We start from the raw sequence: 57,671 nt of genomic DNA on the forward strand, positions 1-57,671 counted from the left end.
CATAACGACAACTTATCGAGTATTCGTGCTTTTCGAATATCTCGATCAAGGCCTTGTTCGATGTGGCGCTATTACAGCAGGAAACACACCGTAATGTTGTTTGCTCCAGTAAAGCAAAGCGCCTGAATTGTAGCGAGCACAAAAAGAAATTATTACCGCGATGAGAGAGGGCTTTACGTAAAAGCAACCGCGGGGTCTGAAGCAACAAATCACGACTTGTTCTTCGCGCCCCGCGGTTGCTTTTACGGTAAGACTGAGAGGCCATCTCGTCAACTTCCTTATTAGTTTTTCTTGCCATAAGTCCCTCCGCCTATATACTGTTTATTTATACAGCCTTATTCGTGTGACAAGAAAATTTGGGCTTGATATAACATCGAACATTTGTATAACAAGCGCGCTCGGTTTGCCGAGAATGTGTTTTTACACAACACGACGCAAGTCGCTAATTTATAAAAAGAAAATGAAAACGCCCCGTGATAGGGGATTGGGAAAGCGTGCACGCACGCATGTGCGGTTTGTAGTGTCCCCATATTTATTGTTCTCACTTCCTATGTGATTGATTTTTCTAGAACACATTCAAGTCGTTGCCGACAAAGCGTGCGCTTCTATTTTTGCAAACCGAGCATAATACTTGACGACGCAAAAATATACTGTATATTTGAACAGCATTCGAGACAAGGAGTGTTTTGATATGTCTAGCCCATTTTTAGAATCTCTACGCCGTGAAATGCGTCTACGTGGCTACAGTATTAGAACCGAGAAAACTTATCTTCACTGGATTAGGCAGTACATATATTTCATTAATAAGCGGCATCCAAAAGATGCCGGCCAAGACGAAGTAAAATCATTCTTGTCTATGTTGGCCAATGACCGTCATGTGGCAGTAAATACCCAAAAGGTTGCACTCAACTCTCTAGTCTTTATGTATCACAAAGCCCTTAACATGCCTTTGGGTGAGCTAGACTTTTCTCTTGCGACAAAACAACGCACCCTTCCAACCGTGCTATCGGCTTCCGAAGTCGCTCGTATAATCGATCAGCTAACTGGCCGAAACCAACTTATCATTATGCTGCTCTATGGCAGCGGGTTGAGAGTCAGTGAGTGTTTACGAATACGCGTTAAAGATGTCGACTTACAGCGCCGAGCCTTAACGATCCACGATGGCAAAGGGCGTAAAGATCGACAAACTCTGATAGGAGAGTCAGCGTTAAACAATCTTAAAGAAGCCATTGAACAGGGTATATCTCGCCAGCGTGAAGACAACTTGCATGGCATAGGTTGCTCAGTGCCTCCTGCCTTATCCCGAAAGTATCCCAATGCCTACAAAAGCGACGCATGGGCGTTTATATTTCCATCATCTAGTCTCTGTAACCACCCGATGACAGGCACGCTTTGTCGACATCACCTCCATGAGACTGTTGTTCGGCGTTTTTTGAAGCCTGCCGTACAGCAAGCAGACGTTACGCGTAAGCGGGTAAACTGTCACACCTTTCGGCATTCTTTTGCGACCCACATGCTGGCGGCAGGCACTGACATTAGAACGGTTCAAGAGTTACTGGGCCACAACGACGTCAGCACAACGCAAATTTATACCCACGTACTTGGTCGTCATTATGCAGGCACGAGTAGCCCCCTTGATGCACTCAGTCAGTAGGCTATAGCAACGACATTGTTTTTATCATTCTTCAGCAACAGCTCATAGCTTGAGATACTCAATATTGATGCGGCGCCTACATTGACTCCTGGGTCTCGCTATCGCGAGACCCAGCCTACTGTTCTATGATCAAACGTACCATTCAAAACTAGCCAGCCCTACTTAGACGGGATCTCTGCCGGCAATCAGACCATGTTTAAATACTCGCCGGCAGCAAGGTTTACTTTGCTGCCAGATATTTGCGCCACCCGCCAAAATGGCTAATGTCTTCAGCACCGGCCAAGCCGGATGCCTCACATATAAAGCCGCTCACCACACTGCCATCCTGCAAGCTGACTTTGCCGATACCCAAGGGCGCAGGAATGCCGGCAACAAAACTGCCAAACTCGCTAGCAGGCACTGACCACACCTCGACCTCTATCGCGCAGCCTTGGCCTTGCGATGCAATGACCATACCCGGCCTAAACGGCGGGCCACCAGCCAAGGCGTAAAGTTGGTAATTCGGCGTCGATAGTGTTTTTGAAACTAAATAAGCGCCGCGTTCAGTTAATTGCCAATTTAAAGGCTGGCCCTGTAAATGCGCACCGCACACCGCAACAGCAATACGCTGCTGATTTTTAATCGGCGCGGTACTCAATGCTTGATAGTCAGACTGATCTTTACCTAGTGGCAATTTAAATAATTGCTGTAGGTAGTTCGCAACCGACAGCAAACGTCGATCAGTGAAGGCTTCACCAACCAGAGTGAGGCCAAAGGGGAATCCGCTGTCAGTGAATCCCGTCGGCACCGCCACCCCAGCCAAATCAAATAAGTTCATATAGTTGGTGTAGTAGCCCAAATTACTATTCAAGGTAATTGGGTCCTGATTCACCTCGTCGATGGCATACGGCCTACCCGCAGTAGGTGTGAGCAAGCAATCAACACTTTCTAATACCGTTGTTGCTGCTTTGCGCAAAGCTTTTAGACGATACTGCGCCCTAAACGCCTCTACCGCAGAACCTCTTTCACCCGCCGAAATGATGGTGCGGGTGACATCTAGCAATGCCTCTGGACGTTTTTGAATAAGTGGCGAAGTTGCGATGTATCGCTCTGCCACCCACGGGCCTTCGTACAATAAACGTGCTGCCTCAATAAAGGGCGCAAAGTCGACCTCCACAAGCTCGACACCACTGGCGGCGATAGCCGCCAATGAGCGCTGATAACACTGGGCATAAGCCTCATGGCCAAAAAACGATAGCTGTTCTGCGGGTAATACGCCGATGCGCAACGGCCCCTGCCACTGACCATAGTGCCGCGCGCTATTAGCAAAGGGATTGCTGCGACTATAGGCATCGCTTGCGTCTTCACCCTCGGCAATGGCCAAGATCGCGTTAGCGTCATCACACTGCAGGGCAAAGATCGTAATGCAATCCAATGATCGGCAAGCCGGTAGCATGCCGCTGGCAGACAGTAGTCCGATGCTGGGTTTCACACCGACTAAATTATTAAAGCAGGCCGGTACGCGGCCAGAACCTGCGGTATCTGTGCCCAGTGAAAAGCTCGCCATGCCCAATGCCACCGACACCGCCGAACCCGCACTGGAACCACCGCTAATCATGCTGGGGTCAAAACTGTTTTTACAGGCTCCCCACGGTGAGCGCGTACCCACCAAGCCGGTCGCAAATTGATCGAGATTGGTTTTGCCAACTGGAATCGCGCCCGCATCAATTAAGCGCTGCACAACAAAGGCTGAACGCTCTGGCGTATAAGCAAAAGCGTCGCAGGCCGCCGTTGTAGGTACGCCAGCCAAATCGATATTATCTTTTATCGCAAAGGGAATACCGTATAGGGGCAAGGCATCCGCTGAGCTAGTTTCCAAACGCTGTAAATAAGGCTCTAACTCCGCCGCCGTGAGCTGATGAATCCAAATATTATGGTCTCGATGCTGTTCACAACGCTCAGCAACCATCGCCATCACTTCGCGCGGCGTCACCTTATTCTTCGCGTAAGCCCCACGTAATTCAGTCAATGAAAGATTCATACTAGTTCCTCCAAAATCAGTACCGACTGGCCAGCACTTACTCGCGCACCCTCGCGCAATAATTGTTTTTTAACTCGTCCGGCCTGCGGTGCAAACACAGCAATTTCCATCTTCATTGATTCCAACAGTAGTAGCGGCTGGCCAATCTCTACCACATCACCCTCCTTCACGAGCAATTGCCAAACACTGCCAGCCACCGAGCTATCCACGGGAATTTCACCCTCTTGCAAGCTCACCTCATCAGCGGCGTCATCAATCTCAGGGGCTTCATAATGGAATTGGCCATCGGCATGCCAACGCGCCAACTCTTCCGCAAAGGCCTGCTCGCGCTTTTCAGTGTGACTGGCAATTTCTGAAGCATTATCAGCCAGCATTTGTTGATAATCCGCCAGCGAAAATTCACCCTCTTCAATGCGCAGAGAGTATTTACCCAAGGGAAAATCATTGCGGATTTGCAGTAATTCGTCCTGACTAACTTCGTAGAAACGAATCTGATCAAAGAAGCGCAGCAAATACGGCTCGGTAAACTCCTTAGTGCGGCGGTAGCGGTTCCACATTTGCAGGGTTCTACCAATAAATTGATAGCCGCCCGGCCCCTCCATGCCATACACACAGAGATAGGAACCGCCAATACCCACCGAGTTTTCCGCCGTCCAGGTTCGCGCCGGATTGTATTTTGTGGTGACTAGGCGATGACGCGGATCTACCGGCGTAGCCACCGGCGCGCCCAAATACACATCCCCCAACCCCATTACCAAATAGGCGGCATCAAACACGATGTCTTTTACGGCCTCAATACTTTCCAAACCGTTTATACGACGAATGAATTCCAAATTACTTGGACACCAGGGCGCGTTTTGACGCACCGACTGCTGGTATTTTGCAATGGCTTGGCGACAGGCTTCGTCGTCCCAACTCAGCGGTAAATACACCGTGCGCGACGGTACATTGAGTTGTTCTAACTGGGTAGACAGATACGTCTCCGCCTCGGCTAATACCGCGAGTAAATCCGCCAAGGAAATAGTTTGAGAATCATAATGCAATTGCAATGAGCGAATGCCCGGTGTCATTTCCCGCACACCCGCCACCGCGTTTTGCTGCAAGTGCTGCATTAAGGCGTGGGCCCGAAAGCGCAGGCGAATATCCAATTCCTGTGGGCCATATTCAACCAATAAGAAATGATCGCCGGCAACGCGGTAAACCACCTCATCACCAACTTCATCTGCACTCAAGCGCTGAACAATAGGTGATGGCAATTCACTTAGCGCTGTCATCGCCGGTGCATCCACTGTCAGATGTTGAATACTCGCTAGCTGCGCCTGTTCGGCACGAACTGCGTCGTCAATGGTCACCGCCACAAAGCGCAGCTTATCGCCGGCGCGCAATTGCCCCAGCTTCCACAGGTCTGCGCTAATCACGGTGGCGGGACACACAAAGCCGCCCAAAGATGGGCCATCAGGGCCAAGAATCACCGGCATATCACCGGTGAAATCCACCGTCCCAAAAGCGTAGGCATTGTCGTGAATGTTGGATGGATGCATTCCGGCTTCGCCACCACTGCTTCGCGCCCAGGTCGGTTTGGGGCCGATTAAACGCACACCGGTGCGGCTGGAGTTGTAATGCACTTCCCAGCTGGCTGAGAAAAATGCGTCTATATCCGCGTCGGTAAAAAAGTCCGGCGCGCCATGTGGGCCGTAGATCACCCGCAAACACCATTCATGATTAATTTCTGGCTTTAGTTCAGCGGGCAAATGTTGCGGCATCGCAACAGCGTCTTTTAATGCCAATACATCGCCAACCCGCAAAGCACGACCACTGTGACCACCAAATTGCCCCAGTGTGAAGGTCGAACGCGACCCTAAATATTCTGGGCATTGAACGCCACCCGCCACCGCCAAATACGCTCTAGCACCCGCAGAGATGCGACCAAGATGCAAAGTCTGTCCCGCCTCAATATGAATGACCTGCCAAGGCGCTAGCGTTATACCGTCTTGCCCAGCCGTGCCTCCCACCAGTGTTGCTGGCAGCTCTGCACCGCCGATCACCACATCAGTCGCTTCGCTAAACTGCAGGCTAGGGCCTTGTAGCGTTATTTCCAAACCCGCCGCGTCATCGTCATTACCCAACAGACGATTCGCCAAGCGGAAGGAGTAATTATCAAAGGGGCCAGAGGGCGGCACGCCAACATCCCAATAGCCGCTGCGTCCGGGATAATCTTGTATCGTGGTTTGCGTACCCGCCTGCAACACATCTATGCGGCGCGGCTCCCAAGTAAAATCATTTAGGTAGCGGGTAGTGATCAAGCCTTCTTTTAATAAAGAATCACTGAGCAGTGCGCGCAAATAATCGCGATTACTTACTATGCCGTAAAGCTCCGTTTCATCCAGTGCTGTAGCGACACCCTTGAGCGCCGCCGCCCGCTCTGGGGCATGAAAAATCACCTTCGCCAACATGGGGTCAAAATACGGCGACACCTCAATGCCGCTGTCCAACCAATGATCTATACGCAAGCCCTCGGCCTGCGGAAATGACACCTTGCTGAGTAAACCTGCGCAGGGTTGAAACTGCCGATAGGGATCTTCGGCATACACCCTCACCTGCACCGCATGTCCCTTTGGCACTAGCTTTTTACGCAGCTCCGACAGCTCGGGTAAATCGCCGCTGGCAAGCATTAACATCCATGCAACTAGATCGACTCCCCACACTGCCTCAGTTACACCGTGCTCTACTTGCAGACGGGTATTCACTTCTAAAAAATAAAATTCGCGGCTGTCTTGGTCGTAAATAAATTCAACAGTGCCGGCATTGCGGTAATTCACCGCCGCTAGTAAATCCTCAGATTGGGTGTACAACAAGTGCCGTACTGAATCAGGTAGATTCGGTGCCGGGCACTCCTCCACCACCTTTTGATTTCGGCGTTGAGCTGAACAATCCCGTTCGCCGATTGCAACGACTTGACCGTAGCCATCGCCAAAGACCTGAACTTCAATATGCCGAGCGCGGGCGATAAATTTTTCTAAAAACACACCGTCATTTGAAAAATTATTGCCGCCCAATTTTTTAACTTTGTCGAAGCCGCTGCGTAGGTCTTCTTCGCTGTGACAGACCTGCATACCAATACCACCACCGCCAGCGGTGCTCTTTAACATCACAGGGTAACCAATCACATTGGCATGACTTACCGCGCTGTCTAAATCACTTAACAGACCGGTGCCCGGCGGCAGCGGCACCCCAACAGATTCAGCAATTTCGCGGGCTTTATGTTTTAAACCAAAATCCAGCATGTGCTTCGCGGTAGGCCCAATAAAGGCAATACCGTCTGCTTCGCACTGCCGAACAAAATCAGCATTCTCGCTGAGAAAGCCGTAACCGGGATGGATAGCCTCTGCGCCACAGCGCTGGGCGATATCTAATATTTTTTCAATATTTAAATACGTATCTGCAGCTCCGCCATCACCCAAGCTATAGGCTTCATCAGCGTTGCGCACATGCAAGCTGCGCGCGTCCGCTTCGGCGTAGACCGAGACTGCAATAATATTAAATTGTTTTAGGGTGCGAATAATCCGCGTAGCGATGGCGCCACGGTTAGCAATTAATACTTTCTGGAACATAGTCATCCGGTAGCGGGCCGTCCCGCTATGTCATACGACAGTGGCCGTCCACTGAAGATGGTTTATAACAAGTCAGACGTCGGATGTCGGGCATCTGACGTGGTGCTTAAGCATTCCAAACGAGGTATTCAATTGGCGTTGGGTTATAGGCATTGCAGGGATTGTTTAACTGCGGACAGTTAGAGATTAAAACGTAAACATCTACCAAGGCCTTTAATTCCACGTATTTTCCCGGCGCCGAAATACCGTCAGCAAAACTTAGGCCGCCTTCTTCGGTAACGGGTACGTTCATGAAAAAATTTATATTGTGGGTGATATCCCGCTTACTTAGGCCGTATTCGGGCTTTTCGGCTATTGCTAACATCCAGCTATCACGACAGGCATGCATACAACGTTTTTCTAAGTCATAGCGAACTGTATTGCTCTCGGTCGCGCAGGCACCGCCTAAGGTATCGTGGCGGCCACAGGTGTCGGCGACAATTTCTAACATGGCGCGATTCTTATTGCTGCGCAGCACTGAGCCGGCAGTTAAGTACACATTGTGCTGTTCACGAATGGTATCGGTAGCGCTGTAGCGCTCGCTCGGATCATCAACACAGTAGAACAAAGTATCGGCGGCTTGATTACCTTCTAAATCAAGAATTCGACATATTTGCCCTGCGCTGACTTTACCTAGGTAATAGTCACCCGCCCACACCACTTCGCGAAACACCGCCGTCTCTAATGACAAATTACTTTCTTTAATCATAAAGCAGCCCTCCCTCAGCAGCCTAAGTGGTACAAGGCATTATTTTTGAAACCGCGACGATTCTCATCGCAGTGATTTAGACACACATCGTCTTCGCTCATCGGCGCCGCCACACTAAGCTCAACACCAATGCGATGGCGCGGGTAGTCTTCGGCCATTCGCAGGGGATGAGGGCAGGCATGAATTAACACCAAGGCATCCATTTCTAAACGCAAGCTAAGACTATTCCCCGCCCTACTATTGTTATTGGCCAAAGTCATATTACCGTCAGCGTCAGTCACTACTTTGCTAAACCAATTAAGATTGGCCGCCATGTCTGCAGCACCTAGGCCGTACTTTGCCAATTCCGTTAAAAAGGCATCGTAACCATTTTGATGCCAATCATTGCGGTCATTTTGATAATCCCGTGCACCCCAGCGATCTGCAACTTGGCTAGCATGAATATTGCCGCACACCGTGTCGTGCCAACCCACATCATCAGCAGTGACCGAGGCAAAAATACGCCCCATATCGGAATATAGGCAGTGGCCCTTTGTTAGCTTAAACGTGTGCTGGCACTTGAGGGTGTCCGGCGCGTTATAGCGCTCTAAAAGATTGCGCGGGTTATAGAACAACATACCAGCGTTACCGTTACCGTCTACATCACGCAGCGTAATTTGCGTACCACGCCGGAGCTCAATGGACCAATGCCCACCTGCTGGAATTTCAGTTTGATAATTTTCCATTCTTAAACCTGCTCTGCTTGATTTTTAGTCGCTAGACTTTCATCAATTTCATCTAATATTTCCTGCTCGCACACCCCCACCGGCAAGTCATAGGTAATGCTTGCGCCGTAGGCATTTGGCGCTTGCGCGTCCACCCGTCGCTTATCAAAAACCCACAAGCGGGTGCCCAAGTGGAAGCCTTCTTTTAGATCGTGGGTAACCATAAAAACGGTGAGCTTATGTTTACGCCACAAATCCAAAACCAACTCGTGCATATCGGCCCGAATACCTGGATCTAATGCACCGAATGGTTCATCTAATAATAAAATTCTAGGCTTTAAGATTAATGCCTGAGCAATAGCCAGACGCTGACGCATGCCGCCTGAAAGCTCATCGGGATAGCGGTTTTTCATATGGGCAAGACCAACAACATCTAAAAGTGCCGCCGCCTCTTCGCGGGCTGCCTTTTTCGCCGCGCCCCACAAAAATCCGAGTTTTGTTTTTTCAAATTCGCGGGCAATCACCACGTTTTCTAAAACATTTAAATGGGGAAACACCGAATACTGCTGAAACACGACACCGCGTTCCGCATCCGGCTCCGAGGGAATTGGTTTGCCGTCTAGCAATATGCTGCCCTGCGACGCCGAGTCGGTACCTAAGAGCATTTTTAGAAATGTACTTTTACCGCAGCCAGAAGCCCCCACCAAGGTGATAAATTCACCCTCTTTTACGGTGGCAGAAATATTTTCTAAAATGACATTATCGCCAAAGCGCTTCCAAACATTGTTTATTTCAATCATGACTTACCCTCCTGCTGCGCATGCCAAGGGAAGGCAAAGCGACTCAGCTGAGCAAGCAAGTAATCGATAATAAAGGCCAGCAAGGTAATCCATGCCACATAGGGAAGAATTACATCCATAGAAAGATAGCGACGGACCAAAAATACGCGGTAGCCCAAACCATCCGTTGAAGCAATCGCCTCTGCAGCTATTAAAAACAGCCACGCGGAACCTAAGGACAGCCGCACTGCGTCTATCAGTCGCGGCAGCAATTGGGGAATAAGCACACGCAAAATAATTTGGCCGCTATTCGCCCCTAAGGTTTGGGCCTTCACTAATTGCTCGCGGGGAATTTCTAAAGTGCGTTTTTGAATATCTCTGGCGATAAAGGGAGTAACACCAATCGCAATCAATGCCACTTTGGATACTTCACCCAGTCCGAACACAATAAACAATACCGGCAGCAAGGCCATCGGCGGCACTAGTGACACCACCGTAAGCAGAGGTGCAAAACTCGCATTTAAAACCGGTAGTGCGCCAGTCATGAGCCCGAATAGCATTCCCAATGAAGCCGCAATGACCATTCCCAGCCCCAAACGTCGCAGGCTGCTTAGGGTGTCTTGCCAGAACAAATAGTCTCCGCTGCGCTTGCTCGGTTCAAAAGCCAGACGCTGAATGGCATCACCCATCTGCGTAAAGCTCGGCAGTAATTTATCCTGTGGATTTTCCGCAAGCCTTGCGTCGGATGCAGAAATATAAATCAGAATAATAACTGCGAATGGCAATAGCGCCAGACCAATTCGCCATATGCGCGCGGGTGTAAAATTGATAAGTCGTTTCATAGAGACCTTGTGTTACTACTATTTGTTACTACTTTTACGGCGTGTTTAGCTGATAGTCTTAATATTTGGCACGACGCTAAGCTTTTATTTACCTAGCGTAGCGCCACTCCCTTACAATTTTCCGTCTGCGGCCATTTGCATATAACTAGGGTCAAAACGGAATTTAATATTGCTGCTGTTACCAAATACGCCGGCGGGTGTTTCTATGCCGATAAAACCGGCATCAGGCGCACCTTCACCGAGTAAGCCGTGCTCGAAAGAGAATTCAGCCACATTTTTCATCGTCGTTTTCAACGCCGCGCTCTTGGTAAATTCCACCGCGCTCTCAGCACTGTAAAACATTTTGGTACTTGCCAATTGCGCCTCATAACCCGCGAGGTCGGTGCCCGAGGCGCTGCCCATTGCAGTACGCGCCGCAATACCGGCCGGCCCAGCATCACTCATAGTCGCCATAATTTCATACCATGCGCCAGTAAGCGCTTTACCCAAATTAGGGTTGGCTTTCAGCACATCGGTATTGATAACAAGAAGGTCAATAATCTCACCGGGGATTTGTGAAGAGTCGAACACCTTATTTGCACCAGGCATGGTCAATATTTCGCTGAGCAATGGGTTCCATGTTGCAACTGAGGTTACCCCTGCAGTTGGGAATACCGCGACCATGTCGGCGTCAGAGGTATTTACCACGGTCACATCAGACTCGCTCATGCCCACACTTTCTAAACCACGTGCAAGCAAATAGTGAGACACACTCAGCTCAACCAAATTAACTTTCTGGCCTTTTATATTTTGGAGCTTGTCGTAACCCTTCAGCACGACACCGTCATTGCCGTTAGAGAAATCGCCAACAATCAACGCCGTACTATCAACACCGCCGGCAGCGGGAATAGTCAGCGCATCCATATTGGTCATGGCGCAGGCGGCAAACTCGCCAGTGGTGTATTGGTTGATGGATTCGATGTAGTCGTTGATTTGTACAACCTCAATGTCGAGGTCATATTTTTTAGCCCACTTATCGACAATTTTTTGCTCGGCGCCGTAGCCCCAGGGCATCCAACCCACGTAGATAGACCAGCAGATTTTGAAACTGTCAGTAGCAGCAGTAGAGAATGACGAGAACGTCAGGGTGAGAAGTAAAGCGGCGAATCGCTTCATGGGTAAACCTCCAGCGGTTTTACACGGGTTCATAGAGCACTCCTGGCGAATATCGCCGATCGTCTCCCGGGCTTTTGTCCCGCCGTGTAACCTTGTGATTTAGCCTATTTGCTAAATGCGCCGAAGGTCGAAAGCTCTCGGACCAGTCATCTCAAATTACCTCTGAGATCGGAACCCTAGCTTTCCATTTTCAAATTGTAGTCGTCCAATGTCACCAAGAGTGCGGACATTAGCACTAATACAGGTTTCATGCCAAGCCCGCAGAACACCTATCGCATGGGCTTTTAAGTAAATCCCTCTTCGCTTGCCTATATTACTGACCTGCAATATTGCACCAACAAAAAACACAGAGCGCACCATAATAAGGCAAAACATTACCTCCTGCTTCCCATTAAACCCATGTATTCCTCCATCAAAATTGGCCAAATACGCAATTAAAACGGAACTTGTACACAAAAATTAAAAGTTTAATTTTACAACCTAATCATGTTAGATTAAGTTTATAACGATGATAATTAGCCTAACAAAAACACGGAGTTCAATATGAAAAAAATATCAGCCAAACCGCTCATGGCAGCCACTGTTCTCGCGCTTAGCTCATCACTGTCAAATGCACAATTTTTAGGTTTACCCATACCTGCAATTGGTGACATGGCGCCATCAGGCCTTGTAACCTCGCTGACGGCAGTAGGTGTTGGCCAAGGGCTTCCCGTTGTAACCACTCTATTATTCAGCAGCCCACTTACGCCAGTAGTAAACGGCTTAGCACCACAAGCCAGCACGCTTACCAACATCCTGCTAGGCAACCCAATTGATGAAATTGGTGCCTTACTTACCCTTGATGGCAATCCTTTAGGCGCCCTAGGCACGCTTCCAGGACTGTAAAACTTAATTTACATTTGTATCTTTGCCCCGCTTTGCGGGGCTTTTTTTTGCCCAAACTTTACGTCTGCAACAAAACAAATATAAATCCTTCTGCCTATTCAATCTGTTTTTTTAATCAAAAAAAAAACGCCCCGAAGGGCGCAAAGAATATTAAACTAAACAGCAAATATTAATATTCCCAGTTCACTCTTAAACCATAGGTTCTCGGCGGGGCTAGATAATCTGAACGTCCTGCATCTGTATGGAATTGCGAATAGGTATAGCGATCATCGCTTAAGTTTTTACCAAAGGCCGTTACCCGAATATTCGTGTCGTAATGCAAAAATCCTAATGCTGCATCCACAACGTAATATTCATCTTCCCACGACACTGGCGAATTTTGCGCTAGGTAATAGAAGCCTTGGTTGTAGTAGACACTGGTAGAAAATTCCAATTCACCAAGATCCGATACTTCAACAACTTGGTTTAAACCAAAGCTACCGCTAAATTTAGGCGTACGGGTTACACGGTTCCCCGTAAAATCACCCTGGCGATTATTGTAAAAGCCGTCGCCTTCGTTATAACCACTACCATTTACATACGAGGTGTATTCAGAGTCTAGGTAAGACCCCGTCAATGCGAGTACAAGCCCCGGGTTCATGTCTGGCATGGGCACCCACTGGGAGTCGAAATCAATACCGCGAATTCTCGCGCCACCCGCATTTTCAAGTGATACCGCGCCACCGCTCAACAAGGAAATAAACTGAACTTGCAGATCTTCGATTTCATTTTCAAAAATCGCAAAGTTCATTGTTAAACCTTGATCAAAGAATTGGGATTTAAGACCAATCTCTTTGGTGGTCACCGTTTCAGGACGAACGTATTCTGGCTCATCGTATACGTTTACGGTATTGAAGGTGCCACTCTTATAACCTTGCGTATATGTTGCGTAGGCTAATATATCGTCGCCGAAGTTATATCCCACCGACACCTTAGGCGAGAAGTTATTGGTATCTGATACTGGGCGGCTGAACTGCAGCAGACTGCTATTGCTACCATCCAAGCCAACTAAGCCCACGCTAGATTCAATAACGCCACGGGTCTCTTCTTGATAACGACCACCCAAGGTTAGGTATAAATCATCAGTAAAGTGCAAAGTAGATTGCGCAAAATATGCTGTTGACTTGGTTCCTAGCAAGGACACCAAACCTAGCGACACACCGTCTGGTACAGAAATCCCCAAACCGCTGGTTAAGCCCGATACCACATTGATTAAGCCCTCCGGAACGGGAATACCCAGTAAAGCGCCATCGCTTAGATCTAAGCCCAGTACCGACAAACGGTTAAGCGGGAAGCCTGATTCCTGCTCCAAATGGAAGGCACCAACAATCCACTCTATCCACTCAGGTCCATTTTCGTTCGACAGGAATTGAATCTCTTGGGTTTTTACGTCGGCAAACTGGCCTTTAGCATCGAAGGTGATGAAGGGGGTATCTGAGCCGTCAAAGTCATAGACGTTGTCGGTTGCGATATCTTGCTTGCTCGCCAAAATTTTCATATCGAACCAATCGGTGCGCCATTCAAATTGGCCGTAATACACGTCGTTATCTAAGGAGAAATAACTTGGTACATCAACGTCAACATAGTATTCACGGGTTTGCGCCTCGATACCCAAGGTTTGCGCTAATACGCTGGGCGCTACATTTGGCATAGCGGTTGAGCTAACGCCGTACTGATCGAATTTAATATACGCGAGGTTTAAATCCATATTCTCGGTTGGCGAGAAACGAATTTTCATCCGATAGCCTTCACTTTCCTCTTTAGGAAATGACTCACTGCCACCGTTACCATCACCGCGTGTACCCTTGTAGTAATTGTCTGACTCGGCTTTGGTATACGACACACTCGCGGCCAACCAATCAGTAACTGGCAGGCTTCCGTGCAAGCGGAGATTGGTATTATCAAAGCTCTCTTTGCTCGCCAGCACCGATACTTCAGGCTCAACACCAGGTGACTTGGTGATAATGTTAATGGCTCCACCGGTAGAGTTCCGACCAAACAAGGTACCCTGTGGCCCCTTAAGTACCTCTACCCGCTCAACCGCACCAAACGCCTGCGACTGTCCGTTTGCAAAAGGGTAGTAAATACCATCGATATAGGTTGCAACACTGGGATCGGAGTCGGGCAAGAAAGCATCACTACCCACACCGCGAATATAAATAACCGCGAAGTTTACGGTCTGACCGTAATACATGCCCGGGGTAAACTGGGCTAAATCTTTGGGGTCATCAATACCCATCGCATCTAGCTTTTGCTCTGAAAATGCCGCCAGAGAGATTGGGACGTCCTGCGCGTCTTCGGCGCGTTTCTGCGCCATAACCACAACTTCTTCGATCAGCCGATTTTTACCGCGAGTTTCTGTGCCCGCCTCCTTCTGCGCCCACGCTGGTGAAGCAGCAAAAACGGCAGCACCGAGAGACGCGAGTGAAATCGCTCTTGCCAAGCGCAAAGGTTTAAACATTGAGGGCTTTTCCTGCAGATTTGCCACGCGTCCTACTGGACTTTCTAGACTGGCCATTTATTGCGTACCTTCCATTTGCTAGTAATTATTGTCAGCGACCTCTGAGCCATCGCTTTGTTACAAATATTTATAATACGTATCATTTGAACTGTCAAGATTTAGCTAATCGATTAAATTAATTTTGATTGCGCTGTCACACGATTAAACCGCTTCATAAAGATTAGTCCCAAATTGCCAACTCACCACCTTGCAGCCGACAAAACAGTGCGATCAAATTGCTATTGCGATAACAGATCGATTAACATTTCGACTTTGCGGCCATCTCTATGTAGGGCTCACCGCTGCCCAAACAGGAATTTCAATAAAGCCAAAATATGCAAACTCCTACTAAAAGCACGCAAAAATCGAGGAAAACCGCCGAAAACAAGCGCCAAGTGCTTATGGAAGCTGTAACTAGCTGCATCAAGATATATGGTCTAGAAAAGACCACAATGGAGAATATTGCGGAGCAGGCCGGCTTAAGCCGAATCACCATTTACCGCAAATATAGCAATCGAAACAACCTAATCAGTAATTTTTTAGCCTACCGCGCAGAGCAATTTAACGCCAAAATCAAGGCTAAAATTAGTGACTGCAATAGTATGGAACAAGCCCTGGAAATATACTTTTTATCGAGTGCAGAACAGGCGTTTAAAGATGAAAGCGTGAGAGTTCTAGTAGAAACCTCCCACGTATTTAAGACCATATTGAATGGTGAAGAGTCTCCGATAAAAGACGCGATTATGGAGACATGGCAGCCCCTGCTGAAGAAATTAAGTGCCGATGACGCGCAAATTCTCAAAATTGATGACTCCGAAATCATCAACTGGATCATCATCATGCAGCACAATTTCTCGCGTATGGCGATTGAAGCCGAGTGTTCCGCCGAGCAAATTCGGCAATACATAAAAGACTTTGTTATTCCGGCCTTTATTATTAAAGCCTCAGCTTAGGGTGGCTCGGGCTTGGCGCTACGCAATTTGCGCCGCACACACACCCCTTGTATAGCTAGCCCTTTTTAGGCGCGCCAAATTCCCCAGGCCAACGAGAGCCGCCTATGGTATCTGCAAACGGCTGGAAGCCTTGTGGATCTAAAGGCCCTTCAAGGGTGATCTGACGATCTAAGAATATCGGTGTCCACAAATGTGCCTCGGGCTCGCTTCGCACGGGTAATTTACTTGCCACTGGGTCCCAAGGGCTGTCATTGAGGGTCAATTTACCGTTTAATTTTTCTACGTAGGCGGTGCCGTATTTGCTGTACACCCGCACCACATGGGGCGGAAAATCATAATCAGTCGATGCCATATCGACACCGCGCAAACATTTAATCCACCACTCATTGGTTTCAAACTCCGGCGGTATTTCTCCCGGCCCAGTCACTTGGCCGCTGTATTCAAGAAAGGTGTAACCGCGATGTGTGACACTGGCGCTTATATAATCCATTAAACGAAAGTACTTGGTCTCAGCATAATACTTTGGCTGCCCCCAGCGCTCATGGCTGCCGTAGATGGCTGCCTCTTGGTCTATAGCAATCCCAAGGGTATATTCGCCCTCGATGCCATTGTAAACAGCATCCACATTCACCACGCAGCCGTACTCAGGCTCATTTAATACCGGAAAATTATAGATCGTCAGGGTAACTTTTGGCGTTTTTGCCGGTGTGATCCCAGGTGGCAACAAAGCAGCAATGTTTTCTGGATCCGTAAGGTAGCTAATTTTCAACATCGGCCAGTTTAAAATATCGCCCGGCTTGCCTATGGGTGCAGTGGGGTGAGTCATGGTATTTTCCTCGTTATTATTAAAATTTAGTTCGGTTTTATTGGCGCTTGAAAGCAGCTCTTACGCGGCGTAAAACTGTTGAAACCATTTGCGGTATTTTGCAATTGGACCATCGCCATCACAGAGCGTCGGCTCATCTAGGTACACCTTGTTTTCCCAGATCGGAATATCCTGCTGAACTTGGTGCACTATCTCATCGCGGAAGGCATTGGCGTACAGTTTGTGCTCATCTGACTGCTGCTTTGGCATGCTGAAGCTAAAGCGCATGTGCAAGCTCTGCTCGTCAATCGGCGTTACCGTACCCATCATTACTATTTCGAAAAGTCGTGAAAATTTTTGGTAGGTTTGCCCGGGACCATAGGACGAGGTCACCAAGCGCCCCATATCAAAGTTTTCGCCGCTGCGGTCAATATTGCCGAACTCATCAATCGCCTCGGTTAAGCTGTCCATGACTGTGCTGCGCTGATAGCCTTCAATCGTTACTTCGCCAACGGGCATTTCTGGCGATGCGTGTACCGTCACAAAATGCGCGATATCAACCGCATTCTCACCGGTTTCCTGAATAATCGAATTGATTCTCCAGTCGTAAACATCCATATCCGTCCACTCTGACGAATGCAGTTCAGGGTGAGACTCAACCTCCCATAATGGCTCAGCATCCTGTGGGTGATACCAAGCCCAAATCATTTGATTGCACTCTTTTACAGGATAGCGACGCAGCGCTTGCTTGCCGTCAATTTTGGGTGGCATATTCTTGGCATAAGGGACCTTGGTACAAAAGCCGTCGCCGTTGTACTCCCAAGCATGGAACGGGCAACTGATACTCTCGCCCTTAACAACACCGCCGTGGCCCAAATGCGCACCTAAATGCGGGCAGTGGGCATCAAGCAATGCCGCTTCTCCTGACTCGGTGCGGAACAACACCAAATCACGACCAAAATACCGCAGGGGCTTTACATCACTGGGGTTTAATTCCTTTGTGTATTCAATCGCAAACCAGCCGAATGGAATTGGCTTGTCATAACGCGTACTCATACTTTTCTCCCACACTGGCATGCCGAGTAGCAAGGCCACAAAAAGGTAACTACAGTGTAAAAAAAGTATATGGTTTACATTTTAAGGTCAAGCGGAGATTTTAAATATGCACATTAATATTCATTCACACGACCAATAAAACGCCATTTTGGCTGAGCATATAAGCTAAGTTGCGAGATCGAAAAACATTAGCCCCTAGAGAGCACTATACTAGGGCGTCCATTTTGAATAGGCCAAAACCTTGAACAATGCATATAAATCCGACCTGCTGCTAGTGATTGTGACCCTATTGGCGTCTATCAGCTGGATGTTCTCCAAAGAGGCAGTATTACAAATGCCCCCACTGCTCTTTATGTCGATGCGTTTTTTTCTGGCAGGCCTACTGCTTAGCTGTGTGTCATACCAAGCACTGCGGGGGCTGGCCCGCTGCGCATGGCTGCATGCTATTCGGGTTGGATTAATATTTGGCTTTGCCATGTGCTTTTGGGTAACCGGGCTGGAAAAAGCGAGCCATGTAGGCGAAGCAGCATTTTTAGCTAGCCTTGGCGTGGTGATGGTTCCCATCATTGCGCGGCTTTTGTTTAAAGAAAGCATTCCACCCAGCACATGGTTCGCGCTACCGGTGGCACTTGTCGGTCTTGGCTTTTTATCGCTTGGTGCGGCAACAACGCACGCGCTAAAAATAGAGGCTTCACATATTTTATTGCTGACGTCGGCAGCTTTTTTCGCCCTGTATTTCAACTTAAATGCGCGAGTCACCAATATCCGCTCATTCGTCAAAAACAATAGTAGCGACGGCAAAGCGAGTAAGATTCCCGTGCTGGCCCTAACCACGATTGTGCTGTTAACAACCGGTGTCATTACCGGAATAACGTCTGCTTTTTTCGAAGCTTGGCGGCCCACCCTCACCAATCTTCACGCTGAATTAATCGGTTGGATTCTACTCTCTGCAACCATAGGCACCGCGCTGCGCTTCTTGGTTCAAACCTATGCACAGAGCCTGACGGCAAATAGCCACGGTGTTGTTATCATGGTGTTAGAACCCCTGTGGACGACACTTATCGCAATGCTGTGGTTTAGTGAAACTATGAACGCCAGCCAACTCCTCGGTTGCCTGCTGATTTTATTGTCGCTGATCATAAACCGCTTAAAGGCAATTACTCAGCTTATGGGTATACGGTAAACCTTGCTTAGGCAATGCAGGGACACGCTATTTCAGCATGCTATCTGTCAAATAGGTTTTCAGCGATTTAAAGCGCGCCGAGGTGTCGTAATGATCGTCGTGCAGCCAATTCAAGGTGATGATATTAGTCATACCCACCGTCATTTCTGCACAGAACTGCGGACTTAGGCCCGGTTTTAACTGCGCCTTACCGTGGCTAAACAAGCGCTGGTAGCAGTTACTCATAAACTGCAATTGGCTGGCGCCTTGGCTCATATTCGTCGACAGCGACCCAACTAAATAGCCAATAAGCTCCCGCTCTAATTTACTGGCGGTGCTGTTACGGGTGGCGAGTACCCCGAGGACAAATTCTAGCTGGCTAGCAAGGTCATCACTCTGCTCTATGGCTTCAGTAATCAGGTCATCGGTGCGCTGCAGCAATTCTGACTGGCAGATATCTACCAGCAGATCGTGCTTCGACGCGTAGTAGTTGTAGAAGGTCTTTTTGGCGATATCTACGCAATCGCAAATGGCGTCTATGGTGATGCCATCCACACCATATCGATTAATTAAAAGAAGGGTTTGCTCGCATATATTTTCACGAACCGCCTTCTTCTTTCGCTCTCTGCGCCCAAGCTGTGCTACTGGCAAAATACTCACCTCAAAACCCTATTTAGGAGGGGATAGTAACGCAAGCCTACGCAGAGAACCACGCCACCGCCGTCAGTGACGGCGACGACGGGGCTGTTGCGAAAGCAGCGATCCTATTGCTACAAGACATCCGGCACCGTTGGCGTGGTTCTGTTTAAGATGCTATCTACCCTTGCGACAAAGGCTGCCCTAGCCTTGTCTGACATCGGCGAAATCCAAAAGCTCTCGTCCCGAATACCCTGTATCGCAAATGCCGCAACCTCTTCTGGCTCCGTCGTCTGCAACTGCATATCGTACTGGGCCATAATCGCCTTCATGTCCTCAACTGAGTGAATTCCTGAATCGGGCTTGTCGGGATTGCCCGGCAGCGATTCTGGGCGATTGCGCTCAGAATTAAAAATACCAGTGTTCACCACATGGGGGCCGGGGAAAAGAGCATTGACCTTGACCGGTGACTGAGTGGCTTGAAGTTGATAGTGCAAATTCTCGGTGATCGCCTGCACTGCGGCCTTGCTGGCGGTATAGATTGGGGTATTTGGCAACATGAGAAACGCACCATTGCCGGAACCCGTCACCACAAAATGCGCCTCTTCGTTCTGCGCGACCAATTTAGGTAAAAATGCGTTAATAGAATGAATTAGGCCCCAGGTGTTTACCCGAAAGCCCCACTCCCAGTCATTTAGCTCGTAGTCCCACATATTGCCGGCTTCGCCAGTGCCAACCCCCGCATTGGCAAACACAAGGTGCATTGCGCCAAAGCGCGCCATCACAGCGTCTACCAGGGCGTTCATTGAACTCGCATCAGTCACATCTGCGCTCTGACCCATGCATTCGCAACCCAAGCTCTCCAGCTCTGCCACTGTGCGCTCGAGTGCTGCCGCCTCAATATCTGCCACGACCACCTTGGCACCTTCTTTGGCCAGTAAAAGCGCTATTGCCCGCCCGACACCGCTAGCCCCGCCGGTAATAACAGCCACTTTATTTGTAAAGTCTTTCATACCTTGAATCTCCAGATGCCTATTTTAATTATTTAGTAACTTGAGAATAAAATTACACTGGAGTATATTTTTTTGCAAGCAGCGAAATATTAGCAGCAACAATAACAATTCCGCGTCGCCCTAAGCGTCATCAGCGAGGATCTACCATGTCAGCAAGTGCAAGCACTCTTCCCCCCATCGAGTCACTCTTCGACCCGAACTCAAAGTCATACGCAGAAAATCCCGCGCCACAGTGCCTAGCCATCGCGGCTCGGGGCCCCTTGGTGTGGTATGCACCGTGGCAGGCGTGGATCATGACCCAAATGCCAGACATCATGGATTGCTGGAAACGCGAATACCTTTCATCTGACTTTTACGACTGGGAATTTGCACCGCCACGCCCCACCGAGGAAAACTGGAATAAATTTGAAAAAGCCCTAGTTGGCCACAGCCTGCTTGCCGACCCAGATCATCACCGCCTAGTGCGCCGAATCACCTCACCGGCCTTTTCACGCAATGTGGTAGACAATATTCAGCGTCAAATCGAACCCCACGTAACACGTTTGTTCGACGACATAGGCACACCTGAATCCTTTGATTACATCACCGAGGTCGCCCAGCACATTCCCTTTATTTCCATCACGGCAATGGTCGGTGTACCGGAAAAATACTGGCCAGAGATGAAGCGTGTCACCCAAACATTTACCGAAACATGGAACCCAACCATCTCGGAAGAACGTCGCCTGCGCGCCCAAGAAGACAGTAATAAAGCCATCGATATACTGCAGGTGGTAATCGCCGAGCGTCGCGAAAACCCTCAGGAAGGAGACTTTCTCAGCGCACTACTCAAAATAGAAGCGGCAAATGAAAATTTTAATGAATGGGATATTATCACCCTGATTCTTGCCTTGATTGGCGCAGGCGCAGACACCACCCTCATTGCCCAGCAGTGGTCGGTGTATGCCCTACTAAAAAGCCCAGACCAAGTACCCTATGCGCTGGAATCCGCCGACGCGTTCTCGAACGCCTTTAGCGAAATAATGCGCTGGTCTGGCAACTCAAAAATGGGCTTTGCCCGCTATGCGCCAAGTGATATGCAGCTATTAGGGCAAGAGGTGAAGAAAGGCCAAATGGTCTTGATGATGCCGCACCTAAAAGATCACGACCCAGCCTACTTTAGCAATCCGGAAAAACTAGATGTTAGACGGAAATTCGAACCCGACGTGCTATTTGGCTACGGCCCGCGCTTCTGTATCGGTGCCGCGCTCGCAAAGCGTCAGCTATATTTAACGATGGGGGAAATGTTTAAACGCTTCCCGAATATCTCCCTCGCCGAAGAACCCGAACGGGATTTAGAAGATCACAATGCCGTGGTATTTAAGCGACTACTACTAAACACGAACATAAAATAATTAGCGGGGAAATATCCCCGCTACAAATTAAGAATTTGGCACTAGGTGCTCGAGTTTACCACCTAAATCACGAAAGTCTTCTTCAAAACGGTGCCAATGACAACGGAAGCAGTATTAATTGATCAACCGGTATTGCTACTAAAACCTGACTAAACGCAGGCACCAATACTTGCGCTGGCTCGGTGTCCAATAAACTGCCAAGTACAGGTACCCCACCAGCGATTGCGTCATTTACTAAACCGCTACCTAATACGGTTCCAATCAAAGGGAGTTCAGAACCGCCAAATACGTCGGTAAGGGTAATTAAGCGGATCTCACCGTTCATTATGGGCGTAAGTATTGGTAAACCACCCTGCCCACCTAAATCTGTTAGCGACGCTAAACCACTGCCTAATAATTCATTAACTACTGGCTCAATTTGTATCGTGGTAAGTGCTGGTAAACCACTAGATAGCAAATCCTGCCCTAATGGAAGCAATCCGCCAACTATAGGAATATTTTGCGCGTTTACATTCACCGCAAAAAGCAGTGATACGCTCAATAAGATTTTTTTAAAATTTTTCATTTTCATACTCCAAAAACCATCTTTCGCACACGACTAGTAGCTAGCAACGTCGAAAACGTCAAACACCAAAGATGGCGCCAAAAATAACGCCATCCACATTAAGTTAGAAATCCCAGTTAACTCGTGCGCCAACAACACGAGGAGAGTTCAAAACTTGGTTACGTCCAAAGTCATCAACAAAGACCACTTCGTTGTAAACCTCATCCAGAACGTTCTCGCCAAATATTGTTAACTGCAGCCCCCAAGGATTGTAAAAATAGCTTACGCGAGCGTTATACAAATTGTAGGACTCACGCGCATAAAGGTCGGAGTTCTGCGGCAAAAAGTAAAAGCCATCGTTGTAATAAGTATCTACACCAATCTCAATCGCGCCATCACCGACAGGAATACTCTGGTTCACACCAAAGGTGTAAGTTAATTCAGGGGTTCTTACGATTCGATTGCCACTGAAGTCACGTGCCGGTAGCGGAAAGGTGCCGCCTTCGCCAAACGCCAAACCGGTATCTTCATCATAACCACGCCCGTCTGGGTAAGATGTGTATTCAGAGTCCAATACACTAACAGCACCGAACATCGCCAAACCTGGGTTCCAATTAGGCATGGGCGTCCATACAAAATCTGCCTCTGCACCCGATATTTCTGAATCGCCGGCATTGTCGTAACTCACCACACCACCAGACGCTAATGCCACAAATCCGGTTAGCAAATTCTGCTGTTCGATATAAAACACCGCCGCGTTTAAGCGCAAATTGCCGTCTAACAGATCTGTTTTAATACCCAGCTCGTAAGATTCAACCTGCTCTTCTTCTACACTCTCTGGTGCGTCAAGTAGGTTAACCGTGTTGTAGGTCGGACTTTTGAATGCCCGCCCCCAAGAGGCGTAAATTTGCGTGTCGTCATCAAAGGGACGCCATTGAAAGGCGACTTTTGGCGACAACTGATGAGAGGTCAAGGTTGGCACGTCGTCAGAGCGCAGCAAGATCTCGTCACCATCGCCATCAACAGTCGCTAAGCGAGACTTTAATAGATTTCGTTCTTCTTCTTGGTAACGCAAGCCAAAGGTAAGATCCATAGACGGCGACAGGAAGAAAGTGCTTTGCACATATGCCGAATAGGACTCACTATCTAGCACGCCGCCAGACAATAACCGAACACCTTCACTGACGTTCGGCAATCCAACCACATTTAGCAAGCCACCCAATAGCCCTGTTAGTGAATCTGCCAATGGAACTGGCAATGTTGTTAAGGCATTGGGTGCAACATCAAACGCTATCGGATCGAAACCGCCGCTGGAAGAAAGGTAGTAAAGACCAGCCACCCACTCCATATGCTCACTCAAGTAGCTGTCTTCATTCGACAAAAACTGCAGCTCAAGCGTTTGCTGCTCAGCTAGCTGTACAATGGAGCGAATATTGATAACGGGTAATTCACTTTTATCAAAATCAGCCTGCACAAAGGGTGCATCAACCTCTTGATCGGAGCCAATCATCTTTATATCTACACCAGGCAACTGCCAATCAAGTGTAAATGACACGAGGTAAGACTCAGAGGTGGCTCCCGCCAGCGAATCAAAGCTCAATTTGCGATCAGCTTTAGGGTCTTGCGGGAACGCTATACCTAATACCGGTGCGGTGCGGGTATTCTCAAACGCCAAACCTGAGTTTCCGCTACCCTCAGACATAGACCCAGACAAGGTTAATGCGAGCGTATCGGAAATATCCCAGCGAATTTTTGCGCGGCCACCCCGAGAGTAGACATCGATAATAGGGCCAGCATCATTGCTGTAGTAATTGTCGTGCTCGCTAGAAAATAGCGCGACGCTGGCGGCAAGCCCTTCAACTAAAGGCAAGTTCAAAAAGATTAAGCCATTCTGCTCGCCGTAATCACCAAGCTCTAGTTTCATGCTACCGAAAAATTCATCTGCGGGAGCAGGAGTAATAATATTAACCGCACCGCCCGTTGCATTCCGGCCGAACAAAGTACCTTGAGGCCCCTTTAATACCTCTACTCGCTCAACCTTACCGAGGGTGTCTGAACTGCCCTGCGCACCGAGCAAGGCGACGCCGTCAAGATAAAAAGGTACGCTGGGATCCGCACCGGGTAAAAAGGCATCGGTGCCCACACCACGCAAATAGGCAACATTAAAGCCCACCGCATTCGTCACGGTTAAGCCTGGGGTAATTCTCTCTAGGTCTTGAGCACTTTCTATACCAAAAGCATCAAGTTTTTCATTACTAAACGCGGTAATTGCAATAGGAACATCTTGGGCGTTTTCTTCACGCTTCTGGGCCGTGACTACAACCTCTTCAATCAATCTATTTGTTTGCTTTTTTCCGGCTTGGCCGACTTCCTGTGAATTCACGCCAGCCGAAGACGCCAGCGCTATTAGCGTCACCGGCAGCCAATTATTATGCTTCATTTCTTGCTCCTGATTACTTACCTATTAGCAATCTGAAAATTACTAACGAAAAATACTTATTACAAATTATCACTACAAGTATCACCCCGTATCGTCGAAAACGACGATACGGGGTGATACAAGCTCAAAAAAGACTCAATTTAATAATAGACAAACAAGCTTTGTGCTTATAAACCTGCGGGGGCAAGCTGGAGCGGCATAATTAAGATGTTGCCAAGACTAACCGTCGTCAAAAGCTGGCCACCTATTCCGAGAAATGGCGCAAAAGCATCGCTGACCAGCAATTCGCCAACGACAGGAATACCGCCAGAAATCACCGCATCAGCAGCCTCACTGCCTAATACTTGACTAACAAGCGGCGACAACACCGACGATCCAGCCGAACTTACGCCGCCCAAGCCCAAATCTGGAAAAGCACTCAAAGACGGAATACCACCGCCACCCAGACCAGCCAGCAGGCCACCCAACACCGGAATGCTATCTAGGGACTGGGCATTCGCAGTCATCGCCGTTGAAAGCACACAGCCAGCAAATAGCAATTTCATATTATTTATTTTCATTTTTAGCCTCTTTCTAATACACGGGCGTTAAGTACATCATTACGCGACCAAATCGCTATTAAAACTCCCAATTCACTCGTGCACCTACCACCTTGGGCGAGTTCAAGCTTTGGTTGCGTCCAAAGTCATCAACAAACACGACCTCGTTGTATTCAGTATCAGTGATATTTTCACCAAATACGGTTAATCGAACGCCCCAAGGATCATAGATATAACTCACCCTAGCGTTATACAAGGTATACGACTCACGCGCATACAGATCTGAATTCTGCGGCAAGAAGTAAAAACCGTCGTTGTAATACAGATCTGCACCGAACTCTAAAGCGCCGTCACCAAGAGGTATCGACTGGTTTAAGCCAAAGGTATATGTCAGCTCTGGCGTACGAACAATGCGGTTACCTTTAAAGTCTCTGGCTGGCAATGGAAAGGTACCGCCGTTACCAAAGGCCAAACCTGTGTCTTCATCATAACCGCGACCTTCTTTGTACTCGGTATACTCAGAATCAAGGAAACTAGCCGCGCCAAACAGCACCAAGCCAGGATTCAAGTTGGGCATTGGTGAGAGCAGGAAGTCAAACTCGGCACCTCTGATTTCTGAGTTACCCGCATTGGCGTAGTTAACAACACCACCCGAAGCTAACGCCACAAACCCTGTCAGCAAGTTTTCTTGCTCAATATAAAACAACGCCGCATTTAAGGTTAGATTTTGATCAAAGAGCTGCGACTTAAAGCCAAGCTCATAGGAGTCAACTCGCTCCTCCTCAACCTCTTCTGGACTGTCTAACAAGTTAACTGTGTTGTAAGTAGGGCTTTTAAATGCTCTCGCCCACGACGCGTAAATTTGCGTGTCATCATCGAAGGGCCGCCACTGCAAGGCAATCTTTGGCGACATTTGCTCGGCGCGAAGCTCGGGAACCTTGTCTTCACGAATCGTCAGCGTGGAGCCATCCTGCCCTGCCACCTCCGCTTTGGCATTTAGCAGATTACGCTTCTCTTCCTGATAGCGCGCACCCAAGGTTAAATCCCAGTTGTCTCCTAGCTTTAATGTACCTTGCATATAGGCGGAGTAGGCTTCGCTGTCCAAAACACCATAAGCCAGCACCCGAACACCGTCACCCAAATTCTGCAGACCTAATAAGCTACTCACGTCATTTAGCAAGCCAGACAACTCGCCGCCAAGTGGAATTGGTAAACTTGTTAATGCACTAGGCAATACATCAAAGGCGATGGGATCAAAGCCGCCGCTAGACTCTATGTAATAAAGTCCTGCCACCCACTCAAAATACTCGGAGAAAGGTGTTTCAGCGTTCGACAAAAACTGCAATTCCGCGGTTTTTTGCAAAGCCAGCTGAACAATCGACTCAATATTAATGATAGGTAAGGCGCTCTTATCAAAGTCCGCCCGCACAAATGGAGCCGACAGCTCTTGATCGGAACCGATAAACTTAACGTCGACGCCGGAGAGACGCCAATCTATGGTCACAGAATACAATTCTGATTCCGTTTCGGCCCCAGCCATCGAGTCAAAACTGACATGGCGATCTGCCTTGGGATCTTTAGGCAAAGCCGCACCCAATACTGGCGCAGGGCGGGTCAACTCAAAGGCCAAGCCCCCATTATTGGCCGCCTCTTGCTTAGAGCCCGCTAAAATAATCGCCAGGTCATCGGTAATGTCCCAGCGCAACTTTAATCGCCCGCCTCGGGCATATACATCAATCACCTCGCCGACATCATTGGTGTAGTAATTGTCGCGCTCATTGGTAAAAGCAGTGAACGTCGCAGCTAATTTATTTTCGACTAAAGGCACATTCACATAAATTTGGGCGTTACGCTCGCCATAGTCGGCAAACTCTAATTTTAAATCGCCTAAAAACTCCTCACCGGGCTCCGGCGTCACAATATTGATCGCACCGCCAGTTGCGTTACGACCAAACAACGTGCCCTGCGGCCCCTTTAGAACCTCTACTCGCTCCACGCGACCCAGGGTGTCGCTACTGCCCTGCGCACCAAGTAGTGCAACACCATCAAGATAAAACGGTACGCTGGGGTCTGCGCCGGGTAAAAATGCATCAGTACCAACACCGCGCAAATACGCGACGTTAAAGCCCGCCGCACTGGTAACAGTAAAACCAGGCGTAATGGTCTCTAAGTCTTGAGCGCTCTCGATTCCGAAAGCATCGAGTTTTTCATTACTAAAGGCGGTGATAGCAATGGGGACGTCTTGCACATTTTCTTCACGCTTCTGGGCGGTGACCACCACCTCCTCGAGCAATCTATTTGTTCTTTTGCCCGACGCGGCCTCTTCCGGCACCTGAGCAGAAGCCGCAATTGAAGCCGACAACCCAGCAGCAATAATCGCCAAACTTAAGCTCGTTCTTTTTCTTATAGTCATACTTACCCACCCTAAATACTAATCTTTTTGTTATTTTATACTTGGCTGCTAGCCTTAACTGACTTACACACACCGCTCGATCGCCCGTGCGAATAAATCACACACAAATAAGCAAGCACTTATTTAACGCTCATTAGAGGTATATTAATGAGTATAGAGAAGCCCTCAATTGTCTGATCGTCGGTTCCGACGATTTTTTTATGAAACCAAGCCGCCATCCTAGATCCTGCTCCCACGGCGTGACGTAATTCACGTTACTCCGGCAGGCGCATTACTGTTATTTAACTAACGACCCTAGAAAAACGAATTGACAGCCCTAGCTCTAGCTGGATAAACTGCGAATCATTACTATAACGAACGCTATATAAGATTCAGCATACTCTAGCCAGAGGCCGTGCAATAACGGAAAAGCAGCCCCTGTCTCCGTTGAATGGCTCGTCTTAAACACAGCGCTGAATTATCAACAGCGAAAACAGCTGAATTGCGAAGAGGAAGTAACTAGACATGCAAGATCAACAGAATTCACCTGCCGATTACAAGGATATCGACGTTATTGTCGCTGGAGCGGGCCACAATGGTTTGGTTGCCTCCTGCTATCTTGCGAAGGCCGGCCTAAAAACCTTGGTTGTAGAGGCGCACGAAACCGCCGGCGGTATGACCGCAACCAACCCAATGGCACCCGAAGCGCCCGACCATATGATTAATGAGGCCTCGATTCACGCCTCACTGTTTCGCCTTTCACCTATCGCGCAAGAATTAGAGCTGGAAACCAAGTACGGCCTGCGTCAACGCCGTATCGACCCCTGCCACGTTCAGCTAAGCCAGGACGGTGATGAGTCTATCGGAATGTGGAATGACCCACGCCGCACCGCTGAAGAGATCAAATATTTTTCTAAAAAAGACGCTGCTGCGTGGATGGATCTGTCAAACACCATAGATCGTGCCATGAAGATTGGTCTGCCGTTGATGAATACCAATGCTCATCGCCCCAGCCCTGCCGCAGTATTGCGCACGATGGGCGGCGCCATTCGACACGCTCGCCACATCCCCGCAATCGTCAAATTAATGACTAACTCCCACGCTGCCGCGCTGGAAGAAATGTTTGAAAGCGATATGGTTCGCGCCTGTTTGCTAACCGGCCTTCCATTCATGGAGTTCCGTTCAGATTTAAGCTCTTTCTGCATGATTTACTTGGCGGCACTGCAAAGTCAGGGCATCACCATGTTTGAAGGTGGTACCGGCGCCTTCCCAAAAGCATTAATTCGCTGTCTTGAAGACCACGGCGGCTCAGTTCGCACCGGCGCGAAGATAGAAGAAATCATCATCAAAGATGGCCGCGCTGCAGGTGTAAGAATTGCCGGCGGCGAAGAGATTTTCGCTAAAAAAGGCGTCGTAACGGCCTTCAGCCCCAAAATGGTACTCAACCATCTATTACCAGAAGGTCTTTTGGATCACAAAACCGCTGTCACCGCCAAGCACATTCCGACTGCCAGCCGCGGCATCGCCGACTTCAAACTAAACATTGCCTTAAAAGGCCGTATCGAGCCCCGCCGCCATTCAGAGTGGCGTAGAAAGCGCGGCTGGGATGCGGACTTACGCCTACCAACTCTGCAGTGGGCTACCTATGAGCAGGGCATAAAAGCGTACGAAGACTGTCAGCGCGGCGAAATTCCAGAAATCATTGCTGGCTTAGGACAAGTAACCACCGCGTTTGATCCAAGCATGGCGCCTGAAGGTCACGATACCTATTGGTTCTGGTCTGGCCTTGTTCCCTTCAAGCCAAACATTGGCTGGGAAAAAGCACGCGACCAAATCAGCGACATGATAACCAAAGACTCAGCTAAATATTACGAAGGCATTGAAGAGCTTGAAATCGCGCGCCGCCCACTTGCGCCGCCAGATATCGAAAAGCGCTTTCATGCCATCGACGGCAGTGTTTACCACGTTGACCCCTATGTAACGCGCTTTGGACCTGGCCGTCCTGCATTTTCATTAGGTGGCTATAAAACACCCGTACCAGGCTTGTTCCTAAGCGGATCAGGAACACACCCCAGCGCCGGTATTTGCGGTATGCCTGGGCGCAACTCAGCTATGACGGCAATAAAGAACATGAAGTGAAAACTTCATTTACCCAAAATAAGCACACGAGAGGATTAAGACTATGTCTTTAATGGATAAGCTAATGCAGCCAATGATCGGGGGGACATTACCTGTACCCGCCGATTACGCAGCGAATGAACTAGTGGGTAACCTATTTACGGTTTGGGCAGGGGGGTTCGGCATTGCAGTTATCCCTTGGGCGCTGTATTGCTTCTTTAAGAAAGGGAACGACATTCCTTTACTTATGATTTTCGGCGGCCTAATTTGCTCATTGATTGAGCCAATGCTCGATCACCTAGGCCACCTGTGGTACCCAACCAACCTGCCTGGTCCTGCATTTATAGGTTACGACTTAAATATTCCTTATTTAATTCCACCTTGCTATGTCTTCTTTATCTCTATGACCGGCTACTGGGCTTATACCCGCATGAAAGCCGGCCTAACAGTGAAGGGCGTATTCATTACCTGGTTCTTGATTGCAATGACTGACGTCATCATGGAAATGCCTGGTACTGCAACACAAGCCTACATTTACTATGGCGATGCCTCGTTTAAAGTATTCGGCTTCCCACTAGCTTGGGGCTGGTTGAACGGTACATCTATGTTGCTAGTTGGCTTCCTGCTGTACTTGATTGAACCTTATCTGCGCGGCTGGAACCGTCTATTTATTATTCCGGTTTCCGTTGTTGCAATGGGCGCCTCTTACGGCATGACCGCGTGGCCATACTTCATGTCACTTAACCATGACATGCCTTGGATCGCGACTCGTCTTCTCACCCTGCTGTCTTTGGTTCTTTGCCTAATGGTTGTGCGCTTTACTGCCGCCATTGTCGCCAGCGGCCACGAAGCGAAAAACCCAATCGAGAAACTGAACGGCAACCCCGTTCCAGCGTAATACCCTTCAGGCTAGGCTCTCCTCTTTTGTACTAGCCTGAAATTCTAACCCGTCAAATACTCACGCGGTATTTGACGGGTCTTTTTAAAGATCCACCCACTTTTGCTCTATTTAAATTAGATAACGATAATGTCGACTTACGAAGATAATATGTCAGCCGTGAAAGAAACTAAGGCAACAGACAAGACTCAAGAAAAGCATATGCCAGGCGACGAAATGATCTGGTTGTTTTTGCTGGGCGATATGGCGTGCTTCTCACTTTTCTTTTGCATGTTTGCCTACTACCGCCTAGACGAAATCGAACTATTTCGTCAGTCTCAGGCGCAACTAGACGTTAATATTGGCTCGATCAATACCTTATTCCTACTGTGTAGCTCTTGGCTGGTGGTAATGGCCCTTAAAGCTGCACGTAAAGGCTTGGCGAAATACGCCTCCTTTTCTATGGCAGGTGCCGCCCTATTTGGCACTGGCTTTGTTATTCTGAAAACCCTCGAATATCAGCACAAAGCGGCATTAGACATAGACTATCTCAGCAATAATTTCTATGTCTTCTACTACATACTTACCGGCATGCACTATTTCCATGTGGTTATTGGTGTACCGCTGCTCATTTATTACGCCGTGTCGCTTTACCGTAGTAAACATATAAGCCAAACCGACGTAGACAATTTGGAAAGCGGCGCACTGTATTGGCACATGGTAGATTTACTCTGGATTATTATTTTTCCTCTCGTTTATTTGATTCCTTAAATTATGCGTAACTTAATTTTTTCAAAAGAAACTGTTATCTGGATCGTACTGATGTTGATCAGTATTTTCTCTTGGGTGGTAGGTATCAACCACGGCATGCTTTTTGAAAAAGCCTTTTTAGAGTCTGCCGCAATTTTGATACTCGCCTTCTTCAAAGTCCGCTTAGTCATCATGCATTTCATGGAAGTCGGACACGCACCCACTACGTTGCGCCTATCCTGTGAAGCTTGGGTCTTTGTAAGCTGTATTGGGCTAATCATTATGACTGGGGGACAAGTTCAGGTTTGATTATGTTCATATTTTAATAAGCAAAATACTACTCGAACTCAATAATACTAAAAATAAAGCCTGCGAATTTCGCAGGCAACAATCGCCACCTAGGATCGCCGATATGAAAACCCCTTATGGCAGAAATTTATTTCTGCTACTGGCAGCGCTTTGTTTATCTCCAATGTCCTTCGCTGCCAATGGCCTATACTTAACCGCCTACGGCGCGGAACAAACCGGACTAGGAGGCGCAGACATTGCCAACTCAGACGACACCGGATCACTTATCGCAAATCCAGCTGGCTTGGCAAATATTGAACTATCCCACTCTGACTATAGCGCAACAGGATTTTCAATAGCGCGAATAGCACACCGCGACGAATACAATCATGACGTTCGGGTAAGCAATGAACTTGGTGGGGTGGTCGGTGCCGGCTACGCGCAGCGATTAGCAGACAAAAATATTGTCATTGGCGCCGGCGTCAATGTTGCCGGTGGACTTGGCTATGTTTACGACAATATAAATACTGCCTTCGGAACCAAGGACGACCTCAATGCAATGTTCTCTTTATTCCGCTTTTCTGGCGGTGCGGCATGGAATATTAGCGAGGACTTAAGACTGGGATTTGTCGTCGCCGCAACCTATGCCACTGCCGAACAAACACTGTTTGAAGACACATCCGTAGCGGACGCAAACCAAACTTTCTTTGGTGTAAAAATCAGAGATTTAAACGGCTGGGGAAGCGATATAAAAATCGGCATGCAATATGATGTTAGTCCCGAGCTCACCGTGGGCTTGAACTACACCAGCCAGTCGAAAATTGATCTAGATGGCGGCAAGATGACCGTCAACTACAACGCCATTGGCAATGGCCGAGTAAAGTACAGCAATGTATCAATGCGCGGATTAGAAACACCGCAGGAGTTTGGGATTGGTGCCCATTGGAAGCTAAAACCAGACTTTGCGATCGCCCTAGAAGCAAATTGGTTTGACTGGGCGGGCGCAACGCGCCGATTAGAAATCAAAGCCAGCAAGCCCAACGGTCCAGCACCGGTAGACTCACTGTCACAAATCAGCTCAGTTAAAATGCACAGCCGTATTGTGTACAGCATCGGAATAGAAAAAACACTTAGCTCCGGCGACATCTTGCGGGCAGGATACTCTTATCACAGTTTAATTATTAATAAATCCAGCTTATCACCTACCTTTGCGCTGACACCCCAGCACGACTACGCGCTAGCGTATGGCACCAAACTTAATAAGCACTGGTTGATGGACATAGCATTTGCGTATCAACCTAGAAAGTCAGTGCAATACAACAATCCCGAGCTTCCATTTGGCGATTCAGTAGAAACCAACGAATCTTTTTCAGCACATTTCACCCTCAGCAAACTACCCTAAGCGTGTAGGTACCTATCATGAATGAAATTGACCTAGTATATACTCAAGCACCCACGGGCTTAATTATGCCCGCCATGCCGCAGTTGATAACAACCTCCGTCTACGGAATCGCCGCCCTCATTTTTGTTATTTTCGCGATTCGCCTTGCAATAAAACAAAAAAGTGCCATTCCAATCTACCTTCTTATCGGCTCTATGCTGACCTTATATTTAGAACCCGTGGTCGATTTACTCGGTAATGCAGTACACCCACAAATCGGCCAATTTAATGTCATTACCACCAACGGCCATCCGGTACCCCTTGCGGTATTAATTGGCTATATATGGTATTTCGCCGCATTGCCGCTGCTGTGCTACCAGAAGATATTAGATCAAAGTCTGAATCAACACTTTGTGTGGAAGAGTTTTGCTGGCGTCATAATAAGTGCCGCACTTGTAGAGCAAATTCCGCTATATTTTGGTGTGTGGGTTTATTACGGCTACCAACCATTTAAAATTGGCTTTATGCCCTCATGGTGGTTTTTTGCAAACACCGCCGCCGTTATTCTGCCCTTCCTTAGCATCTACGCCCTAATGCCCAAATTGCGCGGAGCACAGCAAATTATTATCTGTTTTATTATGCCCTGCGCTGCCTTTATGGGCCACGCCGGCGCGGGCTGGCCTATGTATAATGCACTGGGCACAGACACCGAAACCACATCTTCCACACTCATTCAGTTTGCGAGTATTGCCAGCTCGCTGTTTGCTATTTTAATAGTGTGGACGTATATGCAAATGATTAATCTACCTAAATCTTCAAAAAATTAGCGGGCATAAAAAAGCCGCGTAACGAATAGTATCGATACGCGGCTTTGCAAATGTTGTATAACTACAAACCTAGCGCCTCTTCCAGCTCATTCATTGCCTCACCACTGTATACAGCAATTCGTTGCATAGACGGCAAGCTATCTCGGCAGGCGGTATAACCAATATTAATTTCATCGGCATAACTCGACATAGTGATATTCAAAGCCTGTCCATGAAACAGTACCGACGGGCCGTATATATGTTCAATTCTGGCACCATTAAAATACATACGCTGACGCGGCCCCATCACATTAGAAATAACCAAATTAGATGCTGGCCTTAAATAGCCGCCTAAACCCAAAATCGTTTCGGTAATATAGGGTGCCAATACAATAGAGGTATATGCCTCAATGGCATCTACCGTAAGCGTACTTTGCAATGATTTTGCAGACTCGGTCGACTGGCTTACGGCCTTCAGCCGCGCTAATGGATCATCAAGATCAGTACCCAAGGTCGCGTAAACAAAACTCAGGGCATTGCCAATGGCATCATCACCCGCCGGACGAATACTCACAGGAATCTGGCCCACTAACGATTTCTTAGGCAATACATTCTGCTCGCTCAAATAACGACGCAATGCCGCACCGGTAACCGCAAGAAACACATCGTTAATTTTTACCCCCGCTTTATCTGCAATACGCTTCAATTGCGCCAACTCAAAACGCTGGGTTGCATAGCGACGATGCGGAGAAATTCTGCCATTCAAGACCGACTTTGGCCCTTGATAAGGGGCAAAAAGCGATGAATTAGCATTGAGGTAGGCCTCTTTACCAAGAGTAGACAGTGCGCGGCGAATATTAGACAACCTAGCCCAAGCAGACACTTGGCTTGCAGCTGTCTGCTTTTTTAATTTTGCCGCGGCAAGTTTTTCAGGCGACGACTTTAGGCCAATTGTCCAGGGCGCAGGCATATTTCGCGCATCAGGATCGGTGCTAAAACATTTCGCCATCAACATCGACGCCGCCATACCATCCATTTGGGCATGGTGGAGTTTTAAATAAATCGCAAAGCGACCACCCCCGATGCCTTCAATGACATAACATTGCCAAAGAGGCTTCTTTCTATCGAGTTTATGTGAGTGCAGCCGCGATACCATAATCCCCAGCTCGGCCTCGCCGCCCGGCGCTGGCAGTGCGCTGTGGCGCAGATGGTATTCCATATCGAGTTGATCGTTGGGCGTGATTTCCCAGCGAGGGATAAGCCCCTTGGCCAAGCGATAATTAAACGGCGGTGCAAACGTAAGGGATTTTCGCCACTCAGCAACCAGGCGCTGCACAAAGCCTTCATCACCCTCTGGGCAACTCATAAAGATTAAAGGACCAAAATGCGCAGGCGCTTGTTCTTTCTCGACGTACAACCATGCGGCATCCATTGGGTTAATCGCAACGCGTTCCATAAAACTATCCTTATGTGTTGTTTCGCCGTATTACAGGCTAAATTTAGCTCGGTACCGCTCACCTACCTACAATGCAATACTTTGCGCCAAGCAGTATCGTCGTATTTGACGATATTCAAAATGGCAGGCTCTCCACCCCTCCCGCCAACTACCAGGTAGCTGAAAATACCTGACAGAAACTTTTAAACGACCAAATGTAAAGCCGAAAATATCGACTTTTCTACCTAATCTCGCCTTATTTAAGGTAAAATATTTACATTCGATTCTTATGAAAATAGATCGTGTTGAGAGTCAAACGGCGATACCCTCTCCGCACAGATTTCGCAGTTAATATTAGGTAGGAAACACTATTGTCCACCCGTAAAGCAAGTAACAAGAACGCCAGAAATATCATTCTTGAGGTGTCGACCCAGCTCTTTGCCAGACACGGTTTTGACGGCGTAACCATGCGCCAGATTGCGACCGAATCAGGCTTTTCTATGCCATCAATTTACCATCACTTTGGCAATAAAGAAGACCTATTCAAAGCCGTTGAAGAAGAAATGTACAGTGCTCACGCAGCAAACCTGCTACACCAGATCAACGCCAATGCCACCCCTGAAGAGCGTTTAAATAAATTCCTCTTCGCCATGTTTGAGCGCCTAGACTCAAACCCAGACTACCTAAAACTCCTGCAGCGAAACCTAGTAGACGGCTGGGAAGAAAACCAAGTTTTCCTCGTCGAAATGTCCCTGCAAAACGTAGTCAATGAACTTCGCCTGCTTCTCAATCAATACTCCCCAGGCAAAGGGGATGGCATTACGCCAGTAGCTATTTTTTCGATGATTCTCGGCTTTGTTACCATGACGCCGGTAATACGCCATCTCAAAAATAACGCAGCAAGCATCAGTGAAGACGACCCTCTACAGCGCAAAGTATTCGTCAATGCGGTGATGGATTTCATCAAATCTAACCAGCAATAAATTGCCACCGAGAAAGACCATTTTAGTGCTGTAAGTTGCCAAATCCACACACGATAGCTGCAAACTCGTCGCATCCGACGAGACAGCAAATCTCCTTACTCCTTAGTATTAGGGCTTATTTTTTCACCCCAAAATAAGTGACTCAGGAGACCGTAATGGCTGGGCAAGTTTTGTTTATCACAGGTGCAGGAAGCGGCATCGGTCAGCTCTCGGCAAAACGGGCTCTGCAAAGCGGCTGGAAGGTCGCCGCCGTCGACGTCAACCAGCAAGGTTTAGATGCATTAGGTGCAAACTCCGACACGCTCCTAAAGCTACTCTGCGATATTACCGACCCACTCGCGGTTCAAAGCGCCGTCGAGCAATGTGAAAACATTCTTGGCCCCATCGACAGATTAACCAACGCCGCAGCGATTATGCCCCTGAGTGAAATCATGGATCAGGGTGGCGACATGATCCACCGCATTATGAACATCAACTACGGTGGCATGGTCAACGTCAGCCAAGCTGCTCTGCCCAAAATGCTAGCGCGCGGACGGGGCGAGTTTATAAATTACGCATCAATGGCTGGGCACTGGCCCATTTTATATATGGGCGCCTACAATGCCTCTAAACATGCTGTTGCGGCCTACACCGAAGTACTGTTTCACGAAACCCGCAATAGCGGTGTGCGCATAGTTTGTGTTTGCCCCCCCATTGTGGCAACCCCCCTACTTGAGCAAGCCAAAAGCTGCTGGCCCAAAATTTTTGACATCTTTCCACCCATCACGCCAGAAACCGTTCTCGATGAAATAGAACGCAAATTACCTGGCAAATCGCTGTGGGTATTCCCTGGCCCAATGACCAGAATGAGCTGGATTTTGCGGCGCTGGATGCCAAGTACCGTATGGCGACTGGTGCACCGTATCGAAAAGCGCTGAACGCGTTGACCCCGAGTATTGATTCTGCAAAACTCTTATCACTAAATAACGATGAGAGACACGGAGCTTTAGCCCTAAAAGCGACGCTGCGACCACTACATGAGCAGAAAAAAAGCCAACAACGTGCCCAAAAAAGTAGCGCCGAGCGCCTCGGAAAATACTAGTCAAGCCAATGCCAGCAAACACAATCTCAGCTCTCGTATCGCCAAGGCAAAAACCATTCCGCCACGACGGGCCGCAAACAGCTTAACGCGGCAATGCATCGCAGATTACGAGCAAGACCTAGATGCCAGCCGCCTTGTTGTCATACAAGCGCCGGCGGGCTTCGGCAAAACAACGGCAATGATGCAGCTCGTAGATGCAGATCGCCGAATGGGCAATGCAGTCGCATGGCTGACCTTAGACGACAGCGATAACGACGTATCCCGTTTTTTGCGTGGTTTCACCTTGGCAATGGCAAACGCCAATCCAGAGACTCCCCTACCCGGCACTAGCACCTCTCGCAATGCCGAGCTGGCCAACTGGATTATCGACAGCATTGAGGCTGCCGAAAACCCCACTAGTATTTATTTCGACAATTTCGAAGTTCTGCAAAACCCTGTCGTAATTGGTCTAATACAACGCGGCACCAACTCTTTGCCGCCCGGCTCACGCTGTATTATTGGCAGCAGAAGAAGTCCCGACCTAGGCTTGGCCAAATTGCGCGCCAAAGGTCAATTGATAGAATTCAATGCCAATGATTTACGATTTTCTCAAGAAGAAGCCGCCTCATACCTTAGCTCACAACGCGGCGTTAATCTCAATACCCAGCAGCTAAACCACTTATACAGCAGCACAGAAGGTTGGGCTGTCGCCCTGTCGCTTGCCTCAATGGCACTTCACGGCCGCAGCAATACCGACGAATTCATCAATTCCTTTTCAGGATCTAACGCCGCTGTTGCATCGTACCTCGCCGAAGATGTATTGAGCGCACTACCTGAAGATGTACAAAAGTTTTTATTACAAATTAGTATTTTGGACGAGATCAAAGAAGATTTATGTAACGCCCTCTGCCAACGTGAAGACAGCCTCACCTTGCTACAGCAGCTCTATGAACAAAATATTTTCGTCTCGCTAGCGGATGAGCAAAATCAAGTTTACAGCTTCCATGCGCTTTTCCATGACTTTCTGAGCAACCAGCTCCGCAAGGAATACCCTCAAGAAGTAGCCACCTTGCATGCCCGTGCCGCAGATGTATACCTCGCGGACGACCGCCCCATACCCGGCATACGCCACTGCCTAAAATCGGAACAATATACTCGGTCAATCGAGCTTATTCGGAAAAATACCAAACGCTTTTTAAATGATGGTCGACTGCGTTTGCTCGCCGGATTTCTAGCGCATTTACCCAATAGTGAAATTGAAAACAATCCCGACTTAAAACTGATTAAAGCCTGGAGTACAGCGTTTACCAGAAGCCCGCGAGAAGCGCTGAATATTATTGGTGAGCTCAATCCAGAAGCCTTAACAAATGACGACACCGCTAATCTGATGGTGCTACGACCAATGCTATTAGGCATGATGGATAATATCGACGAAGGTCATCGACTAGGCTTGGACGCGCTGCCCATTGTTAGCAAGGACAATCATTTTGCCCGAGCCATGTTGTCTCAAGCACTGACACAAACCAGTATTATTATGGGCGAGCACGACGCAGCCCGAGGCTATGTAGACCAAGCGCGAGGAAGTGAATCTGGCGGTGCCGGCACCTTTGGCGCCGTGCTCGCAGAATCTGCCGAAGGCTTGCTAGATTTAATGAAGGGCCATTTAAAGCAAGCCACCCAACGCATGCGACATGCAATGGACACATTTTCCGCGTCGCGCAAAGGAGACCGCCGAGGCATTACTCTTGCAGCCATTCAGCTTGGCGAAGCATTATATGAAGCGGATGAAATAGACGAAGCCCGAAAACTATTCGACGCTTACGCACCCCTAGTGCGCGACATCGGTCCGGCAGACGCTCTGATAAGCGCCCACATCCTCCATGCCAGAATCCTTTTCGACACCGATCACGATAGCGCCTTTGAATTATTAACCGAGCTAGAAAATCGAGGTCACGCCCTACAACTTCCTAGAGTAGTTGCCTCTGCACGATTACAACGTGCCAATTTTTGGCTTAGCAATGGCAATATCGACGGCGCCGATGAACAAATTAGACTCGCTGAGCAAGGCTTTAACTGGCCCGATCTGAGCACTCGCTGGTATATCGCCAACGACAGCCTAACACCGGAAATATGCCGCCTACGCTGGAACTTACGCAGCGGAAAAGTGGGGCTGGCACTACCAAAACTCAGAGACGCGCTAAAAGAAGCAGAACGCACCCAGCACGTCAGACGCGCCTTAAAATTAAGAATTTTACTCGCCGAAGCCCAGCACGAAGATGGTCAGCGCAATATGGCGCTTCGCACAATGGGTCGCGCCGTACGTATGGCAAATGAAGAAGGCTTTATACGCACATTTATAGAAGAAGGGCCAAAAGTCACGTCACTATTGCGCGACATGCAGCAACAGGGCTCAGACGCTGACTTCTCTTTAGGGGAGAATCTAGAACGGCGGCTTTCCAGCCTTTCGCAGCAAACCAATGCCGCCGTCGGAAATATGCCCGCCGACCCACTAACACCCAAAGAGCTACAGGTCTTGGCACTACTAGCCGAAGGTCTATCTAATATTGCAATGTCAGAACGCTTATTCGTTTCTGAATCAACGGTTCGCACCCACCTCCGTAGCATCAACCTCAAATTAAACGCAGGTAACCGCACCGAAGCAGTAGTGATAGCACGCCGTATGGGCTTAATCACTTAAGTACGCGCAACGCGTGTTAAACAAAGCCTGCGCAGCGCATCCAAGTAGTGGTGATTTATTCTCTAAATCACATGAGTAAACCTAAAGTCGCAGCTAGATTGATTTGTGGCTAGGCAGCAGCATGATCATGTCATACCTTTCGGATTACCTAAGGATCCGCCATGAGCATGCATCGAAAAATAATCACACTAACAGAACAACAAGAAACTTGGTGAAGCGTCAGATTGATGATGGCCAATTCGGCAACGACAGCGAATACATCTGCCACCCCATCAGGCAAGATCAGCATTCCCAAGAGCGCCTTTTCGAATTTAGACAGGCACTTAAGAAGGGTGAGGCCAGCGGTAAATCGCGCCCGCTAGATATGTCTGCTGTTAAAAGAACTGGACGTAAACTTATCAAAGCTGCTGACTAGAGCGCGGCCTTGAAATAGCGCCAGAGACGGAATCTGATCTCGTCGATATTTAGCTCTACACTTGCGCCGAGTGGGGTGTTGATCAAGCGGATAAGTAATTGGATCAAATAAAGTGGGCCGAGGAAGCTCCAGATTTTGATGACGATACCGTTCTGAAAAATGTGTAAGCGGGCGTTTAAAATTGCAGAAAACCGCTAACTCCCGTTCAGTTTTAAGTTTTTACCGTCCTGCAATTTCCCAATCAACCAGCGCTTATTCACTCCAAAACCGCTACAGCATTTTAGAGTGAACAGCGCCGAACTTTACCGCTATTGCGCCAGCTTGCGGTACTCATCAATGAGCAAACGCTTTAGCAATTTGCCATTTGGCTCGCGTGGCAGCTCAGCGCGAAAGTCGATTTCTCGCGGGCACTTGATTGACGACAATTGCTCGCGACAGTAGTCCTTAAGCTCTTCTACCAAGGCATCGCTCGGCTCAATGCCCGGCTCCAGTTGCACCACCGCGCGTACTTCTTCGCCAAAATCAGGATGTGGTGTACCGATAACGGCAACATCATAAATTGCTGGATGACTAATCATCCAGTTTTCGGTTTCTTGCGGGTATACATTCACGCCGCCAGAAATAATCATATTGCTCTTGCGATCGGTGAGGTACAAAAAGCCTTCTTCATCTAAATGGCCAATATCGCCTACGGTAGACCAGCCTTTATCGTTGAAGGCTTCAGCAGTTTTCGACTCATCATTGTGATAGCTAAATTTCGTGCCGTCGGCAAAATACACCAAGCCGTCTTCGCCAGCCGGTAATTCATTGCCCTCTTCATCTAGAATATGTGGCACGCCTAGTAGTGGCCGCCCCACGGTGCCCGGATGATCGAGCCACGCCTTGCTATCGGTAAAGGTCATGCCGATCGCCTCGGTGCAGGAGTAGTATTCAAAAATAATTGGCCCCCACCAATCGATCATGGCTTGCTTGGTGGCAATAGGGCACGGCGCTGCCGCGTGAACCGCCACTTTTTGTGACGATAAATCGTAGCGATCTCTGACTTCTTTCGGCAAACCCAAAATTCTATGGAACATCGTTGGTACCCACTGACTATGGGTAACACCGTATTTTTCGATAGCCGCCAAAGCGCCCTCGGCATCGAATTTTTCCATAATAATCACTGTGCCGCCTAGGGTGGTCACGCCCTGCCCCCACTTCATCGGCGCGGCGTGATAATGCGGTGCGGGTGAAAGGTAAACAGAATCTTCGCCAACCCCAAAACCTCTTTGCATCAAGGTGGCAATCATAGACGAACTACCCAAAGGCAAGCCGGTCATCGCTGGCTTAACGCCTTTTGGCTTACCTGTAGTGCCCGATGAATACAGCATTTCGCTGCCCTCAAAGGTGCCTTTAATTGGGCTGGCTTCAAAGGCGGAAATCGCATCATCCAAGACTTGCAATCCGGCCACTGGGTCTAAACTATAAATGCGCGGTGGGTTCTCAATACCGCGAATCGCGTCCAATACGGGGCCAGCGGTTTTAGCACTAACAATAAGCACCTTTGCTTCACAATCACTTACAATATACGCCGCTTCAGCAGGCGTCAGACGCGTACTAACAAAGGTATAGTACAAGCCGGCGTAATGAGCGCCCCATTGCACGGCTGGGCATTCCAAACGATTTTCGAGCATATAGGCAACGTGCTCACCGGTCTTTAGCCCCAACCACTGGTACATGCGGCCTAGGCGGTTTGCAAAAGCATCTAGCTCGCCATAACTCATACTTTGGCCAGATTCAGCCATCGTCACCGCTGCCTTATCAGCAAGACGTGGCAGTAAACCGCCTGGGAACGCAGTGGCTGGCGATGGTGTTTGTTGTGCTTGTTCTTGTTTCAAAGCGGACCTCCCACAAAAACCTTGTGGCTATTTGACTAAGTGATAACAATGTCGAAATTCTTTGGTCATTTCTTACGTTAAATAGACCGAATCGCAGTTACATTGATTCTTAGCAAAATACACCAAGAAGGAATCGTCGGAAGCGACGATAACAGCATTCCAGTGGCGACATACCATAGATACATGTCTCACAACATGTATAACTAAGCCCATGATGATAGAAAATTACCGCCCAAATTGGATGGACGAAGAATTAGACGCTGTTCAAGATATGACACGCCGCTTCGTTGCCGAACACATTACCCCAAAGCAAGAAAAATGGTACGAGCAAGGTTATACAGACCGCGAAGTCTGGCTAAAAGCGGGTGAACTCGGCATTCTTGCCCCAGATATTTCAGCCGAATACGGCGGCTCTGGCGGACACTTTGGCCATGAAGCGGTTATCGGCCACGAGCTATGCGTCTCGGGTGATAGTAGCTGGCGCACCTGTAAGCAAATTCATGTTATTGCGGCCCACTATATTGAGCGCTACGGCACCGAGGAGCAAAAACAACGCTGGCTCCCAGGTATTTGCAGTGGCGAATTAATCGCGGGCATGGGCATGACCGAGCCCGACGGCGGCACTGATTTACAAAACATGCGCACCAAGGCCATTCGCGACGGTGACAATTACCGGATCAGCGGCTCAAAAACCTTTATCACCAACGGTTCAACCGCCGACATCTTAATTCTGGCGACAAAAACCGACCCCAGCCAAAAAGCTAAGGGCGTTTCACTCTTCATTTTTGAAACCAAAACCCCAGGCTTCAGCGTGAGCAAGCGCCTGAAAAAAATTGGCTTGCACGGCTCCGACACCGCAGAATTATTCTTCGACGACTGTGTTGTGCCAGCCGACCGTTTACTCGGCGAAGTAGAAGGCAAGGGTTTTTATCAAATGATGCAAGACCTTACCTATGAGCGGGCATTAACTGGCGTGAATTGCGCTGCGGTCATGGAGCACGCTCTTAACGTCTCTGCAGAGTACGCCCACGAGCGCAAAATGTTTGGCGGTAAATTAATAGACTTGCAAAACACTCGCTTTGTACTGGCCGAGGTAAAAACCCAAGCAACGATTGCACGGGTTTTTGTCGACTTTACCGTTGAACAAATGATCAAAGGTAATATGACCAGCGACCTCGCCTCCATGAGTAAATGGTGGATGAGTGACACCCACAGCGAAGTGATTAACCGTTGCTTACAACTCTTCGGTGGCCACGGCTATATACTCGAATACCCAATTGCGCGTATGTATGTCGATGCTCGTATTGAGTCTATTTACGCCGGCGCCAATGAAGTACTAAAAGACCTCATTGGGCGTAATATCTAAAGCCTCACTCCACCACTATTCGTCGGCGAAGCTAAATAAGTACGACGAATAGTGGCCACAAACTCCCCGCCTTATTTTTATCTATTCCAGCACCAAGCTTAGTCCTATTTTAAGTGCCAGTAATTTGTGCGGCTCGCGACGCCATCGACAAAATGCATAGCCACAACAAAAAACGCCACCCGAAGGTGGCGTCGTTAATCTCGCAGTAAATTCGCCTTAGAGGAAACCACCTACAGGTAGCAAATCACCTAAAGGTAAGCACTGCCCGCCGATAAGCGGAATTTCATCAGGAGCACACAGGCCGCCGCTGCTTCCGCCGCTACTGCTGGTATTACAGGCGTCGGCGTTATCGTAGCTGCTGTCTACAACATCGTTAATCCACTTGGTAACCAAGTCAAAGGCTGCGCCGTGAACAGTGCTCCGCGCAATGGGCGGCATACGCGACGCTAGCGTCGTCGCTTCGGGCCCTAAGCGGTAAGGCAAAATAGATTCCGCCGCGTTTCCTGGCACGATGTCATATTCACGACCGCCTCTACCTTCGGTGCCACTCGCGGTTGGGCCTTTGCATATACCAAAGGTATCGTTTACTGAGCGGAATACATCGAGGTAAAAACCAGTATTCTGTGCCAAACCACGCGGGTTGTGGCAGTGCGCACAGTTCACCTCTAAGTATGAACGAACACGCGCTTCAATATCTTGGTCACTGCCGGCGGTAAAGCCAGAGTCACCAGGAACATTGAAGATTGGGTTACGCTCTACCGCTTTCAAATACGAGGTAGCCTGATCAAGCTCAAGATTACTTGGGCAGTTTTTCATTAGGCCGTTTTGGCACCAGTAAACCAGCTGATTTTTGCCATTCACAGGATGCATATCCATGCCTGTTGGCAACGACGATTCACTCACGTAAGGACGGTTTAAATTACGTGCCTTCGGCCCTATCGGTGCTGCGCCAGTTTCTGCATCGTCATTGGCGTGACAGCTCTGGCACTGGTTTGCATTCGGGAGTGTGTAAGCATCGGTCGATCCAACATAATGCTCACCACTATTCACATCATGGTAATTCCAACTAGCACTTATAACGGCACCCTGCTGCTTCAAGCGCGCCACTTTCTGACCGTTTTCTTCAAACCACTGGTATTCCAAACCTTCCCAATATAACTGGCCACCACTGGTTTGACGTTTAATAATCAAACGCGTTTCCGCGGCGTACTCGCTTTGGCTGGGCTCGTCAGTAAAGGAAAAGGTCTTCGCTAAAATAGTGCCGACTGGGAACAAAATTGCCGCATTGGCGCTGTCATTTCCATCGCGGTAAATAGCCTGTTCACCCTCAGGAATATAGGCCACACGATACTTGGTGGAATAGTCAGAAAAGAGCTTGGTATTTAGAACAAAGGGAACACCTTGTCCATTTGGCAAACTCGTTGGATCTTGCGGATCACTGAATAAATGATACTGATCCAAACGCGGACAATTTACACGGTAGGCATCTGCATTGATCTCGCCTTCAGGCACATCGAGCCCACAAAGCTGATCAATAAGTGCCTGTGATGGCGCAGGGTCAATGTTTCCAGACGGAACAAACTCCGGTATTACAATAGGCGGTAACGCTGCCATATTACTACCGTAGGCATCATCACAGAGGTGTGGAATTATATCGGTATCCACTGGGAAGTTAGGAAGACTAGTAAGAATGTCTAAGATGTCTTCTGGGCCTGACGGTGGCAGATATAACAATGCCTCTAGACCTTCAGTACCGTGGAAATTAGCGAAGGTAGCGCTATCGCTGTCAAAATTATTGCTAGTATCTATACAGGAATACCACCACAGCGGCTTTTTACGTTCACCAGCCTCATTAAATTTATAGGCATTGTAGCGGCAAGACGGGTTGGGGTACTGATTACCTGAAATAGGCTTGCCTTCCGCATCTGCAGGAACGGGATCACCCTTGCTGTCAGTTGGGTAAGGACAGTCAGCGCTGTATTCGTCTTCATAGCCATCCCATGCGATATGGGCACCACGATACTGCCCAGCCCCAACTAACATTTTTAGACCGATTAACATTGGGAATGCTGACGTGACCTGTTCCCCGCCGGTATCGATAATAGCGGCAAAATCTGGCAGAGGCAGATCGTTACCATTATTTTTAAAGGTGTTATTCCAAATGTGCACACCTTCGCTATATAAATCCATTCGACGATCACCAGGCACGCCAAATAGTTTATAACTCGTGTGCACAATACCGGCAGTACCGTTGTTTTCGAAGGTATTCTCAAATATATCGATTTTGTCGTAACCCATAGTCAACATACCAGTACCGCGAGGTACGTTTGATACGATGCTACCGGGCTCGGCAAAGTTATAGGTGTTGTTATTCCGCGAAATATTGCCGTACATACGCGTGCGGCTACCATAGCGAGTTAAGCCGTCTAGGTCATAAACCAAGAAGCCGCCGGTATTACACTCCGACACATTGTCTACGTACTCACCGCCGCGAACGTTTTCTATTTCAAAGCCGAATACATTATAAGCTGAACGACTCTTACGAATAATGGCGTTATCAGTCTGCCCCACATATATACCAGCGTCGGACGCACCAACCGACTCAGCAAACTCAACCAAAATATTCTGTGAATTCACGGGGTAAATACCGTAGCGGCCAGACAGCTTACTTACGGTGTAATCCGGTGAGGTGGTGTCAGTCTCTAAGGGATTAGGATTATCAGGGTTGTGACGAGCAGGGTCGGTACACGCAACATTCAACTTGGTTTTATAGTTCGCTGCGGTAATTGTATCTTCGCCAGGTAAGTTGCGGCCGCTAGACCAAAATGCGCGAACGCGACGCAGTGTACCGTGATCCACCCCCTGCAATTTAAATGCATCACCAGGCGAATCGAGAACCGTTAAATCTTCAACAGTGATTCCACGCACGGTGGTAGCCAAAAACCCTTCCTGTGAACCACTGTTCTTGAAAGAAAGTACGGTTTTATCCATACCTTGGCCTTTTACCAAAATATCTTCGGTACCTGAGATCTGGATACCCGAGGTCAGCTCAAAATAGCCTTCGCCAAACTCAATAACATCCTTTGGCTTAACCTCGATCATCGCCAATAGCATCTCGTTAGACGCATTTGGGCCGGATTCAATAAAGAATGTTCTACCCTGGGCACCACCAGTATCGGGATTACCACCAGTGTCTGGATTACCGCCAGTATCGGGATTACCGCCAGTATCGGGATTACCTCCGGTATCGGGATTACCTCCGGTATCGGGATTACCACCGGTATCGGGATTACCGCCAGTGTCTGGATTACCGCCAGTGTCTGGATTACCGCCAGTGTCTGGATTACCGCCAGTGTCTGGATTACCGCCGGTATCTGGGTTGCCACCGGTGTCTGGATTACCGCCGGTATCTGGGTTGCCGCCGGTGTCTGGATTACCACCTGTATCTGGGTTGCTTCCTGCGTCTGGCGTATTACTAGCTTTAGTAGAAATACTATTCGAGCCTCCGCAGCCGACCAGTACTAGCACTAAGGCTACTAGGATAACTCTCATTAAGTCTTTACTTAGCTTCTGCATTTCTTCAAGCCTATAATCAATTGCGAAGCAGAGCGGCTTATCGTTATTGTCCACCACTTCTACTCTGGTATTCCCCAAACTCCTATGCTAGCAAGTATAAATTTGCGTACAATGGAAATTCGTGTCGACTACAGGTTAATTCGTGACAAAGCACGCACACTCAATAACAACAAGCCTGCCATGGGCACAAATGACCGCCCAAGTCATTGCAGAAGGCGCTAATGTAAATCGCGAGCACCTATTTAAAGAAGCTAAGCTAGAAGCTAATGCGTGGCAGTTGCTCACAAGGGTAAACCAAGACGATTTGACCGCCCTATGGAAAGCGGCAGATGACTTGGGAGCACCACCAGATATCGGGCTCGGTGTATTAAAGCATTTCCACTTTCGCACCTTAGGCCCCCTCGCCTTTAAAATGATGGTCGCGCCTACCTTCCGGCAATCGATTCTAGAGGCACTCCACCAAATTTCGCTGGTTAGCGAGGTATGGCGATTTGCACTGACTGAGCAAAATGCGCTCGGGGTAATGAAATTTCGGCTTTCTAATCCCGATATGGAGATCACCCATCATTCCTACGACGCCTTTATCAGCGCCTGTACACGAATGATGCAAGACTGCTTTCCCGTGGAAATCTACAAATTTTCGGAAATCTGGTTTGCCCACGCAGACTTCGGCCTTAGGGAAAAATACGAGCGACAATTAGGCTGCCACTGCAAATTTAATATGAACGAATATGCACTATGTGTAGACGCCAGACTGCTCGACATTCCATTGGCCTCTGCCGACACCGAGCTGTACGAGTCGCTGGACTATCGTCTCGACCACCAAACACGCAATCTGAAAAATTTAAGCGAGAATATCGAAAGAGCTATTCTCGCTCTTATCGATCAAGGTATCACCCCATCTCGCAATACCGTAGCGGGTAAATTGGGTTTGGGCGAACGCACCCTACTACGCCGGCTAAAGGAAGAAGAATTAACTTATAAAGAAATACACGAACAGGTATTTGAGAAACTCGCGCGGCAATGGCTGCAGCGCGGTGAATCGATGAATACGATTGCAGAGCGACTTGGCTACGCCGACGCGGCATCCTTCAGAAAAATGCTCAAACGCAGAACGGGATTGAGTATTCGTGAATTAAGAGGACTCGACGCCAGCGACTAAGATAAGAACATTATTCGCTATGACGCCGGCCCCGCCACAATTCCAGAATCATAATAACGACCATATTCAGCCGAGCTTAGGCCCAGAACGTCGCACAATACCGACTCGGTATGAGCGCCCAAAACTGGCGCGGGTTTAGCGCCGTCACGCCCACTGCCGAAATTAAGTGGAATTGAGGGCGATAAAATAGTGCCTACCCCAGCCTGCTCAACCTTATTGAACATGGGATTTTTTTCAGAGCAAGAATCATCGGTTTTCACCATCTGACTTACCGACTGATAGCGCCCCCAACAGACGCCATTGGCATCGAAGGCTTTAGCAACGTCAGCAAAAGGTCGCGCCTTAATCCATGGGCCGACTAATGCCGCAATCCCTTCGCGAGCTTTAAAGCGCTCACCTTCCAAATCGAGGTTTACACCCAAGTTAGCCGCCAATTGCTTAATTTGCTCAGCGATATCACAGGCATTTACCAAGGACTGCCACTGCTTCTCAGAAAGACCAACAACCATCACCCGCTCATTATCGGCTGTAAGAAAATCGCGACCGAAAGCACCGAATAAGTCGTTGCCACAGCGCTCGCGCTCTACACCCAACTCTGCTTCGGCGATAAATCCAAGATGCCCCATCACCGCCAGCGCCACATCTTCCAAAGGCAGTTTAACGTGCTGGCCTTCGCCCTTGCGGCTGCGATGACGCTCTGCCGCTAACAAACCCACCGCCGCCATTTGACCGGTAATCAGGTCCCAGGCCGGCAGCACGTGATTCACCACACCCTCGTAACCCTGTGGGCCAGTCAACATTGGCAGACCAATAGCAGGGTTTAAGGTGTAGTCAACGGCAGATCCGCCGTGGCGGTCGCCCTGTATGGTGAGCTGAATCAAATCTGCGCGACGCTTACTCAGCTCTTCGTAAGACAACCACCCCCGCGCAGGGAAATTGGTCAGCAACATACCGGCATCATCGCCATCGGCACTAATAAGCGCCTGTGCCAATTCACGACCCTCAGGCTTGGCAATATCAATCGCCACTGAGCGCTTGGATTTATTTAAACCAGCCCAAAACAAACTTGTATTGTCTTTGGTTACCGGCCAGCGTCGATAATCCAAACCACCCTGAGGGCGGTCGATACGAATCACATCGGCTCCCATCTGCGCCAAGGTCATGCCGCCAAGTGGCGCGGCAACAAAAGCAGATAGCTCCACCACCCGCATACCACTGAGAATACCGCTGCTGATCATGCCGCCTGCTCCTTTAGCGCCGCCTCAAGCAAGCTGCGAGCGATAACTTTGAGAGCCAGGGTTTCTTCCGCACCTTCAAAAATCGATAAAACCCGCGCATCCACAAAGTAGCGACTTACCGGCATTTCTTCGGCGTAACCCATACCACCGTGAATTTGTAGGGCTTCGCGGGTAACAAGTTCGGCAGAGCGACAAGCAAACAATTTAACCAAGCTGGCTTCCATGCGACCGCCGCCCTGATCTAATAATTCAGCAATCGAATACGCCAAATGACGACTAGCAGAATAACGCGCTGCCATTTTGGCGAGTTTCGCCGAGGTTAGGGAGTAGTCAATAAGCGGTGAACCAAATACCTTGCGCTCTTCAGCGTAGCGCAAGCCCGCCAACAGCGCTGCCCGCATCACCCCACTAGCACGGGCAGCGGTTTGCATACGCCCACCCATCATGCCCGCCATGGTGTAATAAAATCCTTTGCCCAAGCCGCCTTCTTCACCAATGACGTTGGCGTCGGGTACAAAATAATTTTCAAAGGACACATCAAAGGAATGCATGCCACGATAGCCAATGGTTGGAATCGCGCGGCCAATAATGCGCCCGCCACCCTCTTGAACGTGATCGAACTCATGGCCTTCAAAAGATGGCTTTTCAGCCAACAATAAACTCAAACCTTTATAACCTTTGCTCTTATCTGGATCGGTGCGGGTGACCACCATCATCACCCCAGCCTTACCGGCAAAGGTACACCAGGTTTTAGCGCCATTAAGTAACCAGCCACCCTCGCAGCGGGTACCTCGCATTGTTAAGCTCGCAACATCTGAACCGTAGTCGGGTTCAGTAATGGCGATACCACACAGCGGATTACCCTGCGCAATACGCGGCAACCAATCTTTCTTCTGAGCCTCTGTACCGCCAGCCAACAAAGCGCGAGACAATATTTCTGGCCGCGTAATTAAACTGCCAGCCGCCGCTAATGACGCTTCTGACAAGGCTTCTGTCACCACTACCATCGTCATATTGTCGTCGCGATCATCCGGTGCGCTGCCGCCGTATTGCTCGGGAATCGACAAACCAAATACCCCCATCTCCCGCAGCGGTTGCAATAACTCAGCTTCTGGAACGATAAGGTCGTGGCGATGAATTTCTTCCGCCAAAGGTGCCACCGCTTCGCTGGCAAAACGGCTGAACATATCCTGCACCATCGTCAGGTCTTCGTTCAGGCTAATGCGCGCTATCTGGCTAGGGTCACGGGACAAAAGCTGGGCGGTTTCCAATAGGAAACTGTCCGACAGCGCAACACGGCGCAGGGTGCGACTGCTGGCATCGGCATGAACCGCACTGAGCTTGTCGTCTGGCAAATTCAAATCTAGCAAAATGGATTCTAAGCGATCGCGAATTAAGGTCAGCGCTTCGGCAACAAATACCATCGCTAAACGCTGCTCTAGCTCACTGCTCTGCTCCCCCAATACGGCAACAGCGCGTTCCGCCGCCAACAACTCTGCATTAGCCCACGCCAGCTCAAAGCTAGATACTTGCTGCGCATCTAATTGGGCACTGCTTAATGTGCCATTTTCGGTGCAGCGCTGCGCCAACGCAGAAGTGGCAACAGCCAAAACGCTGCGTAAACTTTGCAGCAGTGTCGCTGTGTTAGTTGCACTGGGTAAATCTGCCATCGAGTGTTTATTCATGCTATGCAAGCGCCTGTTTCACACAGGTCGCCTCCTTGACGTAATTTCTGTAAGCGTAATAAATCAGCGGTTCGCAATGGCGTCTGCGCGCCGCAGCAATTCTTCGGCACGAGCGACCACTGGAGGATCGACCATTTTGCCTTTGTAGGCAAAGGCCCCACGGCCTTCTTCGCTGGCGGTTTTAAATGCCGCTAACAAGCCCTGAGCGTGTTCAATATCGTCTGCCGATGGCGAAAAGCCTTCATTCAGCATTACTGCCTGACTGGGATGAATACAAAAAGCACCCACAAAACCCATTTGGCTTGCCAGTTTCACGGTGCGCGCAAACGCCTCTGCATCGCTATAATCTGCAATAGATGCTGGAAAACCAAAGGGCAAAATCCCTGCACGGCGGCAGGCAAAGGTGACCATTTGATTAGGCGCAAATAAAGTTTCGGGGATAGGTGCCATACAGGCCGATGCCGAAAAATCCTCAGAACCCAAACTCATGCCTAATAAGCGACTAGAAGAAGCCGCGATGTGATCTAAATTCGGTAGCGCACGCACGTCTTCAATCTGCGCAATAATTAAAGTATGGCCAATGGAAAGACCCAATTTTTTTTCTAAGGTGTCGAGTTTCGCAGACACCGCCTCAACAATCCCGGCGTCATTCACCTTGGGCAGTACAATGGCGGCAAGTTTGGGATGCACTACCGCTTCTAAATCTGCGTTGAGATTATCGGCGTCGTTATTTACCCGAACCAATACACCAACATTATGCGCGGCAATCGTCTCGGCACCGGCGGCCACCATCGCTCTTGCTTCAGCTTTTTGGTCTAGTGGCACACTGTCTTCTAAATCTAATATACAAGCATCAGCGCCACGGGTATGAGCCTTGGCAACAAACTTCTCAACATGGGCGGGAAGAAACAGCATTGAGCGCCATACCGGCATTGCACGATTCATTTCTCTTCCCTCAATTGTACCTGCGCGGTCATACCAATAAAGCCATCATGGCTTCTCGTCCACAGCGACAAACTATTACCATCGCGCTTGCCGCACACGGTAAATTTATCAATGTCAAAGCTGGGGCGCTGGGCACGAAACTGAAACGTCTCCATTTGCGCTTGCGGAATATTTTGCGCGACAAGCTCAGCTAACAGAGTTGCTAACAGTGGACCGTGTACCACCAAGGCGGGATAAAACTCGGTATTTACTGCATAATCGCGGTCATAATGAATACGATGACCATTGTAGGTAAGCGCAGAGTATCTAAAGAGCAGTACCGGGTCTGGTGTAATTTCCTTCTGCCAATCTGCGTCGAGTGCCGCGGCTTCGCCTGCCGGTAATGGAGCCGCCGCCGTTGGCATATCGCGGTAAACAATATTTTGCTGTTCGCTTAAACACAGCTCACCATCTTGACGGGTATTGTGCTCAACGGTCACAAAAAGCAGTGTGCCGCTTTTACCACTTTTCAGATCGACTGACTTAATAGTTGATGTTTGCTCGGCAGACTTGCCTATGATGAGCGGGCGACTGACCTCGAATTTACCCGCCGCCCACATCCGTCTTGGCAGCGGCGCAGGCGGTAAAAAGCCACCTGTTTTGGGATGGCCGTCCACACCTGTTTCACTTGCCAATGGCGTATCAACAAAATACAGCCACTGCCATGCTGGCGGCAATACATCGCCAGCTTGCAAACTACTCTGACGATCTAACGCTGCCGCCAGTGCCTGAGCCTTAAATGGGCTAAGGTCATCTTGACGAACCCGCTCCTTTCCAATCCAGGTTTTTAAAAAATCGATATCGATGGCATTGTTCTCACTCATATGCGACTCGCCTCAGGAGTAAGCAAGGACACACCCAGCGTCACACGGCGACTTAACCACAAGCTAGGACGGTAGCGCATATCGCCGGTCTGAGCTTGCATCGCGTCTAAAATCATTAGAATACGTTCGCCGCCGATTTTCTCGCCAATACTTAATGGACCAGCGGGATAACCCAAACCAATACGCACCGAATCTTCAATGTCTTCCACACTAGCAATACCGCGCTGAGCAATATTCGCAGCGATATTCACAATGGTTGCCAGAATGCGTTGAGTTACAAAACCGGGGCTGTCATTAATAATGGTGACATCACCGCCTTGTGCTAGCAGAGCATGTGCGGCATCGCGGGTGGCCACTTCAGTAATTGGGCTGATCATCAGTGTGCGGCGCTTAGCTAAGCCCGGCAGCGGATCAACAGCAACGGTATAACGCGCATCTAAATCGTGCTCGGTACAATAGCTAGTGACATCCCAACCCCAAGGCTGAATTAAAATTAGCTCAGCATGTTCAGGGGCATCGCACACTTGCGCACCACCTTCTTGAACCAGAGACAGCAGTGAATCGTGGTCATCAGCAACAGGATCAATCCACACTTTTAGGCCAGCAACTAATTCTGGTACTGCCGGTTTAGGCGTATCGACACGCTGATTATTTTCATAGCAATACCAACCCTCGCCGCTTTTACGACCAAGCAATCCGGCCGCAATACGTGGCGCCACTAAAGACGAAGGACGGAAACGCGGCTCTTGCTGAAACTGCTCGTAAATAGATTCCATCACCTTGCCAGACACATCCAAGCCAGTAAGGTCTAATAATTCAAAAGGCCCCATTTTAAAACCGGCGGCTTCCCGCATCAGGGTATCAACATCCTGCACCGACGCGCATTGATCTTCGATAATGCGCAAACCTTCGGTATACAAACCTCGACCGGCGTGGTTTACCAAAAATCCAGGCTGATCGGCGGCAATAACGGCGCGATGACCCGCGCCATCAATAACCTTTTTCAATGCACTTACGGTGTCTTGCGAGGTGCGAACAGCGGCAATAATTTCTGCTACTTTCATTAAAGGTACGGGATTAAAAAAGTGTAGACCTGCCACTCGCTCAGGATTTTTACACTCGGCGGCAATATCGGCCACCACCAGCGACGAGGTGTTGCTGGCGATAATCGCATCACTTGCCAACACCTCTTCTAGCTGCGCAAACAAACTGCGCTTAGCAGAAATTTCTTCAATGATCGCTTCAATCACTAAATCGCATTGTGCTAAATCAGCGAGCTGATCGCAGGGGTGAATACGGCTAATTAGTTCGTCGGCTTGTTCACGGGTCTGGCGGCCTTTTTCAACACCGCGCTCAATCAAGCCAGTGATAAAATCCATGGCTTTCGCAACCGCGCCGTCCCAGGCATCAAAGCAATACACCTCGTGTCCAGCTTGGGCAAACAACTGAACAATGCCGCGCCCCATTGTGCCAGCACCAACTACACCAATTCGCTGTATATCCTTCATTCTACCGCCCTTAATCTTTGTCCTATTTGCCCGTAAAAACCGCTTTGCGTTTTTCTAAAAACGCCGTCATGCCCTCGGTTTTATCGTCGGTATCGAACAATAATAAAAATTCGCGATTTTCTAAATTAAGCGCAGCATCTAAAGGCAAATCTGCCCCTGTCGCCAAGGTACGTTTAATCGCACGAATCGCCTTAGGTGGCATTTTACTCGCCGATTTTGCTAGCTGCTGCGCCCTAAGCAATGCTTGGCCATCTTCAGCTAAATCACTTATCAAACCCAGTTGATAAGCGCGCTCGCCGGTAATGGCTTCGCCGCTCATTAACATCATACTGGCAACCGCCTTGCCCACAGCGCGAATTAAACGCTGAGTACCACCTGCACCGGGCATAATACCCACTCGGGATTCCGGCTGGCCAAAGCGAGCGGTGGAATCGGCCACGATCATGTCGCACATCATAACCAGCTCACAGCCTGCGCCTAATGCGAAGCCACTGACCGCTGCAATAACCGGCTTCTGCGCTTTTGCCAATGGCGCCCAATATTGACCTAGGTCAATCTCGGCTACATCCTGCGAACCTTTGTCAGCCAGTAAATTTAAATCCGCACCCGCCGCGAATACCTCATTGCCACCGGTAATGACAATGGCGAGAATGGCGGGATCTTTTTCAAGCTCTGTCACCGCAGCAGCAATGGCGGCGCGCAGACTTAAATCCAGCGCATTACGTTTTTCAGGGCGGTTCAAGGTTATTGTTGCCACCGCTGCGTCGCGGCTGATTAATACGGCTTCGCTCATAATTTACCTTTTAACTACATGACTATGGCGCGATATTACAATGCGACGCACACCATCTTGCCGCGCTAGCTGCGCAACGGTACTCGCTAACACGCAAGCTGAGCTGGTATGAGTATTTGCTGCGTTTGTAGCCGGCGCTCGCAATGCGAGTCGCGCGGTATCGCCCTCACAATCTATTGATACAAGCTCAAGCATTATTGGATTCGCTTGGTTTACAAAAATCGGGATCGCGCTTTTCACTAAAAGCAGCAAAGCCTTCTTTAAAATCATCACCCGTTAGCAGAGCTGCTTGATCATCTTCTTCACGCTGCCATTCTTCTTCAAAACTGGCAGAGGGGTGCATCAAACGCTGTTTGATACGGTAAAACGCTTCGGTGGGTAGTGTCGCCATTTGTGCAGCTTGTGTAACTGCCACCGCCATAATGTCTTCTTCACCGGCGTCGGTATCTGCCAAGCCAATCTGCAATGCTTCGGGGGCAAGAATCATTTTGCCGTTGGTCATAATGCGTTTCGCTGTCGCCACGCCAACTCGGGCGGGTAAGGTGCGTAGAGTGCCCCAGTCAGGCACCAATCCTAAACGCATAAACGGAAATAATATTTTGGTACTCTTACCGACTACAATATGATCACCCAATAGTGCCAACCCCACCGCTGCACCGGCACAAAAGCCTTCGACCGCCGATACAACTGGCACCCGCGAATCTGCAACTAAGCGGCACAAACTGTGAATATGGCTCATACGAGCGCGGGCACCAGCTTCATCTAAGCCAGCCATACTCGGCACATCGCCGCCGGCTGAGAACACACCCTCAACACCGCCCAGTACAATTGCCCGACAATCTGGATCGGCCTGCACCTGCTGCAGGGCTTCAATCATCGATTGCCGCACATCGTAGTCAATCGCGTTACGCTTCTCGGCGCGATTAATTAGCAGACGTTTTACATGTGGTGCTGGCTGGTCAATTTTAATCATTGCTAGCCCCTACTCGCCTTCGCGTCCGACGATAGAAATAGAACACACATTCTGGTTGGGCTGACCACCTAAATTGTGAATCAAGCCAGTGCGCGGGTTGGCCAACTGACGTTCGCCAGCACGCCCCAAGAGCTGCAAATACATTTCGTACAGCATACGAATACCGCTAGCGCCAACAGGGTGACCAAAGCACTTCAGACCGCCATCGATCTGACAGGGAATTGCGCCGTCGGCATCAAATTTGCCATCTAGCACGTCTCGCACCGCTCCACCCTCATCCGAAAGACCTAAATCTTCCATAGTGACAAGCTCAGTAATCGAGAAGCAGTCGTGCACTTCGCTCATGCTAATTTCTTCACGGGGGTTTTTAATACCCGCCTCGGCATAGGCTTTTCTTGATGCGATCCGCGCAGTGTGAACGTAGCTACCGTCCCACTGACTTCCCGACATTTCCCAACCGTTAGACACCGCTAATTGCAACGCCTTAAAGGTCACTAAATCTTTCTTACCCATTTCCCGAGCGATTTCAGGACGGGTCACTATCACTGCGGCTGCGCCATCTGAAACCCCACAGCAATCAAACAAACCCAAAGGCTGTGCAATTGTCGGCGCATTCAAGCACTGCTCTATGGTGATTTCTTTACGTAAATGGGCCTTGGGATTTTTCGCGCCGTTGGCGTGACTTTTTACAGACACATGGGAGATGGCGCGCTTAAGCGTTGCCGCATCTACACCGTGCTTCGCACGGTAAGCCGCAGCCAACTGAGCAAAGTTTGCTGGCGCTACCGCCGCCGGATACCACTGGGGAATATAGGTTCCCACGGTGGCAACAGGCAAACCGCCGTAGCCGGTGTCTTTTAGCTTTTCAACACCGAGGGCGATAGCGATATCGCAAGCGCCAGAGGCCACTGCATACACCGCTGCACGCACAGCCTCTGAGCCGCCGGCACAAAAGTTTTCAACCCGGGTCACACCAATATTCGGCAAACGCAGGGCGATACCCATT

General features: G+C 49.0%; 45 protein-coding genes and 1 riboswitch (1 of these 46 running past the window's edge). Of the genes, 17 read left to right on the forward strand and 28 right to left on the reverse strand.

Annotation, left to right across the window (positions count from 1 at the left end):
* Positions 1–298 (reverse strand): hypothetical protein (locus tag C0068_RS19690; protein WP_233208819.1); only part of this gene is annotated, 298 nt, incomplete at its 3' end.
* Positions 299–691: 393 nt separating this feature from the next.
* On the opposite strand from C0068_RS19690, the gene C0068_RS15770 reads away from it, so the two are divergent.
* On the forward strand, positions 692–1,654 hold the full coding sequence (locus tag C0068_RS15770) for an integron integrase (RefSeq protein ID WP_103685450.1): 963 nt from the start codon (positions 692–694) through the stop codon (positions 1,652–1,654).
* Positions 1,655–1,874: 220 nt separating this feature from the next.
* On the opposite strand, the gene atzF is transcribed toward C0068_RS15770, so the two are convergent.
* The 7 genes from atzF to C0068_RS15805 all read right to left on the reverse strand — a co-directional run bounded on the left by atzF (position 1,875) and on the right by C0068_RS15805 (position 11,513).
* Positions 1,875–3,674 (reverse strand): allophanate hydrolase, encoded by a 1,800-nt coding sequence (gene atzF, locus C0068_RS15775; RefSeq protein ID WP_103685451.1) that lies wholly within the window; start codon positions 3,672–3,674, stop codon positions 1,875–1,877.
* Entirely contained in the window at positions 3,671–7,285 is a 3,615-nt protein-coding gene (gene uca / locus C0068_RS15780; protein WP_103685452.1) for an urea carboxylase, read from the reverse strand. Before uca ends, atzF begins: the two co-directional genes overlap by 4 nt.
* A gap of 106 nt (positions 7,286–7,391) precedes the next feature.
* The gene (locus C0068_RS15785; protein WP_103685453.1) at positions 7,392–8,033 is read right to left on the reverse strand and encodes an urea amidolyase associated protein UAAP2; all 642 of its coding nucleotides are present in this window, start codon (positions 8,031–8,033) and stop codon (positions 7,392–7,394) included.
* 14 nt (positions 8,034–8,047) lie between these two features.
* On the reverse strand, positions 8,048–8,758 hold the full coding sequence (locus C0068_RS15790) for an urea amidolyase associated protein UAAP1 (protein ID WP_103685454.1): 711 nt from the start codon (positions 8,756–8,758) through the stop codon (positions 8,048–8,050).
* Positions 8,759–8,760: 2 nt separating this feature from the next.
* On the reverse strand, positions 8,761–9,537 hold the full coding sequence (locus tag C0068_RS15795) for an ABC transporter ATP-binding protein (RefSeq protein ID WP_103685455.1): 777 nt from the start codon (positions 9,535–9,537) through the stop codon (positions 8,761–8,763).
* Positions 9,534–10,358: an ABC transporter permease gene (locus C0068_RS15800; protein ID WP_103685456.1), complete on the reverse strand. Its 825-nt coding sequence runs from the start codon at positions 10,356–10,358 to the stop codon at positions 9,534–9,536. The genes C0068_RS15795 and C0068_RS15800 overlap by 4 nt, the downstream gene beginning before the upstream one ends.
* Positions 10,359–10,469: 111 nt before the next feature.
* The gene (locus tag C0068_RS15805) at positions 10,470–11,513 is read right to left on the reverse strand and encodes a putative urea ABC transporter substrate-binding protein (protein ID WP_103685457.1); all 1,044 of its coding nucleotides are present in this window, start codon (positions 11,511–11,513) and stop codon (positions 10,470–10,472) included.
* A gap of 61 nt (positions 11,514–11,574) precedes the next feature.
* Positions 11,575–11,704: riboswitch (guanidine-I (ykkC/yxkD leader) on the reverse strand.
* 352 nt (positions 11,705–12,056) lie between these two features.
* Between C0068_RS15805 and C0068_RS15815 the strand changes: the two genes are divergently transcribed.
* A complete protein-coding gene (locus tag C0068_RS15815; protein WP_103685459.1) occupies positions 12,057–12,398 on the forward strand; it encodes a hypothetical protein in 342 nt (113 codons plus the stop codon).
* Between the two features lie 169 nt (positions 12,399–12,567).
* On the opposite strand, the gene C0068_RS15820 is transcribed toward C0068_RS15815, so the two are convergent.
* Positions 12,568–14,955, reverse strand: a complete 2,388-nt coding sequence (locus C0068_RS15820) for a TonB-dependent receptor (protein ID WP_103685460.1) — start codon at positions 14,953–14,955, stop codon at positions 12,568–12,570.
* Positions 14,956–15,338: 383 nt separating this feature from the next.
* On the opposite strand from C0068_RS15820, the gene C0068_RS15825 reads away from it, so the two are divergent.
* Entirely contained in the window at positions 15,339–15,890 is a 552-nt protein-coding gene (locus C0068_RS15825; protein WP_158250011.1) for a TetR/AcrR family transcriptional regulator, read from the forward strand.
* A 55-nt stretch (positions 15,891–15,945) separates the two neighbouring features.
* Here the strand turns inward: C0068_RS15825 and C0068_RS15830 are convergent, their stop codons facing one another.
* Together C0068_RS15830 and C0068_RS15835 are read right to left on the reverse strand one after the other, a co-directional pair.
* Positions 15,946–16,716, reverse strand: coding sequence for an acetoacetate decarboxylase family protein (locus C0068_RS15830; RefSeq protein WP_103685462.1), 771 nt, complete (start codon positions 16,714–16,716; stop codon positions 15,946–15,948).
* A 60-nt stretch (positions 16,717–16,776) separates the two neighbouring features.
* A complete protein-coding gene (locus tag C0068_RS15835) occupies positions 16,777–17,751 on the reverse strand; it encodes a Rieske 2Fe-2S domain-containing protein (protein ID WP_103685463.1) in 975 nt (324 codons plus the stop codon).
* Between the two features lie 241 nt (positions 17,752–17,992).
* On the opposite strand from C0068_RS15835, the gene C0068_RS15840 reads away from it, so the two are divergent.
* The gene (locus C0068_RS15840; protein ID WP_103685464.1) at positions 17,993–18,934 is read left to right on the forward strand and encodes a DMT family transporter; all 942 of its coding nucleotides are present in this window, start codon (positions 17,993–17,995) and stop codon (positions 18,932–18,934) included.
* Between the two features lie 27 nt (positions 18,935–18,961).
* On the opposite strand, the gene C0068_RS15845 is transcribed toward C0068_RS15840, so the two are convergent.
* On the reverse strand, positions 18,962–19,564 hold the full coding sequence (locus C0068_RS15845) for a TetR/AcrR family transcriptional regulator (RefSeq protein ID WP_103685507.1): 603 nt from the start codon (positions 19,562–19,564) through the stop codon (positions 18,962–18,964).
* A 119-nt stretch (positions 19,565–19,683) separates the two neighbouring features.
* The gene (locus C0068_RS15850) at positions 19,684–20,562 is read right to left on the reverse strand and encodes an SDR family NAD(P)-dependent oxidoreductase (protein WP_103685465.1); all 879 of its coding nucleotides are present in this window, start codon (positions 20,560–20,562) and stop codon (positions 19,684–19,686) included.
* 146 nt (positions 20,563–20,708) lie between these two features.
* On the opposite strand from C0068_RS15850, the gene C0068_RS15855 reads away from it, so the two are divergent.
* Positions 20,709–21,953 carry a cytochrome P450 gene (locus C0068_RS15855; protein ID WP_103685466.1) on the forward strand — a complete coding sequence of 415 codons (1,245 nt, stop codon included), beginning with the start codon at positions 20,709–20,711 and terminating at the stop codon, positions 21,951–21,953.
* An 82-nt stretch (positions 21,954–22,035) separates the two neighbouring features.
* Here C0068_RS15855 and C0068_RS15860 read toward each other — a convergent pair whose 3' ends face one another.
* The 4 genes from C0068_RS15860 to C0068_RS15875 all read right to left on the reverse strand — a co-directional run bounded on the left by C0068_RS15860 (position 22,036) and on the right by C0068_RS15875 (position 27,889).
* Positions 22,036–22,518 (reverse strand): hypothetical protein, encoded by a 483-nt coding sequence (locus tag C0068_RS15860; protein WP_103685467.1) that lies wholly within the window; start codon positions 22,516–22,518, stop codon positions 22,036–22,038.
* 103 nt (positions 22,519–22,621) lie between these two features.
* Positions 22,622–24,937 carry a TonB-dependent receptor gene (locus C0068_RS15865; RefSeq protein WP_103685468.1) on the reverse strand — a complete coding sequence of 772 codons (2,316 nt, stop codon included), beginning with the start codon at positions 24,935–24,937 and terminating at the stop codon, positions 22,622–22,624.
* 167 nt (positions 24,938–25,104) lie between these two features.
* Positions 25,105–25,497, reverse strand: coding sequence for a hypothetical protein (locus C0068_RS15870; RefSeq protein ID WP_103685469.1), 393 nt, complete (start codon positions 25,495–25,497; stop codon positions 25,105–25,107).
* Between the two features lie 58 nt (positions 25,498–25,555).
* Positions 25,556–27,889 carry a TonB-dependent receptor gene (locus tag C0068_RS15875; RefSeq protein WP_103685470.1) on the reverse strand — a complete coding sequence of 778 codons (2,334 nt, stop codon included), beginning with the start codon at positions 27,887–27,889 and terminating at the stop codon, positions 25,556–25,558.
* Between the two features lie 504 nt (positions 27,890–28,393).
* Between C0068_RS15875 and C0068_RS15880 the strand changes: the two genes are divergently transcribed.
* The 6 genes from C0068_RS15880 (at position 28,394) to C0068_RS15905 (ending at position 34,109) form a co-directional block, all read left to right on the forward strand.
* Entirely contained in the window at positions 28,394–30,007 is a 1,614-nt protein-coding gene (locus tag C0068_RS15880; RefSeq protein ID WP_103685471.1) for a phytoene desaturase family protein, read from the forward strand.
* 43 nt (positions 30,008–30,050) lie between these two features.
* A complete protein-coding gene (locus C0068_RS15885) occupies positions 30,051–30,884 on the forward strand; it encodes a hypothetical protein (RefSeq protein ID WP_103685472.1) in 834 nt (277 codons plus the stop codon).
* Between the two features lie 129 nt (positions 30,885–31,013).
* Positions 31,014–31,634, forward strand: a complete 621-nt coding sequence (locus C0068_RS15890) for a cytochrome c oxidase subunit 3 (RefSeq protein ID WP_103685473.1) — start codon at positions 31,014–31,016, stop codon at positions 31,632–31,634.
* 3 nt (positions 31,635–31,637) lie between these two features.
* Positions 31,638–31,922: a cytochrome C oxidase subunit IV family protein gene (locus C0068_RS15895; RefSeq protein WP_103685474.1), complete on the forward strand. Its 285-nt coding sequence runs from the start codon at positions 31,638–31,640 to the stop codon at positions 31,920–31,922.
* Between the two features lie 103 nt (positions 31,923–32,025).
* Complete coding sequence (locus tag C0068_RS15900) at positions 32,026–33,303, forward strand: OmpP1/FadL family transporter (protein ID WP_103685475.1); 1,278 nt, start codon at positions 32,026–32,028, stop codon at positions 33,301–33,303.
* Positions 33,304–33,320: 17 nt separating this feature from the next.
* Positions 33,321–34,109, forward strand: a complete 789-nt coding sequence (locus C0068_RS15905) for a hypothetical protein (RefSeq protein ID WP_103685476.1) — start codon at positions 33,321–33,323, stop codon at positions 34,107–34,109.
* Positions 34,110–34,170: 61 nt separating this feature from the next.
* Here the strand turns inward: C0068_RS15905 and C0068_RS15910 are convergent, their stop codons facing one another.
* Complete coding sequence (locus C0068_RS15910) at positions 34,171–35,544, reverse strand: WS/DGAT/MGAT family O-acyltransferase (protein ID WP_103685477.1); 1,374 nt, start codon at positions 35,542–35,544, stop codon at positions 34,171–34,173.
* A 350-nt stretch (positions 35,545–35,894) separates the two neighbouring features.
* Here C0068_RS15910 and C0068_RS15915 point away from each other — a divergent pair, with 350 nt between their 5' ends.
* From C0068_RS15915 to C0068_RS15930, 4 genes are all read left to right on the forward strand, one after another.
* Positions 35,895–36,506, forward strand: a complete 612-nt coding sequence (locus tag C0068_RS15915) for a TetR/AcrR family transcriptional regulator (protein ID WP_103685478.1) — start codon at positions 35,895–35,897, stop codon at positions 36,504–36,506.
* Positions 36,507–36,661: 155 nt separating this feature from the next.
* On the forward strand, positions 36,662–37,423 hold the full coding sequence (locus tag C0068_RS15920; protein WP_103685479.1) for an SDR family NAD(P)-dependent oxidoreductase: 762 nt from the start codon (positions 36,662–36,664) through the stop codon (positions 37,421–37,423).
* Between the two features lie 99 nt (positions 37,424–37,522).
* Positions 37,523–40,264: a winged helix-turn-helix domain-containing protein gene (locus tag C0068_RS15925; protein ID WP_103685480.1), complete on the forward strand. Its 2,742-nt coding sequence runs from the start codon at positions 37,523–37,525 to the stop codon at positions 40,262–40,264.
* A 211-nt stretch (positions 40,265–40,475) separates the two neighbouring features.
* Positions 40,476–40,679, forward strand: a complete 204-nt coding sequence (locus tag C0068_RS15930) for a ribbon-helix-helix domain-containing protein (RefSeq protein ID WP_199176203.1) — start codon at positions 40,476–40,478, stop codon at positions 40,677–40,679.
* 308 nt (positions 40,680–40,987) lie between these two features.
* Here the strand turns inward: C0068_RS15930 and C0068_RS15935 are convergent, their stop codons facing one another.
* Positions 40,988–42,556 carry an acyl-CoA synthetase gene (locus C0068_RS15935; protein ID WP_233208840.1) on the reverse strand — a complete coding sequence of 523 codons (1,569 nt, stop codon included), beginning with the start codon at positions 42,554–42,556 and terminating at the stop codon, positions 40,988–40,990.
* Positions 42,557–42,767: 211 nt separating this feature from the next.
* Between C0068_RS15935 and C0068_RS15940 the strand changes: the two genes are divergently transcribed.
* A complete protein-coding gene (locus C0068_RS15940) occupies positions 42,768–43,922 on the forward strand; it encodes an acyl-CoA dehydrogenase family protein (RefSeq protein WP_199176204.1) in 1,155 nt (384 codons plus the stop codon).
* Between the two features lie 216 nt (positions 43,923–44,138).
* Here C0068_RS15940 and C0068_RS15945 read toward each other — a convergent pair whose 3' ends face one another.
* Positions 44,139–47,498 (reverse strand): parallel beta-helix domain-containing protein, encoded by a 3,360-nt coding sequence (locus C0068_RS15945; protein ID WP_269844905.1) that lies wholly within the window; start codon positions 47,496–47,498, stop codon positions 44,139–44,141.
* A gap of 142 nt (positions 47,499–47,640) precedes the next feature.
* Between C0068_RS15945 and C0068_RS15950 the strand changes: the two genes are divergently transcribed.
* Positions 47,641–48,660 (forward strand): AraC family transcriptional regulator, encoded by a 1,020-nt coding sequence (locus tag C0068_RS15950; protein ID WP_146047913.1) that lies wholly within the window; start codon positions 47,641–47,643, stop codon positions 48,658–48,660.
* 17 nt (positions 48,661–48,677) lie between these two features.
* Here C0068_RS15950 and C0068_RS15955 read toward each other — a convergent pair whose 3' ends face one another.
* The 8 genes from C0068_RS15955 to C0068_RS15995 form a co-directional block, all read right to left on the reverse strand.
* Positions 48,678–49,898 carry a CoA transferase gene (locus tag C0068_RS15955; protein WP_103685482.1) on the reverse strand — a complete coding sequence of 407 codons (1,221 nt, stop codon included), beginning with the start codon at positions 49,896–49,898 and terminating at the stop codon, positions 48,678–48,680.
* Positions 49,895–51,583 (reverse strand): acyl-CoA dehydrogenase family protein, encoded by a 1,689-nt coding sequence (locus C0068_RS15960; protein ID WP_199176205.1) that lies wholly within the window; start codon positions 51,581–51,583, stop codon positions 49,895–49,897. Before C0068_RS15960 ends, C0068_RS15955 begins: the two co-directional genes overlap by 4 nt.
* A 63-nt stretch (positions 51,584–51,646) precedes the next feature.
* A complete protein-coding gene (locus C0068_RS15965) occupies positions 51,647–52,528 on the reverse strand; it encodes an HpcH/HpaI aldolase/citrate lyase family protein (RefSeq protein WP_233208841.1) in 882 nt (293 codons plus the stop codon).
* Positions 52,525–53,391 carry an HTD2 family dehydratase gene (locus C0068_RS15970; RefSeq protein ID WP_103685483.1) on the reverse strand — a complete coding sequence of 289 codons (867 nt, stop codon included), beginning with the start codon at positions 53,389–53,391 and terminating at the stop codon, positions 52,525–52,527. The genes C0068_RS15965 and C0068_RS15970 overlap by 4 nt, the downstream gene beginning before the upstream one ends.
* A complete protein-coding gene (locus tag C0068_RS15975; RefSeq protein WP_103685484.1) occupies positions 53,388–54,899 on the reverse strand; it encodes a 3-hydroxyacyl-CoA dehydrogenase in 1,512 nt (503 codons plus the stop codon). The genes C0068_RS15970 and C0068_RS15975 overlap by 4 nt, the downstream gene beginning before the upstream one ends.
* Positions 54,900–54,921: 22 nt before the next feature.
* Entirely contained in the window at positions 54,922–55,692 is a 771-nt protein-coding gene (locus C0068_RS15980) for an enoyl-CoA hydratase-related protein (RefSeq protein ID WP_103685485.1), read from the reverse strand.
* A gap of 187 nt (positions 55,693–55,879) precedes the next feature.
* Positions 55,880–56,665, reverse strand: coding sequence for an enoyl-CoA hydratase/isomerase family protein (locus C0068_RS15990; RefSeq protein ID WP_103685487.1), 786 nt, complete (start codon positions 56,663–56,665; stop codon positions 55,880–55,882).
* A 9-nt stretch (positions 56,666–56,674) separates the two neighbouring features.
* Positions 56,675–57,671 carry the 3' portion of an acetyl-CoA acetyltransferase gene (locus C0068_RS15995; RefSeq protein ID WP_103685488.1) on the reverse strand. It continues 206 nt past the right edge of the window, so 997 of the gene's 1,203 nt are visible here — the last part of the coding sequence; its start codon lies off the right edge, out of view; the stop codon is at positions 56,675–56,677.

Origin of the sequence: Zhongshania marina, from assembly GCF_002915595.1 — a bacterium.
GTDB lineage: Bacteria > Pseudomonadota > Gammaproteobacteria > Pseudomonadales > Spongiibacteraceae > Spongiibacter > Spongiibacter marinus_B.

What these genes read in the sequence shown, in the direction of transcription:
- C0068_RS15770 (WP_103685450.1), top strand. Translation starts at nt 692, where the DNA reads ATGTCTAGCCCATTTTTAGAATCTCTACGCCGTGAAATGCGTCTACGT.
- atzF (WP_103685451.1), bottom strand. Translation starts at nt 3,674, where the DNA reads ATGAATCTTTCATTGACTGAATTACGTGGGGCTTACGCGAAGAATAAG.
- uca (WP_103685452.1), bottom strand. Translation starts at nt 7,285, where the DNA reads ATGTTCCAGAAAGTATTAATTGCTAACCGTGGCGCCATCGCTACGCGG.
- C0068_RS15785 (WP_103685453.1), bottom strand. Translation starts at nt 8,033, where the DNA reads ATGATTAAAGAAAGTAATTTGTCATTAGAGACGGCGGTGTTTCGCGAA.
- C0068_RS15790 (WP_103685454.1), bottom strand. Translation starts at nt 8,758, where the DNA reads ATGGAAAATTATCAAACTGAAATTCCAGCAGGTGGGCATTGGTCCATT.
- C0068_RS15795 (WP_103685455.1), bottom strand. Translation starts at nt 9,537, where the DNA reads ATGATTGAAATAAACAATGTTTGGAAGCGCTTTGGCGATAATGTCATT.
- C0068_RS15800 (WP_103685456.1), bottom strand. Translation starts at nt 10,358, where the DNA reads ATGAAACGACTTATCAATTTTACACCCGCGCGCATATGGCGAATTGGT.
- C0068_RS15805 (WP_103685457.1), bottom strand. Translation starts at nt 11,513, where the DNA reads ATGAAGCGATTCGCCGCTTTACTTCTCACCCTGACGTTCTCGTCATTC.
- C0068_RS15815 (WP_103685459.1), top strand. Translation starts at nt 12,057, where the DNA reads ATGAAAAAAATATCAGCCAAACCGCTCATGGCAGCCACTGTTCTCGCG.
- C0068_RS15820 (WP_103685460.1), bottom strand. Translation starts at nt 14,955, where the DNA reads ATGGCCAGTCTAGAAAGTCCAGTAGGACGCGTGGCAAATCTGCAGGAA.
- C0068_RS15825 (WP_158250011.1), top strand. Translation starts at nt 15,339, where the DNA reads ATGGAAGCTGTAACTAGCTGCATCAAGATATATGGTCTAGAAAAGACC.
- C0068_RS15830 (WP_103685462.1), bottom strand. Translation starts at nt 16,716, where the DNA reads ATGACTCACCCCACTGCACCCATAGGCAAGCCGGGCGATATTTTAAAC.
- C0068_RS15835 (WP_103685463.1), bottom strand. Translation starts at nt 17,751, where the DNA reads ATGAGTACGCGTTATGACAAGCCAATTCCATTCGGCTGGTTTGCGATT.
- C0068_RS15850 (WP_103685465.1), bottom strand. Translation starts at nt 20,562, where the DNA reads ATGAAAGACTTTACAAATAAAGTGGCTGTTATTACCGGCGGGGCTAGC.
- C0068_RS15855 (WP_103685466.1), top strand. Translation starts at nt 20,709, where the DNA reads ATGTCAGCAAGTGCAAGCACTCTTCCCCCCATCGAGTCACTCTTCGAC.
- C0068_RS15860 (WP_103685467.1), bottom strand. Translation starts at nt 22,518, where the DNA reads ATGAAAAATTTTAAAAAAATCTTATTGAGCGTATCACTGCTTTTTGCG.
- C0068_RS15865 (WP_103685468.1), bottom strand. Translation starts at nt 24,937, where the DNA reads ATGAAGCATAATAATTGGCTGCCGGTGACGCTAATAGCGCTGGCGTCT.
- C0068_RS15870 (WP_103685469.1), bottom strand. Translation starts at nt 25,497, where the DNA reads ATGAAAATAAATAATATGAAATTGCTATTTGCTGGCTGTGTGCTTTCA.
- C0068_RS15875 (WP_103685470.1), bottom strand. Translation starts at nt 27,889, where the DNA reads ATGACTATAAGAAAAAGAACGAGCTTAAGTTTGGCGATTATTGCTGCT.
- C0068_RS15880 (WP_103685471.1), top strand. Translation starts at nt 28,394, where the DNA reads ATGCAAGATCAACAGAATTCACCTGCCGATTACAAGGATATCGACGTT.
- C0068_RS15885 (WP_103685472.1), top strand. Translation starts at nt 30,051, where the DNA reads ATGTCTTTAATGGATAAGCTAATGCAGCCAATGATCGGGGGGACATTA.
- C0068_RS15890 (WP_103685473.1), top strand. Translation starts at nt 31,014, where the DNA reads ATGTCGACTTACGAAGATAATATGTCAGCCGTGAAAGAAACTAAGGCA.
- C0068_RS15895 (WP_103685474.1), top strand. Translation starts at nt 31,638, where the DNA reads ATGCGTAACTTAATTTTTTCAAAAGAAACTGTTATCTGGATCGTACTG.
- C0068_RS15900 (WP_103685475.1), top strand. Translation starts at nt 32,026, where the DNA reads ATGAAAACCCCTTATGGCAGAAATTTATTTCTGCTACTGGCAGCGCTT.
- C0068_RS15905 (WP_103685476.1), top strand. Translation starts at nt 33,321, where the DNA reads ATGAATGAAATTGACCTAGTATATACTCAAGCACCCACGGGCTTAATT.
- C0068_RS15910 (WP_103685477.1), bottom strand. Translation starts at nt 35,544, where the DNA reads ATGGAACGCGTTGCGATTAACCCAATGGATGCCGCATGGTTGTACGTC.
- C0068_RS15920 (WP_103685479.1), top strand. Translation starts at nt 36,662, where the DNA reads ATGGCTGGGCAAGTTTTGTTTATCACAGGTGCAGGAAGCGGCATCGGT.
- C0068_RS15925 (WP_103685480.1), top strand. Translation starts at nt 37,523, where the DNA reads ATGAGCAGAAAAAAAGCCAACAACGTGCCCAAAAAAGTAGCGCCGAGC.
- C0068_RS15940 (WP_199176204.1), top strand. Translation starts at nt 42,768, where the DNA reads ATGATGATAGAAAATTACCGCCCAAATTGGATGGACGAAGAATTAGAC.
- C0068_RS15945 (WP_269844905.1), bottom strand. Translation starts at nt 47,498, where the DNA reads ATGCAGAAGCTAAGTAAAGACTTAATGAGAGTTATCCTAGTAGCCTTA.
- C0068_RS15955 (WP_103685482.1), bottom strand. Translation starts at nt 49,898, where the DNA reads ATGATCAGCAGCGGTATTCTCAGTGGTATGCGGGTGGTGGAGCTATCT.
- C0068_RS15960 (WP_199176205.1), bottom strand. Translation starts at nt 51,583, where the DNA reads ATGAATAAACACTCGATGGCAGATTTACCCAGTGCAACTAACACAGCG.
- C0068_RS15965 (WP_233208841.1), bottom strand. Translation starts at nt 52,528, where the DNA reads ATGAATCGTGCAATGCCGGTATGGCGCTCAATGCTGTTTCTTCCCGCC.
- C0068_RS15970 (WP_103685483.1), bottom strand. Translation starts at nt 53,391, where the DNA reads ATGAGTGAGAACAATGCCATCGATATCGATTTTTTAAAAACCTGGATT.
- C0068_RS15975 (WP_103685484.1), bottom strand. Translation starts at nt 54,899, where the DNA reads ATGAAGGATATACAGCGAATTGGTGTAGTTGGTGCTGGCACAATGGGG.
- C0068_RS15980 (WP_103685485.1), bottom strand. Translation starts at nt 55,692, where the DNA reads ATGAGCGAAGCCGTATTAATCAGCCGCGACGCAGCGGTGGCAACAATA.
- C0068_RS15990 (WP_103685487.1), bottom strand. Translation starts at nt 56,665, where the DNA reads ATGATTAAAATTGACCAGCCAGCACCACATGTAAAACGTCTGCTAATT.